Here is a 50148-nt window from a genome sequence, read left to right as displayed (position 1 = left end):
TGGCATTGACTAACAAGCACACTGTTGAGTTCTCAAACAACCGACACACACCAACTCAGCACCACCCGACCGGGCAGAACCTCGCTTGGGGCAACTTCTCTAATCTACCAGATCCTCGGTGTCCCTTCCAACTCGGTGTTCCGAGCTCGGAGGGCCTGCCGGGAGCCAGCAGCCTCGAAGGTCTCGAGGGCGCGCGAGGCACCCGATCGATCTTCAAGGGGACCGCCCGGGGGACCAGCCACCGTCTCGGATGATCGAGACCCGGTGTCCGTTCCTCCCTGCCGGGCGAACGTCGAGAACACTACACGCGCTCCACGAGAGTGCCAAATCCGCTCTGCGGCGCGGCTGCCGGAGTCGACGGAGAAGGGGCCGGCACCGCTCGACGCGGCCCGGCCCCTCCTGTTCCTCGCCCTTCCGGGTCAGCCGGCGACGGCGACGCCGAGCGTCTTCTTGCCGCGGCGCAGGAGCGCGAACCGTCCGTGCAGCAGGTCGTCGGCCCCGAGCACCGCGTCCTCACCGGTGACCTTGACGTTGTTGACGTACGCGCCGCCCTCGGCCACCGCCCGGCGCGCGGCCCCCTTCGACGCGACGAGGCCCGACGCCACCAGGAGGTCGACGACCGCGTCGCCGACCTGCGCCGTCGCGCGCGGCAGCTCGGCGACCGCCGCCTCCAGGGTGCGCTCGTCGAGTCCGTCGAGGTCGCCGCGGCCGAAGAGCGCCTGGCTCGCCGCGACGACCGCCTCGGTCGCCGCCGCCCCGTGCACGAGCGTCGTCACGTCGGCCGCGAGGGTGCGCTGCGCCTCGCGCGCGCCCGGCCGCTCCCGGACCGCGACCTCGAGCTCCGCGATCTCCTCGCGCGAGCGGAAGGTGAAGATCTTCAGGAACCGCACCACGTCGTCGTCGGCCGCGTTGAGCCAGAACTGGTAGAAGGCGTACGGGCTCATCATGTCGGCGTCGAGCCAGACGGCGCCGCCCTCGGTCTTGCCGAACTTCGTGCCGTCGGCCTTCGTGATGAGCGGCGTCGTCATGACGTGCACCGACGCGCCCTCCGTCCTGCGGATGAGGTCGACGCCCGAGAGCAGGTTGCCCCACTGGTCGTTCCCGCCCGTCTGCAGCGTGACCCCGTGGCGCAGGTAGAGCTCGTGGAAGTCGATGCCCTGGAGGATCTGGTAGCTGAACTCCGTGAAGCTGATGCCCTCGTCCGAGCTCAGGCGGCGCGCCACCGTGTCCTTGGCGAGCATCGTGCCGAGGCGGTAGTGCTTGCCCACGTCCCGCAGGAAGTCGATCGCCGACATCTCCGAGATCCAGTCGAGGTTGTTGACGACCCGCGCCGCGTTCTCCCCCTCGAAGTCCAGGAAGCGCGAGACCTGGCCGCGCAGGCGCTCGGTCCAGTCGGCGACCGTCTCCTTCGAGTTGAGCACCCGCTCCCCCGACTGGCGCGGGTCGCCGATCATGCCCGTCGCACCGCCCACGAGCGCGATCGGCCGGTGGCCGGCGAGCTGGAGGTGGCGCAGCAGGAGGAGCTGGACCAGGTGCCCGTGGTGCAGGCTCGGCGCCGTCGGGTCGAAGCCGCAGTAATAGGTGATCGGGCCCTCGGCCAGCGCGGCGCGCAGCGCGGCCTCGTCGGTGGACTGCGCCACCAGGCCTCGCCATTGCAGCTCGTCGAGAACGTCGCTCACTTCTGCTCCTTCGTCGAGTGCCCGTCGTGCGGGCACAGCGGTGCGGCCCCGTCCGGGCCGCGGGTCCTAGTCTGCCGTGCCGGACGCCGTCGCCCGGCCACCGCCCACCTCGCGGGCGGCGTGGGCGGTGTGCCGCCGGGCGATGCCCCGGCTCAGCGGGACCGGGCGCTCACGCGGCGGTAGGCGGACACCGTCGGGTCCCCCGCGAGCCAGTAGCGCCAGGGGAACAGCTCGCCGTCCCCGCCGTCACCCGACACGCCCACGCGCGGTCCCGTGGCGATCGGCGGCCGGTGCGGCCCGTCCGTCGCCCGGTGCAGCACGAGCTCGCCGTCGGGGTCCGTCAGCTCCGCGCCGTACTGGCGCAGGTCGAGGTCGAGGGCCACGGCAAGACGCGCGGGGCCGCGTGCGATCTGGCGGTCGGAGTCGCACCGGCCCGCGGCGACCCGGCGGGACCGGGCGAGCTCGACGCCCTCGGTCACCTCCCCGGCGCGCAGCAGGACGGCGGACGCGCGGCCCACCGGACCGCACACGACGTTGACGCAGTGGTGCAGGCCGAGGTGGCGGTAGACGTAGAGGCGGCCCGGCTCGCCGAACATGGCGCGGTTGCGCTCCGTGCGGCCGCGGAACGCGTGCGAGCCCGGGTCCCTCTCGCCGTCGTACGCCTCGACCTCCGTGATCCGCAGCGTGACGTCGCCCTCAGCGCTGCGCCGCGTGAGCAGGGAGCCGAGGAGGTCGCGCGCGACCTCCTGCGCGTCGCGCGCGTACCAGCCGCGGGCCGGGGCGTCCCACGGCCCGACGACGCGCGCGCTCCCGGACTCCCCCGTCCCCACGATGCCCTGCACCGTGCCCGCCGCAGCCTCTGCCGGCATGCCGCCACCTCCCGTCCCGGGCAATCTACGCCTCGCCGCCCACGTCCGTGCGGGACGCGGTCGGGTCCGGGCCGGGCGCCGTCCGCCCCGTGCGCACGAGCCGTCCCCACCCGTCGAGGACGACGTCCGCACGCTCGCGCGTGGCGTTGCGGCGGTAGTGCTCGCGCTCCGCGGCCATCCAGGCGAGCCAGTGGTCGCGCTGGTCCTCGCCGTCCCGGTCGAGGCCGCGCCGGAGCCGGACGTCGTCCGGCGCCTCGACCCACACGCGCAGCGCCGCGACCTCGTCGGCCTCGCGCCGCCCCGCCCCGCAGCCCTCGACCACGAGGTACGGCGCGGCCGGGACGTCGTGCCACTCGGCGAAGCGGTCGAGGTGCCAGTCGAACCGGCGGTACCGCCCGGCCCGGCCCGCCGCGAGCGGCGTCAGCACCCACGCGTCGAGGCGCCCCCAGGCGGGCTCGAGCCCGCGCCAGCCCTCGTAGAGGTCGTCCATGTGGAGCACCTGGGCCGGCAGCGCGTCGCCGAGCTGCGCGGCGAGCGTCGTCTTGCCCGAGCCCGCGGGCCCATCCACGACGACGATCCGCGTGCCCGACGCCGTCCCCTCCCCCGCGGCGACCTCGCCCGGACCGGGCGGCCCGAGGCGCGGGGCGGCGTCGCGCACCCGGCGGACGAGCTCGGCGAGGACGTCCGCGCCGACGCTCACGCCCGCGCCGCCGGGCACGCGTGGCGCACCGCGAGCCGGGCCACCGTCAGTCCTGGGCCCAGAAGCGGTACTCGGCCGAGCGCTCCTTCGCGGCCTCGAGCTGCTCGGCGACCCGCACCGGGGCGGTGCCGCCCACGGCGTCGCGCGACGCGAGCGAGCCCTCCACGCTCAGCACGTCGCGCACGCCCGGCGCGAGGTGCTCGGAGATCGACGCGAGGTCGTCGTCCGAGAGGTCCCACAGCTCGATGCCGCGCTCCTCGCACGCGCGCACGCACGCGCCCGCGACCTCGTGCGCGACGCGGAACGGCACGCCCTCGCGCACGAGCCACTCGGCGACGTCCGTCGCGAGCGAGAACCCCTGCGGCGCGAGCGACGCCATGCGGTCGGTGTCGAACTCGAGGGTCGCGACCATGCCGGAGAACGCGGGCAGGAGCACCTCGAGCGTGTCGACCTGGTCGAACACCGGCTCCTTGTCCTCCTGGAGATCGCGGTTGTACGCGAGCGGCAGGCCCTTGAGCGTCGCGAGCAGGCCCGTCAGGTCGCCGATGAGGCGGCCCGCCTTGCCGCGCGCGAGCTCGGCGACGTCCGGGTTCTTCTTCTGCGGCATGATGCTCGACCCCGTGGAGTAGGAGTCGTGCAGGCGCACGAAGCCGAACTCCTTCGTCGCCCAGAGGATGACCTCCTCCGCGAGGCGCGAGAGGTCGACCCCGAGCATCGCGGCGACGAACGCGAACTCCGCGACGACGTCGCGCGACGCGGTGCCGTCGATCGAGTTCTCGACCGGGCCGTCGAACCCGAGCTCGGCGGCGACCGCCGCCGGGTCGAGGCCCAGCGACGAGCCCGCGAGCGCCCCCGACCCGTACGGCGAGCGGGCGGCGCGCACGTCCCAGTCGATGAGCCGGTCGACGTCGCGCAGCAGCGGCCACGCGTGGGCGAGCAGGTGGTGCGCGAGGAGCACCGGCTGGGCGTGCTGGAGGTGCGTGCGGCCGGGCATGGCCGCGCCCGGGTGCGCGGCGGCCTGCTCGATGAGCGCGTCGACGACGTCGAGCACGAGTCGCGCGATCGTGCGCGCCTCGTCGCGCAGGTACATGCGCGTGAGCGTCGCGATCTGGTCGTTGCGCGACCGGCCCGCGCGCAGCTTGCCGCCGAGCTCGGGCCCGGCCCGCTCGATGAGCCCGCGCTCCAGCGCGGTGTGCACGTCCTCGTCGTCGTCGTCCGCGACGAACGCGCCCGACGCGACGTCCTCGCGCAGGCGCTCGAGCGCGGCGAGCATGCCGTCGAGCTCGTCGTCGTCGAGCAGGCCGGCCGCGTGCAGGACCTTCGCGTGGGCCTTCGAGCCCGCGACGTCCTGGCCCGCGAGGCGCCAGTCGAAGTGCGTGGACTTGCTCAGCGCGGCCAGCGCGTCAGCGGGGCCGCCCGCGAACCGGCCGCCCCACAGGCTGACGCGCGCCGTCTCGGTCGGCTCGACGGCGGTGCCGTCCTGGTCGTCGTGCGTGCTCACAGCGCTCCCGTCCCGAGGTCCACACCGTTGCCGAACTTCTCGTCGCGCGCGGCGGCGAGCTTCGCGGTGAGACCGTAGATCTCGATGAATCCCTTGGCCTGCGACTGGTCGAACGAGTCGCCCTCGTCGTACGTCGCGAGGTTGAAGTCGTAGAGGCTCGCGTCCGAGCGCCGGCCCGTGACGGTCGCGCGCCCGCCGTGCAGCACGAGGCGCACGTCGCCGGACACGTAGCGCTGGGTGTCGTCGACGAACACGTCGAGAGAGCGCTTGAGCGGGCTGAACCACATGCCGTCGTAGACGAGCTCGGTCCAGCGCTGCTCGACGCCGCGCTTGAAGCGGGCCTGCTCGCGCTCGAGCGTGACGTTCTCGAGCTCCTGGTGCGCGGCGATGAGGGCGATCGCGCCCGGCGCCTCGTAGACCTCGCGCGACTTGATGCCCACGAGCCGGTCCTCGACGATGTCGATCCGCCCGACGCCCTGGGCGCCGGCGCGGCGGTTCATCTCCTGGATCGCCTGCAGCGGGGTCACCGCGACGCCGTCGAGCGCGACCGGCACGCCCTGCTCGAACGTCACGACGACCTCGTCCGCGACGGGCGGGAACGTGGGGTCGTCGGTGTAGTTGTAGACGTCCTTGGTCGGCGCGTTCCAGATGTCCTCGAGGAAGCCGGTCTCGACCGCGCGCCCCCAGACGTTCTGGTCGATCGAGAACGGGTTGTGCTTCGTCGTGGCGATGGGCAGCGCGTGCGTCTCCGCGTACTCGATGGCCTTCTCGCGCGTCAGCGCGAGGTCGCGCACGGGCGCGATGGTCTTGAGCTCGGGTGCGAGGGACGTCGTGGCGACCTCGAAGCGCACCTGGTCGTTGCCCTTGCCCGTGCAGCCGTGCGCGACCGTCGTGGCGCCGAACTGGCGCGCCGCGCGCACGAGATGCTTGACGATGACCGGGCGCGACAGCGCCGAGACGAGCGGGTACCGGTCGAGGTACAGGGCGTTCGCGCGCAGCGCGGGCATGCAGTACTCCGCCGCGAACTCGTCGCGCGCGTCGGCGACGTACGCCTCGACGGCGCCGCAGTCCAGGGCACGCTGCCGGATGACCTCGAGGTCCTCCCCGCCCTGGCCGACGTCGACCGCGACGGCGACGACCTCGGCGCCCGTGGCCTCGGCGATCCAGCCGATGGCCACCGACGTGTCCAGGCCGCCCGAGTAGGCGAGCACGACGCGTTCAGTCATGACGGTCTCTTTCTGTGACGTGCGGGTGGGGTCCGGGGTCCAGTCTCGCAGGGCGCCGCGGCCGCGCGGGGCGTGGTCCGACGGCGGTCAGTCCGGCGTGCCGGGGACGGGCCCGCCGTGGGGCCCGGAGAGCTCGAGGAAGCGCCGCGCGAGGTCCGCGCCGCCGTCGGGGTCGCGCGCGATGACGAGGATCGTGTCGTCGCCCGCGATGCACCCGAGCACGTGCGGGAGCACGGAGTGGTCGATCGCCGACGCGAGGTAGTTCGCGGCACCGGGGGGCGTGCGCAGCACGACGAGGTTCGCGGACGCCTCGGCGGACACGAGCATCTCGGAGCACAGGCGCGCGAGCCGGGCCGCGAGGTACTCGGGCGACTCCGCGGTCTGGACGCTGCGGTCCCCGCCCTCCCCCGGCACCGCGTACACGAGCGCGCCCGAGGCGCCGCGCACCTTCTCCGCGCGCAGCTCGATGAGGTCGCGCGAGAGCGTCGCCTGCGTCACCGACAGGCCCTCGCGCTCGAGCTCGCGCGCGAGCTCCGCCTGCGAGTGGATCTCGGTCCGGCGCACGATCTCGGCGATGCGCGCGTGGCGCGCCGTCTTCGTCGTCGCCGTGCGGGGCTCGGTCACGACCGCTCCAGGAGGAACGTGAGCAGCGCCTTCTGCGCGTGCAACCGGTTCTCCGCCTCGTCCCACACCGCCGAGCGGGGGCCGTCGATCACCTCGGCGGTGATCTCCTTGCCCCGATAGGCGGGCAGGCAGTGCAGCACGATCGCGTCGGGCCGGGCGTGCGCGAGGAGCTCGTCGTTCACCTGGTACGGCACGAACGGCAGGGCGCGGTCCTCGGCCTCCGCCTCGTCGCCCATCGACACCCACGTGTCGGTCGCGACGACGTCCGCCCCCGCGACGGCCTCGACCGGGTCGGACGTGACGAGCACGGAGCCGCCGGTCTCGGCGGCGATCCGCTCGGCGTCGGCCACGAAGACGGGGTGCGGCGGGTACCCGTCCGGCGTCCCCACCCGCACGTGCAGGCCCGCGGTCGCGCCGCCGAGCAGGTAGGAGTGCGCCATGTTGTTCGCGCCGTCGCCGACGTATGCGAGCGTCTGGCCCGCGAGCGCCCCCGTCCCGCCGCGGAGCTGGGCGATCGTCAGGAGGTCCGCGAGGATCTGGCACGGGTGGAAGTCGTCGGTGAGCGCGTTGACGACCGGGACCCGGCTGATCGCCGCCATCTCCTCGATCCGGTCCTGGCCGAACGTGCGCCACACGATGGCGGACGCCTGCCGGTCGAGCACGCGCGTGACGTCCGCGACGGACTCGCGCACCCCGACCTGGGCGAGCCGGCCGTCCACGACGACCGGGAAGCCGCCGAGCTCGGCGATGCCCGTCGCGAACGAGAGCTGCGTGCGCAGCGTCGGCTTGTCGAACAGGACGGCGACGCCCTGCGGTCCGGCGAGCGGCTGGCGGAACGTGCGGTCGTCGCGGAACGCGAGGCCGATCTCGAGCACCCGACGCTGCTCGGCGGGCGTGAGGTCGTCGTCGCGCAGGAAGTGCCGGGGGGCCATCAGGAGCTCCTCGTCGTGGGGTCGGTCGTGGGGACTGTGGGTACGCCGGCCGGGGCGGCGGCGTCGGGGACCTCGACCGCGGCGAAGAACGCGACGACGTCGCGCGCCTGGTCGGGCGTGAGGACGAGCGGCGGCGCGAGCCGGATCGCGTCGGGCGCGACGGCGTTGACGACGAAGCCCGCGTCGAGCGCCGTGCGCGCGACGTCGGCCGCGACGGGCCGCGTGAGCTGCACGGCGAGCAGGAGCCCGCGTCCGCGCACCCCGGCGACGAGCGGGTTCCCGGCCGCGGCGATGCCGTCGCGCAGGAGCGCCCCGACGGTCCGCACGTTCTCGAGGAGCCCGTCGCGCTCGATCACCCCGAGCGTCGCGAGCGCCGCCGCCGCCGCGACGGGGTTGCCGCCGAACGTCGTCCCGTGCTGGCCGCGGCCGAGCAGCGTCGCCGCCCGCTCGCCGTACGCGACCACCGCGCCGACGGGGAACCCGCCGCCGAGGCCCTTGGCGAGCGTGGCGACGTCGGGCACGACGCCGCCCCCCACCGCCGGCTGCTGGTACGCGAACCACGAGCCGGTCCGCCCGACGCCGGTCTGCACCTCGTCGAGGACGAGCAGCGCGCCGTGGCGTGCGGTGAGCTCGCGCGCGGCGACGAGGTAGCCCGGCGAGAGCGAGCGCACGCCCGCCTCGCCCTGCACGGGCTCGACCACGAGCGCGGCGACCTCGCCGCGAGCCGCCACCGCCGCGGGCGAGAAGGCCTCCTCGAGCGCGGCGACGTCGTCGAACGCGACGAACTCGACGCCGCCCGGGAGCGGCTCGAACGGCTCGCGGTACGCGGCCTTCGACGTCATCGCGAGCGCGCCCATGGTCCGGCCGTGGAAGCCGCCCTGGAGCGCGAGGACCCGCGTGCGACCCGTCCGGCGCGTCATCTTGAACGCCGCCTCGTTCGCCTCCGTGCCCGAGTTCGTGAAGAACACGCGCGACCCCTCGGGGGCCTCCGCGAGCGCGAGCAGGCGCTCGGCGAGCGCGATCTGCGTCGGGGTGCCGAAGAAGTTCGAGACGTGCCCGAGCGTGCCGAGCTGGGCCGAGACAGCGGCCGTGAGCGTCGGGTGGGCGTGGCCGAGCGCGTTGACCGCGATGCCTGCGAGCAGGTCGAGGTACCGCTTGCCGTCGGCGTCCCACACGTACGCGCCCTCGCCCCGCACCAGGACGCGCTGCGGCGGGCCGAACGTGTCCATGACGGCGTGCGCGTAGCGGTCGGTCCACTGCGCGACGGAGCCGTCGGCCGGGGCCGTCACGTCGGTCGTCGGTGCGGGCGCGGGCGCGCCCTGCTGGTGGTCGAGCGCGTTCACGCGGCCCCTCCGGCGGTCGTGGTGAGCGCGGGCGCCGGCGCGCCCGCGGCGTCGGGGACGACCATCGTCCCGTTGCCCTGGGTGGTGAAGACCTCGAGCAGCGTCGAGTGCGGCACGCGGCCGTCGATGACCGTCGCCGCGGGGACCCCGCCCTCGACGGCGCGCAGGCACGCCTCCATCTTGGGGACCATGCCCGCCGAGAGCGACGGCAGGAGGGCCGCGAGCTCGGAGCGCGAGATCTGCGCGACGAGCGAGCCCCGGTCCGGCCACGACGTGTACAGGCCCTCGACGTCGGTCAGGACGACGAGCTTCTTCGCGCCGAGCGCGACCGCGAGCGCCGCGGCGGCGGTGTCCGCGTTGACGTTGAGCACCTGGGTCGGGTCCTCGAGGTCGGGGGCGATGGTCGAGACGACGGGGATGCGGCCGGCGTCGAGCAGGTCCTGGACCGCGGACGGGTGCACCTCGACGACGTCGCCGACGAGCCCGACGTCGACCGGCTCGCCGTCCACGGTCGCGTGCCGGCGCTGGGCCTGCAGCAGGCCGCCGTCCTCGCCCGAGAGCCCGACGGCGTACGGCCCGTGCGCGTTGATGAGGCCGACGAGCTCGCGCGAGACCTGGCCCGTGAGGACCATGCGCACGACGTCCATCGCCTCGGGCGTCGTGACGCGCAGCCCCCCGCGGAACTCGGACTCGATGCCGAGCCGGTCGAGCATCGCGGAGATCTGCGGGCCTCCGCCGTGCACGACGACCGGGCGCAGCCCGACGCGGCGCAGGAACACCATGTCCTCGGCGAACGCGGCCTTGAGCGTGTCGTCGACCATGGCGTTGCCGCCGTACTTGACGACGACGAGCGCGCCGGCGAACTCCTCGAGCCACGGCAGGGCCTCGACGAGCACCTCGGCCTTCTGCTCGGGGCGCAGGTCGGTGCGCGTGTCGAACGCGGCGTCGTGGGGGTGGGGAGCGGGCGTGGTGGGGTCGCTCATGAGGAGTACGCGCTGTTCTCGTGGACGTAGTCGTGCGTGAGGTCGTTGGTCCAGACGGTCGCGCTCGCGGAGCCGGCGTGCAGGTCGATCTCGACGCGCACCTCGCGCTCGGCCGCGAGGTCGACGAGCTCGCGGGGCTCGCCCACTCCCCCGGCCCGGCACACCTGGACGTCGTTGACCGTCACGTCGAGCAGGAGCGCGTCGAACGGCGCGACCTCCTCGGGGACGGTCCCGACGGCGGACACGATGCGGCCCCAGTTCGGGTCGTTGCCGAAGATCGCGGCCTTGAACAGGTTGGAGCGGGTCACGGCGCGCGCGACGGCGACCGCGGCGTCCTCGCTCGACGCGCCCACCACGGTGACGGCGACGTCGTGGCTCGCACCCTCGGCGTCGGCGACGAGCTGGCGCGCGAGCGACCCGCACGCCTCGGTGACGGCGTCGGTGAGCGCGTCGAGACCGACCTCGACCCCGGACGCGCCCGAGGCGAGCAGGATCACGGTGTCGTTGGTCGACATGCAGCCGTCGGAGTCGACGCGGTCGAACGTCGTGCGGGTCGCGGCGCGCAGCGCGGCGTCGGCCGTCGCGGCGTCGACGACGGCGTCCGTCGTCAGCACGCACAGCATGGTCGCGAGGCCCGGGGCGAGCATGCCCGCGCCCTTCGCCATGCCGCCCACGGACCACGTCGCGGCGCCGTCCGTCGCGGTGGCGTCCGTGACCTCGCGGACCACCGCGACCGTCTTCGGCACAGTGTCCGTCGTCATGATCGCGAGCGCGGCGTCACCACCGCCGTCGACCGCGGCGACCGGGTCCGCGAGCGCCGCCGCGGCGGCGTCGACGCCGGCGAGGAGCTTCTCCATGGGCAGCCGCACGCCGATGAGGCCCGTCGAGCAGACGAGCACGTCGCCCGCCGACGTCGCGAGCACGTCGGCGACGTGCTCCGCGGTCCGGTGCGTGTCGGCGAAGCCCTCCGGGCCCGTGCACGCGTTCGCGCCGCCCGAGTTGAGCACGACGGCCGTCGCGCGCCCGTCGCCCACGGCCTGGCGCGTCCAGGCGACCGGCGCGGCGAACACGCGGTTCGTCGTGAGCACGGCCGCGGCGACGTCGAGCGGCCCGTCGTTGACGACGAGCGCGACGTCGCGCGCGCCGGTGGACTTGAGCCCGGCGGCGACGCCGGCGGCCCGGAAACCCTGCGGGGTGGTGACGGTCACGGGGCGACCCCCTCGGTCGTGAGACCCGCCGTCTGGGGCAGGCCGAGCGCGATGTTCATGGACTGCACCGCGGCGCCCGCGGTGCCCTTGACGAGGTTGTCGATCGCCGTGACGGTGACGACGCGGCCCGCCGCGTGGTCGACGGCGACCTGGACGAGCGCGGTGTTCGCGCCGAGGGTCATCGCCGTCGTCGGCCACTGCCCCGCGGGCAGCACCCGGACGAACGGCTCGCCGACGTACGCGTCCTCCCAGGCCTGGCGGACGCGCGCGTCGAGCGCGGCGGGGTCGAGGCGCGCGGCGTCGTCGGACAGGCGCGCCGTCACCGTGGCGAGGATGCCGCGCGACATGGGCACGAGCGTGGGCGTGAACGAGATGCTCACGGCCGGGGCCCCCGCGGCCCGCAGGTTCTGTGCGATCTCCGGGATGTGTCGGTGCGACCCCCCGACGGCGTACGGCTGCGCCGACCCGAGCGCCTCGGACGCGAGCAGGTGCGGCTTGAGCGACTTCCCCGCGCCCGAGTACCCGTTGGCGAGCACCGCGACGAGGTCCGTGCCCTCGACGAGCCCGGCGGCGACGCCCGGCTGGATGCCGAGCGTCACGGCGGTGACGTTGCACCCGGGGACGGCCACGCGCCGCGCCCCGACGAGCCGCTCGCGCTGCTTCGTCTCGGTCGCAGCGGCGCCGGGCGCGACCGTGAGCAGGAGCTCCGGCAGACCGTACGGCCACGTGCCCGCGTGCTCGGAGCCGTAGAACGCCGACCAGTCCGCCGCGGACTCGAGCCGGTGGTCCGCACCGAGGTCGAGCACGAGGACGTCCTCCGGGAGCTGCGCCGCGATCTCGCCCGACGCACCGTGCGGCAGCGCGAGGACGACGACGTCGTGGCCCACGAGGTGCTCGACCGCCGTCGGCAGGAGCACGCGGTCGGCCAGGGATCGCAGGTGCGGCTGGTGCTCGCCGAGGAGCGTGCCCGCGTTGCTGTGCGCCGTCACGGCGTCGATCTCCACCTCGGGGTGCCCGGCGAGCAGGCGGAGCGTCTCCCCGCCCGCGTATCCCGACGCACCCGCGACCGCGACTCTGATCGTCATATGCATCACTATACATACTTATGCAACGGCGGGTCGGAGGGCCTGCCCCACGGTACGCGGGGTCGGGTCCGCGGTGCTGCATCGGCCGACGACCCGCCGAGTCGGGTCCGCGGTGGGGTCGGACCGTGCGCTCGGACTGGCGCACCGTCACCTCGGTCTTCCGGGCGGAGGTCGAGGAGTGCGCCTCGACGTCCTTCGCACACGGTCCGACCCCACCGCTCGTCCTGCCCGTCACCGCACGACCCGCGCTCAGCCCCGGCCGTCCCGTCCGGTCGGGCCTGCCCCTCGGCGGGGAGCGTCTCGGCCGAGAGGCGAGAAGTGGCCCCTTCGGGGCCCGCTCGGGGGCCACTTCTCGCTTCTCGTCGCCGCGCGCACGACTCGGACCGGTCGCGAGCCCGGCGGCCTCAGGCCGTCGCCGCGCAGACCGCGCGGACGGCGGCTCCCAGGACGGACGTGTCACGACCCACGGTCCAGCGTGGGGTGCCGTCGGGGCCGCGGTGCTCGAGGTAGGTCAGCGCGGTCGCGTCGCTGCCGCTGCCGACGGACTGCTGGGTGAGCGAGAGGACCTCGACCGGGCGGCCGAGGCGGGCCAGCGCGTCGACGAGGGCGTCGACCGCGCCGGCGCCCGTCCCGGACGTGGGGACTCGCTCGCCGTCGACCGTGACCACCAGGTCGAGGTGCTCCGTGCCGTCGTCGGAGCGTCGGCTCGTCCACGCGACGGGCTCGACGGCGCCCGTGCGCGCGTACGCGGTCTCGAACAGGCCCAGGAGGGCGTCGGCCGTGACCTCCGCCCCGGTCGTGTCGGCGTGCTCCTGGACGCGGCGCGCCAGGTCCACCTGGAGGCCCCGGGGCAGGTCCAGGCCGTGCACGGACTGCAGCACGTACGCGACGCCGCCCTTGCCCGACTGGCTGTTCACGCGCACGAGGGCCTCGTACGACCTCCCGAGGTCCGCGGGGTCGACGGGCAGGTACGGCACGCGCCACGGCGCCTCCGCGGGGTCGAGGCCGACCGCCGCGGCGTCGGCCCGGTGCCGCGCCATCCCCTTGCGGATCGCGTCCTGGTGGGTGCCGGAGTAGGCGGTGTGCACGAGCTCGCCCGCGTACGGGTGGCGCGGGTGGACGTCGATCCGGTTGCACGCCACGACGACGTCGCGGATCGCGTCGAGGTCGGAGAAGTCGACCATCGGGTCGACGCCCTGCGCGTGGAGGTTGAGGCCCAGCGTGACGAGGTCGACGTTCCCCGTCCGCTCGCCGTTGCCGAACAGGCACCCCTCGACGCGCTGCGCGCCGGCGAGGACCGCGAGCTCGGCGCACGCGACGCCGGTGCCCCGGTCGTTGTGCGGGTGGACGGAGAGGATCACGCCGTCGCGCCGCGCGAGGTTCCGGTCCATGTACTCGATCTGGTCGGCGTAGACGTTGGGCGTCGCGACCTCGACCGTGGCGGGGAGGTTGAGGACGACGGGCCGCTCGGGCGTCGCGTCCCAGAGCGTCGTCATGCGGTCGCACACGTCGAGCACGTAGTCGGGCTCGGTGAGGTTGAACACCTCGGGCGAGAACTCGAAGCGGACCCGCGGGTCGTCGCCGGCGTGGCGCAGCACCTCGGTCCCGGCGTCGGTGATCAGCCGGGCGAGCTCCTCGCGGTCGCGGCCGAGCACGACGTCCCGCCAGACGGGCGCCGTCGCGGCGTACACGTGGACGACGACCGGGTTGCGCAGCCCGCGCACGGCCTCGACCGTGCGCGCGACGAGGTCGGCGCGCGCGGCGGTGAACACGACGACGGTCACGTGCTCGGGCGCGAGGTCGGTCTCGGCGAGCAGGCGCACGAAGTCGAAGTCGGTCTGCGACGCCGACGGGTAGCCCACCTCGATCTCGGTGTACCCCATCGCGACGAGCAGCTCGAAGAAGCGGCGCTTGCGCGCCGGGTCCATGGGTTCCGCGAGCGCCTGGTTGCCGTCGCGCAGGTCGACGGGGACCCACAGCGGCGCCTCGGTGAGCCGGCGCGCAGGCCAGCGGCGGTCGGGCAGGTCGGGCACGTCGACGCGGGCGTGGACGTCGGCGTAGCGGGACGACGGCATGGGCGAGGGGCGCTGCCGGTTCCACGTGGGCGTGGTCGTGGCGGAGGGGCGGTCCGTGCGGGCAGGGGTGGCGGAGACGGTCATGGCGGTCCTTCGGCTGGAGCCCCGTGATGGCCGGGGCGCGGGACGACCGGCGCACGACGGACCCCCACGGCGGGGGGCCGGTCCGGTCAGACCCCGCCGTGGCGCCGAAGGAGGAGCGCCGTCCAGGACATGCGGGGTACGCTAGCCCCGATCAAGTCCTCAGACAACCTGAGAGGTTTCCATGACCGCGCTGCAGCGGCGCCCCCTGGCCGACCAGGCGGCCGAGCTCCTGCTCGAGCGCGTGCGCTCCGGCGTCTGGCCCCTCGACCACCGGCTGCCCGGGGAGCAGTCGCTCGCCGCCGAGCTCGGCGTCGGCCGCTCGACCGTCCGGGAGGCGATCCGCCAGCTCGCGGGCCGCGGCGTCCTCGACAGCCGCCAGGGCTCGGGCGTGTACGTCGTCTCGACGGACACCACCGACGACTGGGACGAGGTGCTGCGCCGCGGCGAGATCGTCGACGTGCTCGAGGTGCGCGCCGCGCTGGAGGCGGAGGCCGCAGGGCTCGCCGCCGCGCGCCGCACCCCCGCGGACCTGCGCACCATGACGACGGCGCTCGCTCGCCGCGGGCAGGTCGCGGCGACGGCGTCGCCCGCCGAGTACGTGGACGCGGACCTCGCGTTCCACCGGGCGGTCGTCGACGCCGCGCACAACGCCGTGCTGGCCGAGCTCTTCGCGACCTTCGTCCCTCGCCTGCGCCGCGCGATGGTCGCCATGGTCGATCTCGACCGGGCGGGCACGACGCACCGGCACGACCAGGACGCGCACGAGGCGATCCTCGACGCCGTGCGCGCCCGGGACGCCGGCCGCGCCTCCGCGGCGGCGCGCGAGCACCTCGCCGCCGTGCACGCGAAGGTCGCCGGGGACGGGCGACCCTGACCGCCGCACGACCCTAGGCTGGGGGCATGCACGCGATCGTGGCCCGCGCGGCGGGCGGCCCCGAGGTCCTCGAGCTCACCGAGCTGCCCGACCCGTCGCCGGGCCCGGGGCAGCTCCGCGTCCGGTCCGCGGTGGCGGGCGTGAACTTCATCGACACGTACAAGCGCTCCGGCGTGTACGCGATGGAGTACCCGCACGTCGTCGGGAGCGAGGGGGCCGGGGTCGTCGCCGAGGTGGGCGAGGGGGTCGAGGGGTTCGCCGTCGGGGACCGCGTCGTGTGGACCGAGGCGCCGGGGTCGTACGCGGACCTCGTGGTCGTGGACGCCGAGCAGGCTCTCCACGTGCCGGACGCCGTCTCGCTCGAGGACGCGACCGCCGTCGCGCTCCAGGGGCTCACCGCGCACTACCTGTGCACGTCGTCGTACCCCGTGCGTCCGGGCGACCGCGTCCTCGTGCACGCGGGAGCGGGCGGCGTCGGGCTGCTCCTGACCCAGATGCTCGTGGCGCGGGGCGCGCACGTGATCTCCACGGTCTCGACCCCCGAGAAGGCGGAGCTGTCCCGCGGCGCGGGCGCCGAGCACGCGATCCAGTACACGGCGTTCGCGGACCTCACCGCCGAGCTGCCGGAGGTCGTGCGCGGGCTCACGGGCGGCGAGGGCGTCGCGGCGGTGTACGACTCGGTCGGCAAGGACACGTTCGACGCGTCGCTCGCGTCGCTGCGCCGCCGCGGCACGCTCGTCCTCTACGGCGGCTCCTCCGGGCAGGTCCCCCCGTTCGACCCGCAGCGCCTCAACGCGGGCGGCTCGCTGTTCCTCACACGGCCCAAGCTCGCCGACCACACGGCGACGCGCGCGGAGCTCGTCGAGCGCGCGACCGAGGTGCTCGGCGCGGTCGCGGGCGGCACGCTGCACGTGCGCGTGGGCGCGACGTTCCCGCTCGCCGACGCCGCCGACGCCCACCGCGCGCTCGAGGGCCGCGCGACCACCGGCAAGGTGCTGCTCCGGCCCGCCGGGGCGGACGGCGCGGCCGACACCACGGCCCGCACCACGACCGGTGCCTCGACCGGCACCTCGACCGGCACCGCGTGAGCTGGGACTGGGTGCCGCCGCGCCCGGGCGAGGAGGACGGCTCCGACGGCGGTCCCTCCCCCACGCTGCGCCGCACCGTGACCGTGCTCGCCGTGCTGCTCACCGCGGTGTTCGTCGTCTACTACGTGACCGTCGCGGTGCGCCAGCAGGCCGACGCGTGCGTCGCCGACCGTCCCGCGGGCGTCGCGGTGCAGGACGTCGAGACACGGTGGCGCTGGGTCCCGCCGGGCTACACGTGCGAGTACGCCACCGCCGACCAGGGCGTCGCCCGCGCCTGACGAGCCCGCCCCTTCCCCACCCACGACCGACGAGGACCGATGACCGACCTGCACGACCGCCCCCTGACCCTGCTCGGTGCCTACGCCCTCGCGGGCGTCCCCGACCCGGGCGGCTGGTACGCCGCCCTCGACGAGGACGGTCTCGACGGCCTCGAGCACCCCGTCGACCCGGACGACGCGGACGCGCTCGCGACGACCGCGGCCGCGCTGCCGCCGCACTGGGCGCTGCTGCTCACGACGGTCGCCGCGACGGCCCGCCGCGCCGCGGCCGACCGCGCCTACGGCCTCGCGTCCGACGACGAGGAGGGTCGGCGCGCGGCGGTCGACGGCGTCGCGCGCGTCCTCGCGGCCGTGGCCCGGCTCGCCGAGGCGGAGGGGCAGCGACGCGTCGTCGCGGTCGAGCTCCAGTCCGCGCCCGGTCCCGGCCGCGGGTCCGGCGCGGCGCTCGCGCGCAGCCTCACGGAGCTGGCCGCCGTCGCGCCCGCCGGGCTGCCGCTCGTGGTGGAGCACTGCGACGCGCCACGCCCGTGGGGCGTCGCGGAGAAGGGGTTCCTCGCGCTCGACGACGAGATCGCCGCCGTCGCGCGCGCCGCCCGGGACACCGGCCACCCGCTGCACGTCGGGCTCAACTGGGGCCGGTCCGCCATCGAGGGGCGCAGCGCCGCCACGCCCGTCGAGCACGCACGGGCTGCCGCCGCCGCGGGCCTCCTCGCGAGCGCGATGCTCTCGGGTGCCAGCGGGAGCCCGGGCCGGTGGGGCGCTCCGTGGGCGGACGCGCACGTGCCGCCCCACGGCCCCGACCCCGCGCTCCCCGGCCCCGACGAGACGATGCTCGGCCCGGCCGAGGTGCGCGAGTTCCTCGCCGCGGCCGGTCCCGTCCCGCTCGTCGGCGCCAAGGTGACCACGCGGCCCGCGGACGCCCCGCCCGCGCAGCGTCTCGCCGTCGCGCGCGCGACGCTCGCCGTGCTCCGCGACGCGCTGGCCGCCGTCGCCCCCGACATCGGTGCCGATCGCGCAGCGAGCCGCCCCGCCGGCTGAGCGCGTCCCGCGGGCCGCGCCCGTCCCGGCTCGACCCCGAGCCCGACCGGGCGCAGCTCGCGCCCGACCCCGCGCAACCTCAGCCCCGCGGCACGGGCGCCGAGCGGTGCAGGTGGTCGACGGGCCCGCGGCCGGTCCCCACCCGCAGAGCGGCACCGGCGCGCAGCGCGCCCGTGAGCCACTCCTTCGCCTCGCGCGCGGCCTCCTCCCAGCTCGCGCGCTGCGGTCGCAGCGCCGCGAGCGCCGCCGAGAGCGAGCACCCGGTGCCGTGGGTGTGGGGCGTGTCGACGCGCTCGGCGTCGAACGTCGTGACGGTGGCCGCCCCCGGCACGCGACCCGACGTCGGCCCGGGCGCGGGGACGACGAGCGCGTCGGGCGACGTGCGCCCGGTGAGGTGGCCGCCCTTGAGCAGCACGACGGCGCCGCTCGCCGCCGCGTACGACGTCGCCTGGCACAGGGCGTCGTCCCACGTCGTCGCGGGCTCCCGCCCGCCGAGGACGGCGAGCTCGGGCAGGTTCGGCGTGACGACGTCCGCGCGCGCCGCGAGGTCGCGCACGGCCTGCTCGGCGCCCGCGTCGAGCAGGCGGTGACCGGACGTGGCGACCATCACCGGGTCCAGGACGACCCACGGCCGCGGACCACCCGCGGCGGCGAGGTCGTCGAGCCACTCCCCGACCGTGCGGGCGTTCGCCTCGTCCGCCACCATGCCGATCTTCACCGCGTCGACCTCGACGTCGTCCGACACGGCGTCGAGCTGCGCGCGCAGGAACGCCGGCCCGGGGACGTGCACCGACCGCACGCCGTGGGTGTTCTGCGCGACGAGCGCCGTCGTGACGGCCATGCCGTAGGCGCCGTGCGCGCAGAACGTCTTGAGGTCGGCCTGGATCCCGGCGCCGCCGGTCGGGTCGGTCCCCGCGACGGACAGGACGCGGGGGCGGGACGGAGCCGGGTCGGGCCCCCGGCCCGGGTCGGGGCGACGGTCACGGTCCGCGCGGGCGGGGACCGGGTCGGAGGTGTGCCGGGGCAGGGCGAGCGTCATCGCGCGGACATCCCTTCGCTGGTACGAGCCAGATCAGGTTCGACGGGTCTCATCTCAGCCCCGGTGCGGGGCACCCCGTGTCGCGGGCCATGCTACGCGGCGGGCCGCGCGCTTTTCACCCGCCCCGACGCGTGAGACGACGCGCGTGCGCGCGTCTTTCCGGGTATGACGCAGCACGTCGCCCCCGCGACCCGCCCCTTCCTGCCGGACGCACCCGTCCCGGTGCAGGTGCCCGCCCTCTGCACGACCTACGACCGGGACGGTCGGCGGGTCGTGCTCACGGGCGTCATCACGCACGACGCGGGCGGCCTCGTGGCCTTCGAGTACGAGCACCCCGAGCGGGGCCTGTGGCACGTGTGGGTCGACCGGGACACGTGCGCTCCCCGGTGACCGGTGCCCCGGACGCACGGACGCCGCCCGACCGGGGGGTCGGGCGGCGTCGCCGTGCGGGGTGCGCGCGCTCAGCGGGCGGGGAGCTCTCCCGGCATCGGGTCGTCGGCGCCCCAGCGCGTGACGCGCAGCCGACGGCCGTCCGGCCCGGGCAGCGCGACGCCTGCCCGGGCGGCCTCCTGGGCGGCCGTGCGGAGCGAATCGGGCGAGTCGTGCGTCACGCGGACGAACGCCCCCGAGAACGCGTCGAGCTCGCCGCGGGCGATCGCGACGACCATCTCGACCGTGCGCTCGACGGGCGTCCACTCCGTGCGGCCCTCGTGCATGACCATGGACGCCGTCATGTCGGTCTGCACGACGCCCGGCGACACCTCGAAGGTCCGCAGCCCGAGCGCGTGGCCCGAGCGGTGCAGGTTCGCCCCGAGGCGCAGGAGCGCCGTCTTGCTCGCGTTGTACGCGCTCGCGCCCTCCATGTCGTGCGAGCCCGCGCCGCTGCTGAGGTCGACGACGCGGCCGCCGCCGCGCGCGAGCATCCCGGGGACGACCGCGCGCGCGAGCAGGAACGGCCCGCGCACGTTGGTCTCCAGGACGGCCCACCACTCGTCGGGGTCCGCCTCCCACAGCGGCACCTCGGCGTCGACCCGGCCCGCGTTGTTGACGAGCAGGTCCACGCTCCCGAGCGCGACCTCGGCCTCGCGGACGGCCGCGGCCACCGCCGCCGCGTCGGTCACGTCCGCCGTGACGACGACGGCCCGGCCCGCGCCGTCGAGGGCGGCGATCTCGTCGGCCACGCCCGCGAGCCGGCCCGCGTCGCGCGCGAGGAGCGCGACGTCGAGGCCGGCCGCGGCGAGCCCGACGGCGACCGCGCGGCCGATGCCGCGCGACGCCCCGGTGACGAGCGCGGTGCGGGCGGGCGCGACGTCCGGCGCCGCGCCCGGCCCCGGTGCGCCGCTCATGCGCGCAGCTCCGCCCCGACGCGCTCGCGCGCGGCGGCCACAGCGCCCTCCCGGACCCGCGCGACGTCGTCGGCGGTGAGGGTGCGGTCCGCGGCGCGCAGCCGCAGCGAGAACGCGAGCGACTTGCGCCCGGCGCCCACCTGCTCGCCCGTGAAGACGTCGAACAGCGCGACCTCCTCGGCGAGCTCGCCGGCGCCCTCGACGACCGCGGCGCGCAGGGCCTCGGCCGGCACGTCGGCAGCGACGACGAACGCGAGGTCCTCCTTCGCCGCCGGGAACCCGGAGACCGGGGTCGCCTGGACGGGCTCGTCTGACGCACCGGCGACGAGCGCCGTCAGGTCGAGCTCGAACGCCACGGAGCGGGCGGGCAGGCCGACGTTCTCCAGCACCTTGGGGTGCAGCTCGCCCGCGTGCCCGACGACCGTCCCGTCGGCGAGCTCGAGGCGCGCGCAGCGGCCGGGGTGGAACGGGGCCCGCGCGGTGTCCGCGACGACGCGCACGGCGTCGTCCCCCCGCAGACCGGCGCGGTCCGCGACCAGGCGTGCCGCGTCGACCGCGTCCGTCCAGTCCGCCGGACGGCCGGGGCCCCACCAGCCCGCCCGCTCGCGACGACCGACCAGGACGCCCGCGACGTGGCGCGGCTGCGCGGGGAGCGCGGCCTCGATCGCGGCGAGGTCGTCGTCGGAGGGACGCACACCGCCGGGCAGCGACGGCGCGGCCGGGGCGCCCGGGCGCGGGTGCGTCACGAGCCCGACCTCGAACACGGCGACGTCCGCGAGCCCGCGGCCCACGTTGCGGCGCGTGGTCTCCAGGAGCGTGCTCAGCACGTCCGTGCGCATCAGGGGGCGGTCGTCGGCCAGCGGGTTGAGCAGGCGCAGGGCCCGGCGGCGCTCGTCGTCCGCGGGGATCCGCAGCGCGTCGAGCTCGCCCTCGCCGACGAACGGGTAGCTCAGCGTCTCGACGAACCCGTGCTCGGCGAGCGCCCGGGCGACCGACCGGCGCACGCGCTGCTCGCGCGTGAGCCCGCGCCCGCCGGGCGCCGCGGGGAGCACCGACGGGATCTCGTCGTACCCGACGAGGCGCGCGACCTCCTCGACCAGCTCGGCCGGCTCGGTGAGGTCGGGGCGCCACGACGGCGGGGTCACGACGACGACGCCCGTCGCGGCGGCGTCGTCCGCGTCGACCGTGCACCCGATCGCTCCGAGCGTCCCGACGACCTGCTCGAGCGTGTACGGCACGCCGACGAGGCGCTCGGCCTCGCCGACGGGCAGGCGGATCGGGGCGGGCGTGGTCACCCGGTCGAGGTCGCTGACGGCCGGGTCCGCGGTCCCGCCGCCCAGCTCGACGAGCAGGTCGACGACGCGCTGCGCCGCGACCGCGGGCAGCAGCGGGTCCACCCCGCGCTCGAACCGCTTCGCCGCCTCGCTCGACAGCTTGTGGCGGCGCGACGTGCGCGCGACCGTCACGGGGTCGAAGTGCGCGGCCTCGACGAGCACCGCCGTCGTCTCCGGCCCGACCTCCGACGAGGCGCCGCCCATGACGCCCGCGAGCCCGAGCACGCGCGCGCCGCGCGCGCCGTCGGGGCTGTCGGTGATGAGCAGGTCCTCCGGGTCAAGCGCGCGGTCCACGTCGTCGAGCGTCGTGAGCCGCTCGCCCGGGGCGGCGCGCCGCACCACGACGGGGGCCGCGACCTTGTCGAGGTCGTACGCGTGCAGGGGCTGCCCGAGGTCGAGCATGACGTAGTTCGTCACGTCGACCGCGAGCGAGATGGGCCGCATGCCGGACGCCGTGAGGCGGCGCTGCATCCACGCGGGCGTCTGCGCCGCGGGGTCGAGCCCGCGCACGACGCGCGTCACGAAGCGGTCGCACCCGACGACGCCGTGGACCGGCGCCGCGTCGTCGACCTCGACGGGGAAGCCGTCGGGCGTCGCCGCGGGCGGGGGCGCGGGCAGGGAGCCGGGCAGGCCCGGGTCCGTGAAGCGCGCGCCCGTCGAGTGGGAGAACTCGCGCGCGACGCCGCGGTAGGAGAACGCGTACCCGCGGTCGGGCGTCACGTTGATCTCGAGCACCTCGTCACCGAGACCGAGCAGCGCGACCGCGTCCTGCCCCGGGGTGAGGTCCTCGGCCGCGTACCCGAGCCGCGGCAGCACGATGATGCCGTCGTGGTCCTCGCCGAGCCCGAGCTCGCGCTGCGAGCAGATCATGCCGTCGGACACGTGCCCGTACGTCTTGCGGCTCGCGATGGGGAACGGGCCGGGCAGGACGGAGCCCGGCAGCGCGACGACGACGAGGTCGCCCGGCGCGAAGTTGTGCGCGCCGCACACGATCCCGCGCGCGCCGCCCGCCGGCATGTCGGCCGGCTCGACGCCCTGGATCTCGGCGGCGTTGTGCTCCGGCCCGACGTCGACCAGGCACCAGTTGATCGTCTTGCCGTTCTTCTGCGGCTCGGGCGTCATCTCGAGGACGCGCCCGACGACGAGGGGACCCGTCACGGCCGCGCCGTGGATCGCCTCCTCCTCCAGGCCGACGCGGACGAGGTCGGCGGCGAGCCGCTCGGCGGTGAGCCCCGCGGGCAGCTCGACGTGGTCGCCCAGCCAGTCGATGGCGACGTACGGCATCAGATCTCCGTTCCGAACTGGGCGGAGAAGCGCACGTCGCCCTCCACCATGTCGTGCATGTCCGCGATCCCGTGGCGCAGCATGAGCGTGCGCTCGATGCCCATGCCGAACGCGAAGCCCGAGTGCTCGTCGGGGTCCACCCCGACGGAACGCAGCACGTTCGGGTTGACCATGCCGCAGCCGCCCCACTCGATCCAGCCCGGGCCGCCCTTCTTCTGGGGGAACCACAGGTCCATCTCGGCGCTCGGCTCGGTGAACGGGAAGTACGCGGGCCGCAGGCGCGTGCGCGCGTCGGGGCCGAACATCGCGCGCGCGAACGCGTCGAGCGTGCCGAGCAGGTGCGCCATGGTCAGGCCCTTGTCGATCGCCAGGCCCTCGACCTGGTGGAAGACGGGCGTGTGGGTCGCGTCGAGCGCGTCGGTGCGGAACGTCTTGCCCGGGCACGCCACGTACAGCGGCACGCCGCGCTCGAGGAGCGAGCGGGCCTGGACCGGAGACGTGTGGGTGCGCAGCACGAGGTTCGACGGCCCCGCGCCGTGCTGGCCGTCCGGTCCGGCGACGTAGAACGTGTCCTGCATCTGGCGCGCGGGGTGGTCCACGCCGAAGTTCAGGGCGTCGAAGTTGAACCACTCCGCCTCGACCTCGGGGCCCTCCGCGATCTCCCAGCCCATGCCGACGAAGAAGTCCGCGACGCGCTCCTGCAGCGTCTCGAGCGGGTGCCGCGCGCCCGCGGGGACGCGGTCCACCGGCAGCGTGACGTCCACGGCCTCCTCGACGAGGACGCGCTCGTCGCGCTCGGCCTCGAGCTCGCCCTGGCGCGCGGCGAGCGCCTGGTTGAGCCGGCCGCGCAGCGGGCCGAGGAGCTTGCCCGCGGTCTTCTTGTCCGCGGGGGCGAGCGACCCGATCTGGCGGTTCGCGAGCGCGAGCGCGCTGCGGTCGCCCGTGTGCTCGGTGCGCACGCGCTTGAGCGCGTCGAGGTCGCCGGCCGCGGCGACGGCGGCCAGCGCGGCGTCGAGCGCGCGCTGCAGCGCGTCGGCGTCGAGCGGGGAGGGGGCGGTGGGGGTGTCCGGTCCGCCGTCGCCCGCGTGGGGGGTGACGACGTCGGCGTCAGGGCTGGACATGCGTGCCTTCCTGGCGAGGGCGGGACTGCGGGGAGCGGACGACGGCCGGCGTCGACCCGCGGCACGCGCCGCTCGGGGCGGGGCGTGCGGGGCGCGCGCGTGCGCGCGTCGCCGTCATTCTAGGGCGCCCGTCCGGGCCAGGACCCGACCCGCCACGAGGCGGGCGGGGAGCACGCGTCAGTCGCGCGGGCCCGTGACGGGCCCGGGAAATCGACGACCACCGCGCAGGCTCATGCGACCCATCCTCGCACAGGCGCCCCCGGGAGCAGCCGGAGGGTGGTCCCGCTCACCGCGCGGCGGGTCCGAGCGGGAGGGTCCGCAGGGTCCGGTGCACCGGGTGCCCGGACGCGTCACCGAGGTCGGACTCGACGAGGTGCAGCGCGTCGGCCGTCCACCCGGGGCCGGCGTACACGGCGAGAGCCGCGGCGGGCGCGACGAGCGGGTCGCCCACGGTGCGGTCGGGCCGGGTCGTGCCGCGGGCGCGCGCCCGGCGGTTCGCCTGGCGCGCCCCGGCCGCGGCCCGTGCCACGGTGAGGTGCGCCCGCTGCCGGGGACGGCGGTCCACCCGGACGCCCGCGGCGCCCGCCGCCTCGGCGACCCCGGCGCTCAGCGCGCGCAGGGCGTCAGCGCCGTCCCCGCCGACGCCGACCCACAGGACGCGCCGGTCGAAGACGCCCGCGCCCCGGAGCCGGAGGTCGAGCGGCGCGGCGTCGTGCGCGACCGGCTCGAGCGCCGCCGCGAGGTCCGGGACTGCCCCCTCGGGCACGTCCCCGAAGAACGACACCGTGAGGTGCCACAGCTCGGGCGGCGTCCAGCGGACGAGCGGTGCGCCGTCGGGTCGGCGCGCCTCCTGCGCGTGGGCGTCCGCGAGGGCGAGCGCGAGGTGGTCGAGCGCCGCCGGACTCGGGTAGAGCGCGGCGAACAGCCTCACGCGCCGCCCTCCGGGTCGCCGGTCGGACCGCGGACCGGCCGGTGCGCGCGGCTGGAGGCGTAGAGGCAGACCGTCGCGGCCGTCGCGAGGTTGAGGGACTCGGCCCGGCCGCGGATCGGCACGCGCACGACGCCGTCGGCGAGCGCGCGGTCCTCCGGGGGCAGACCCCACGCCTCGTTCCCGAAGACCCACGCGGTGGGTGCCGCGAGGTCGACCGGGCGCTCGGTACCGGTGCCCGCGGCGCCGGCCACGTCGAGCAGGTCGTCGAGGTCGAGGTCCCCCGCGCCGTCGGCGGCGAGGACCGTGAGCCCCGCGCCGCGCAGCGCGGCCACGGCCTCGGCCAGGCTCACGCCCGTGACGACCGGGAGGTGGAAGAGCGACCCGGCCGTCGACCGCACGACCTTGGGGTTGTGCACGTCGACGCTCTCGCCCGCGAGCACGACCGCGTCGGCCCCCGCGGCGTCCGCCGCACGGACCACCGTCCCGGCGTTGCCCGGGTCGCGGACCGTCGCGAGCACCGCGACGAGCGCCGGGCGGTCGCGCCCCGCGAGCGTCGCGACGACGTCCTCCAGGCGCGGCGCGTGCGCACGCACGACGGCGAGCACCCCCTGCGCGTCGGCGCTCATCGCCGCGAGGACCTCGGGCGTCGCACCGTGCACGTGCAGCGCGGCCGCGCGCGCGTCGGCGACGATCTCGGGATGCCGGTCCGCCGCGGCGGGCGTGACGTAGACGTCACGGACCCGGTCGGGCGCGTGCCGGACCGCCTCACGGACGCCCTGCGGGCCCTCCACGAGCAGCTGCCCGTGCCGTGAACGCGCCGGACGCCCGGCCAGCGCACGGACCGCCTTGACCCGGTCGCTGCGAGGGTTCGTCAGCGTGGGGTCGAGCGGGCCGGGCGCCGGACGGGCGTCCGTAGCCGACGGGCGGCTGGGCGAGGCGCTGGTCAGGCTGCGGCCTTGGGCGCGTTGACGTCCTCGGGGAGCGCGTCCTTCGCGACCTGGACGAGCGCGTTGAACGCGGCCACGTCGTTGACCGCGAGCTCCGCGAGCAGGCGACGGTCGACCTCGACACCCGCGGCCTTGAGACCCTGGATGAGGCGGTTGTACGTCAGGCCCTGGGCGCGCGACGCAGCGTTGATGCGCTGGATCCACAGCTTGCGGAAGTCGCCCTTGCGCGCCTTGCGGTCACGGTAGGAGTAGACGAGGGAGTGGGTGACCTGCTCCTTCGCCTTGCGGTAGAGGCGCGAGCGCTGGCCGCGGTAGCCGCTGGCGCGCTCGAGGGTCGTACGGCGCTTCTTCTGGGCGTTGACCGCCCGCTTCACGCGTGCCACGTGATGCTCCTTGCAGTTCGGGGCTCAGGGGTGAGCCGGTCGGTGGCGGGTCCCGCCACCTGCCGGGTCACTTGCCGAGCAGCTTCTTGATGGACTTGACGTCGGCGGGCGAGACCACCTGGTCCTGGGCGAGGCGGCGCTTGCGCTTGGTGGCCTTGTGCTCGAGCAGGTGTCGAGCGTTGGCCTGCTCGCGCATGACCTTCCCGGTACCCGTGATGCGGAAGCGCTTCTTGGCACCCGAGTGCGTCTTGTTCTTCGGCATGACTGCCGTCTCTCCTTGTGTCCGGTCAGCCACCTCGCGGTGGCCGACGTGTTCGGGTCCGGGCCGGTGGGCCCGGACCCCGAGCAGGGTCCGTCCGTGGTGCCGGCTCAGCCGGCCTTGCCTCGCGGCGCCGGCTTGGGCGCCGGGCGCGGAGCACCCGGCTTCGGCGCGGCGGGCCGAGGTGCTGCGGGCTTCGCGCCGTCGGACGACGCCGGTGCGGGCGAGGCCGCGGGCGCCGGGCGGGGCGTCGCGGGCTTCGACTCCGTGGCCGGCCGGGCGGCGGGACGCGGGGCCGGAGCCGAGCGCGGGGCCGGAGCCGAGCGCGGGGCCGGAGCCGAGCGCGGAGCCGGAGCCGAGCGCGGAGCCGGAGCCGAGCGCGGGGCCGGAGCGGCCTGGGCCGGCGCGGGCTCCTCCGCCGGCGCGGGGGCAGGAGCAGGGGCCTCGACCGCGTCCGCGGTCTCCGTCGCCTCGACGGCGGTCTCCGTCGCTTCGACCGCGTCGGTGGCCTCGACCGCGTCGGTGGCCTCGACCGTCTCGACCGTCTCGGTCTCGTCGGTCACGTCCGCGTCGTCGCCCGAGCGCGCCGCGGCGCGCTGGGCGGACTTCGTGAGACGCGGCTCGGCCTCCTGGGCGCGCTTGCGCTGCTCGCTCTTGGCGTCGGCCTTCTTCTTCACCGGACCGAGCACCATGGTCATGTTGCGCCCGTCCTGCTTCGGCATGGACTCCACGAAGCCGAGCTCCGCGACGTCGTCCGCGAGGCGCTGGAGCAGGCGGACACCCATCTCGGGGCGCGACTGCTCACGGCCGCGGAACATGATCATGACCTTGACCTTGTCGCCCGCCGCGAGGAAGCGTTCGACGTGGCCCTTCTTGGTGCCGTAGTCGTGCGGGTCGATCTTCAGGCGGAAACGGATCTCCTTGAGGACCGTGTTCGCCTGGTTGCGCCGCGCCTCACGCGCCTTCATGTCGGACTCGTACTTGAACTTGCCGAAGTCCATGAGCTTGGCGACGGGGGGCCGGGCGTCCGGGGCGACCTCGACGAGGTCGAGGTCCGCGTCCTGGGCAAGGCTCAGGGCAACCTCGGTGCGGACGACGCCGACCTGCTCCCCGCCGGGACCGATGAGTCGGACCTCGGGGACGCGGATCCGATCGTTGATGCGAGGCTCGCTGATGTGATGCTCCTAGGAAGTCGTCGGTAGACCGCCCGGACACGAAGAAGGCCTCCGTCCCTGGCGCAGGGCGGAGGCCATCAGGTCGGGACGTCACGCGAACGCGACGACCACGGCGGAGCGCTCCCCGAGGGGCTCGCTCCGGACCAGGACCCGGCCTCTGTCGCGACGTGAGTCGGCGGTCGAGACCCGGGTGGGATGTCATCCACTTGCGCACCCGCACGCCTTCCCCACCACCCGGAACCGGGTGACGCGGACACGAACGAGTCGGTCAGTCGTCAAGGATAGCAGAGCGGTCGCGGGCGTCGAGCGGAACGCTCGTCGGACACCTGATTCGATCCATCAATGGAACTCTTCCAGAATAGGGGGGTACAGTGGTCGCCATGACCACAGGAGCGACGTCGACCGCGGGCACCGGCCTCGAGGACGGGGCCCGCCGCGCACGCCACGAGAGCGAGCTGCGCGACCACGGCCTGCGCGTCACCGCCGCACGCCTGGCGGTGCTCGACGCCGTCGAGGTGCAGCAGCACGCAGACGCCGACGACGTCCTGCGGGCCGCGCGCACCGCGCTGGGCTCCGTCTCCGTGCAGGCCGTCTACGACGTCCTGCACACGCTCACCGACAAGGGGCTCGTGCGCCGCATCGAGCCCGCCGGGCACCCGGCCCGCTACGAGCGCCGGCTCGGCGACAACCACCACCACGTGGTGTGCCGGGGCTGCGGCGCCGTCGCCGACGTGGACTGCACCGTGGGCCACGCCCCGTGCCTCACCCCCAGCAGCACCGCGGGGTTCCGGATCGACACCGCCGAGGTGACGTTCTGGGGACTCTGCCCGGACTGCGCCGACTGACCCCGCACCACCCGCCTCGGGGCCTCGTGCACCCGGAGCACGTCCGTTTCCTCACGGATGCACTGTTTGAGAACGCCACACGAGCCGTACCCGCGGCTCACGGAAGGAGACCCATGACCGCCCCCTTCACCACGACGAACGCCGGCGCCCCCGTCGCCTCGGACGCCCACTCCCAGTCCGTCGGCGCCGACGGCCCGATCGTCCTGCACGACCACTACCTCGTCGAGAAGCTCGCCCAGTTCAACCGCGAGCGTGTCCCGGAGCGCGTCGTGCACGCCAAGGGCGGCGGCGCGTTCGGCACGTTCACCGTGACCCAGGACGTCAGCGCGTACACCCGTGCGGCGCTGTTCCAGCCCGGCACGACGACCGAGATGCTCGCGCGCTTCTCCTCCGTCGCCGGCGAGCAGGGCTCGCCCGACACCTGGCGCGACCCCCGCGGCTTCGCGCTGAAGTTCTACACGACCGAGGGCAACTACGACCTCGTCGGCAACAACACGCCCGTGTTCTTCCTGCGCGACGGCATCAAGTTCCCCGACTTCATCCGCTCGCAGAAGCGTCTGCCGGGCTCGAACCTGCGCGACAACGACATGCAGTGGGACTTCTGGTCGCTCTCCCCCGAGTCGGCGCACCAGGTGACCTGGCTCATGGGCGACCGCGGCCTCCCGTCGAGCTGGCGCCACATGGACGGGTTCGGCTCGCACACCTACCAGTGGATCAACGCGGCGGGCGAGCGGTTCTGGGTCAAGTACCACTTCAAGACCCAGCAGGGCATCAAGAACCTCACGGCCGACGAGGCCTCGCAGCTCGCCGGGTCGGACTCGGACCACCACATCCGCGACCTGTACGAGCACATCGAGGGGGGCGACTTCCCGCGCTGGACGCTCTCGGTCCAGGTCATGCCGTACGAGGACGCCAAGACCTACCGGTTCAACCCGTTCGACCTCACGAAGGTGTGGCCGCACGCCGACTACCCGCTGATCGAGGTGGGCATCATGGAGCTGAACCGCAACCCGGAGAACTACTTCGCGCAGATCGAGCAGGCGACGTTCGCGCCGAGCAACTTCGTGCCGGGCATCGCCACGAGCCCGGACAAGATGCTGCTCGCGCGCATCTTCTCCTACGCCGACGCCCACCGGTACCGCGTGGGCACGAACCACGCCCAGCTCCCGGTGAACGCGCCGCACGCCGCGGCCGAGGCCGGCCACTCGTACGCGAAGGACGGGTCGATGCGCTACTCGTTCTCGTCGGCGACCACGCCGGTGTACGCGCCCAACAGCCGGGGCGGCGCGCACGCCGACCCGGCCCGCGCGGCGGAGTCCGCCGGCTGGGAGGCCGACGGCGAGCTGACGCGCAGCGCCGCGACGCTGCACCCGGAGGACGACGACTTCGGCCAGGCGGGCACGCTCTACCGCGAGGTCTTCGACGACGCCGCCCGCGCGCGCTTCCTCGAGACGATCACGGGCCACGTCGGCGCCGTGCGCAGCGAGGACATCCGCGAGCGCGCCGTGCAGTACTGGACGTCCGTCGACGCGAACCTGGGTCGCGACCTGCGTGCGGCCCTGGCCGCCGCGGACGCCCCGCTCGAGGGCGGCCAGCCCGGGACGGCCGCGGAGCCGGTCCGCGTCTGACCCCGTCGCGGCCGCCCTGCGGGGCGGTCGCACCCCGTCGGCCGCCGCCCCTCGCCGGGGGCGGCGGCCGACGTCGTCCCCGGGCAGGGGGCGGTCCGACCCCCGCCCGCACCGAGGCCACCGCTCCCGCCGCCGGATGGAAAGATGGTCGCCATGAGTACCGAGAACGCCGCCGTGCCCGACCCCGCCACCGACGCGGTGCGCGACATCGCCGACGTGGCCGCCGTGGAGGTCATCACGTCCGCGGCCGTCCACCTCATGAGCGCCGCCGCCGTCAAGTGCGGCCTCGCGGAGGACGCGCAGGAGCAGGGTCACCTCGACCTGGACGAGGCGCGCAAGCTCATCAACGCGCTCGCCGCGCTCGTGACCGCGAGCGCCCCCGACATCGGCAACCAGCACGCCCGCTCGCTCCGCGACGGGCTGCGCTCGCTCCAGCTGGCCTTCCGCGAGGCGTCGGTCTACCCGGACGCCCCGGGCGAGGGGCCGGGCGAGAAGTACACGGGCGCCGTGAGTTGAGCACTCCCCCGGTCCCGCCCCCGCACGGCCGTCCCGCGAGGCCGCCGCAGCCGCCCGAGAGCGTGCCGCGGGGCACCCCCGCCGGCGCGGTCCCGGCGACCGCGCCGGGCGCCGTCGGGCCGCCGTCGTTCGCGCCCGCGGCGGCCGGCCCCGGGGCTCCGGCACCCGGGTCGGCGTACGCCTCGACGGCCACCGGGACCGCGTCGGGCGACGGCGCGCGCACGGGCGGTGACGGCACGCTCACGCACAGCGGTGCCGCGGCGGCCCGGCCGCGACGTCGTCGCGGGGCCGTGGTCGCGATCGTCGTGCTCGCGCTGGCCCTCGCCGCGGCGCTGGGCGTCGGCGCGTACCTGTGGCTCACCACGACGCGCTGGCAGGAGACCAGCGCCGCGTGGGAGTCGGAGGCGCGCGGCCTGGGGCAGGACGTCGCGCAGCTGCGCACCGAGCTCGACGGCGCGAACGCGGAGCTCGAGTCCGCGCGCACGCAGCTCACCGCCGCCCAGGACCGCATCAGCGACCTCGCCAACGAGAAGGCCCAGCTGGGCGACGAGAACGAGGCGTCCCAGCAGTACCTGGACTACCAGAGCCGCGTCTCGGACGCCGCGGGCAAGGTCGCGGCCGCGCTCGGCCAGTGCACGACGGCGCAGACGCAGCTCATCGGGTACCTGAACAACCGGGACGCGTACGACCCCGCCGACATCGACCGGTTCGCGGACCAGGTCGGGGTGCTGTGCCAGGAGGCCACCGACGCGAACGCCCAGCTCCAGCAGGAGCTCGCCGGATGACGCGCCGCCCGTCCCGGCGCGCCTCCGCCCGCGTCGTCGGCGCGGTGCTCGGGCTGTCGCTCGTGGGCGGTGCGCTCGCCGCGTGCGGTGTCCTCCCGGAGCTCCCCGAGCCGGTGCCGGGCTCGGTCGTCCCGTCGCTCGTGGCGCCGGACGACCCGGCCGGCTCGGAGCACCTCTCCCCCGACGGGTTCGACGCCGTGCAGCGCATGGCCGTGCGCATCCGCAACGTGCGGTGCGACGGCCTGTCCACCGGGTCGGGGTTCGCCGTCGACTCCCGCACGCTCATCACCAACAAGCACGTGGTCGACTCGTCGCGCTCGCTCCAGCTCCTCACCTACGACGGGCGCGACATCGCCGCCCAGACGGCGAGCGTGGCCGGCCTGGCGGACCTCGCGATCGTCCGGACCGCGGAGGACCTCCCGTCCGCCCCGACCCTCGCCGCCGCCGACCCGGCGCCCGGCGACGCGGTGACGGTCGTCGGGTACCCCGAGGGCGGACGGCTCACCGTGACCCAGGGATCGGTGATCGGCACGACGACCGACCCGCTGCACGAGAACCTCGGCGAGGTGCTCGTCACCGACGCCCCCGTCGAGCCGGGCAGCTCGGGCTCGGCCGCGCTCAACGCGGCGGGCGAGGTGATCGGCGTCGTGTACGCGAAGACCTCGACGGAGAAGTCGCTCCTCGTGCCCGTGAGCACCCTCCAGACGATGCTCGGCGACGAGTCCGCGTTCACGGCCCTCCCGGAGTGCGACGCCTGACCCGTCCCGGCGTCCGAGCGCCCGCGGCCTCGACGACGAGGCGGTGCGCGCGGTTCCCGCGCGCACCGGGGGCCTCAGGTCTACCCTTCGTGCCATGAGCACACACGCGAGCTCGGACACGCCCCCCGTCGACCCGGCGCACATCACCCACGCGGCACGCGACACGCTCACCGTGCGTCGCGTCTTCGGGGAGTCCTACGAGCGGGACGGCACGCTCGTCATCCCCGTCGCGACGGTCTGGGGCGGCACGGGCTCCGGCTGGGGGTCCGGCACCGGCGAGCTCTCCGGCAAGGGGGCAGCGGACTGGCGGCGTCGCGTCGGCGCGGCGTCCGCGCGCAAGGCGGACGCCGACCCGGGCGACGGCACCGCGGACGGCGGCTCGTCGTCCGACCCCGGTTCCGGCAACGCCGGGGGCGAGGCGGGCGGCGAGGGCTCGGGCGGTGGCGGCGGCTTCGGGGTGCGGGTCGTCGCGAAGGGCGTCTACGTCGTCGACGACGCAGGGGTGCGCTGGCAGCCGGCACTCGACCTCAACCGCGTGATCCTCGGCGGGCAGGCCCTGGGCGCCGTCGTGGCGTTCTCGGCCGCGCTCGCGTGGGGCCTCAGCCGCCTGCGTCGGCGCTGAACCCGGACGGGCGGTCGGTCGACCCGGACCGGCCCCGCGGACGCGCCGGCCTCACCGGGTCGACCGACCGTCTCAGTCGGCCCGGCCGACGCGCAGCTCGAGCCCGTCGACGCGCTCGGACACCACGGCGTCCGTCGCGAGCGCGGCGTTGACCTGCCCGAGCACGGCGTCGAGACCGGCGCGGTCGAGACCGGCGTCGATGCGCAGGACCACCGCGACCTCCGCCCGGCGGCCCGGCTCGGCCCAGACGCGCGCCACGTGCGGCACGCCCGCGAGCGACCCCTGGACCGCGGCGAGCACCTCGGGCACGACGACCCCGTCGACGACGGCGGGCGACCAGTCCTTGCCCTGCGCGAGCGCCCACACGGCCGGGCGCGGCACGAGCGCCGTGACCGGTCCCGCCGGGTCGAGCACGAGCAGCGACCAGTCCTCGCTCACGGCGGACAGCGCCGCGCGGCGCGCGTCCACCGGCACCGGCCGCGCGCTGGCGCGCCAGGCCGCCATCGCCGCGACGGACGTGAACACGGGCAGCGCGCGACGCCCGTCCGGCGCCTCGATGGCGACGACCCCGGCCGACGCCTCCTTGTCCACCGTGTGCCCGTGCTCGCCCTCGCCCGCGCTCTCGAGCTCGGCGAGGATCGGCACGAGCACGCGCGTCTCGCCGAGGCGAGCGACGACGTCGGACAGCGAGGCCGAGCCCGCGGCGTAGGTGTCGAGGAGCGCGGCGAGCGCGGGGTCGGCCGATCCGTCGTCGCCCGCGAAGCCGGAGGACGGCGGGAGCGCCTTGCCCGGGCCCGCGGGCTCGTGGTCGGTCGTCACGGCCGACCCGCGACGTCGAGCGCCTGCGGGAGCGTGAACGCGCCCGCGTAGAGGGCCTTGCCCACGATCGCGCCCTCGACGCCGGCCGGGACGAGCGAGCGCAGCGCCTCGAGGTCCTCGAGGCTCGAGATGCCGCCGGAGGCGACGACGGGCGCGTCGGTGCGCGCCGCGACGTCGCGCAGCAGGTCGAGGTTCGGGCCGCGCAGCGTCCCGTCCTTCGTCACGTCGGTGACGACGTACCGCGCGCACCCGGCCGCCTCCAGGCGGTCGAGGACCTCCCACAGGTCGCCGCCCTCCTGCGTCCAGCCGCGCGCGGCGAGCGTCGTGCCGCGCACGTCGAGGCCGACGGCGACCGCATCGCCGTGCTCCGCGATGACCTTGGCCGTCCACTCGGGGTTCTCGAGCGCGGCCGTCCCGAGGTTGACGCGGCGGGCGCCGGTGGCGAGCGCGCGCTCGAGCGACGCGTCGTCGCGGATGCCCCCGGAGAGCTCGACCTGGACGTCGAGGCGCCCGACGACGTCCGCGAGCAGCTCCGCGTTGGAGCCGCGGCCGAACGCGGCGTCGAGGTCCACGAGGTGGATCCACTCCGCGCCGCCGGACTGCCAGTCGAGCGCGGCGGCGAGCGGGTCGCCGTACGAGGTCTCGGAGCCCGCCTCGCCCTGGACGAGGCGGACGGCCTGGCCGTCGGCGACGTCGACGGCGGGGAGCAGCACGAGGCGGTCGGTCACGGGGGTCTCCATCGGTGTAGGCGGTGGCGCGGCGCTGTCGCGCCGGGTGGTGCGCGCCGGGCGGTGTGCCTCGGTGCGCAGACGGTTCAGAGCGAGCGGACCCAGTTCTCGAGCAGGGTCGCGCCGGCGTCGCCCGACTTCTCGGGGTGGAACTGCGTCGCCGACAGCGGGCCGTTCTCGACGGCCGCGACGAAGCGGCCACCGTGCTCGGACCACGTGACGAGCGGTCGGCGGACGGGCGAGTCCGCCGGGAGGTCCTGCCCGGTCGTGAACGACCGTGCGGCGTAGGAGTGCACGAAGTAGAAGCGCTCGTGCTCGACGCCGCGGAACAGCACGCTGCCCTCGGGCACGTCGACCGTGTCCCAGCCCATGTGCGGCACGACGTCGGCATCGAGGCGGTCCACGAGGCCCGCCCACTCCCCGAGCCCGTCGGTGAGCGTCCCGTGCTCGTCGCCCTGCTCGAACATGACCTGCATGCCCACGCAGATGCCGAGGACGGGCCGCCCGCCGGCGAGGCGCCGACCGACGATCTCGTCGCCGCGCACGCCGCGCAGGCCGGTCATGACCGCGGCGAACGCGCCCACGCCCGGGACGACGAGGCCGTCCGCGTCCTGCGCGCGCGCCCGGTCGGCGGTCAGCTCGACGTCCGCGCCGACGCGCTCGAGCGCGCGCACGGCCGAGCGGACGTTGCCGAAGCCGTAGTCGAGCACGACGACGGACGGGCGGCGGGCGGTCGACGGCGTGGCGCCGGGCTCGGTCATGCGCCGTCCTTCCGTGCGCGCCGCGCCGCCGACGTGAGCAGCCGCATCGCCTTCCAGCGGGAGATCGACGAGCTCGCCACGACGCCGTCCTGGTCGGCGAGCGTCGTCGTGCCGGTGATCAGGTCCTCGAGCGACTCGGGCGCACCGCCGAGCACGAGGCCCGGCGCGAGGCGGTCGCCCGGCACGCCGTCCGCCCAGCGCGTCATGGTGAGCTGCTCGCCGCTGCGCTCGACGAGCACGAGCGGCACGCCCTTGACGAGGGTGGTCAGGGCGGCGGCCGCGTGCGCGGGCGCGTCGCCCGCCGGGTCGCGCAGCACCGCCACGGCACCGACGTCGGTCGGGACGACGTCCGCCTCGACCTGCGCGAGCGAGCACGCTGCCGCGAGCGGCTCCGCGCCCGCGATCTGCGTGATGAGCGCCACGAGGTCGGGGACCGCCGAGGCCGTCAGCGACGAGAGGTCATCGGGGATCTCGACGCCGTCCAGCGCGTCGTCGTCGTGCGTGCTCACAGGGCTCCCTTCGTGGACGGGACGCCCTCGACGCGCGGGTCCGGCGCGACGGCGGCGCGCAGCGCCCGGGCGAGCGCCTTGAACTGCGCCTCGACGATGTGGTGCGGGTCGCGGCCCGCGAGGACGCGCACGTGGATGCAGATGCCCGCGTGGTGCGCGATCGACTCGAGCACGTGCCGCGTGAGCGACCCCGTGAAGTGCCCGCCGATGAGGTGGTACTCCTGGCCCTCGGGCTCCCCCGAGTGCACGAGGTACGGGCGCCCGGACACGTCCACGACGGCGAGCGCGAGGGCCTCGTCGAGCGGGACCGTCGCGTCGCCGAAGCGCCCGATGCCCACCTTGTCGCCGAGCGCGACGCGCAGCGCCTCGCCGATCGTGATCGCGACGTCCTCCACCGTGTGGTGCGCGTCGATGTGGGTGTCCCCCGTCGCGACGACCTTGAGGTCGATGAGCGAGTGCTTGCCCAGCGCCGTGAGCATGTGGTCGTAGAACGGGACGGTCGTCGAGATCTCGGTCCGTCCGGACCCGTCGAGGTCGAGCTCGACGAGCACGCTCGACTCGGACGTCGCGCGCTCGATGCGCGCGGTGCGCTTCACAGTCCTGCCACCTCCACGAGGGCCTGTCGGAAGGCCCTCATCTCGTCGCCGGTGCCGATCGACACCCGCAGCCAGCCGTCGGGACCAGTCTCCCGGATGAGCACGCCCCGCTCCAACAACGCCGCCCAGACCGCGTGCCGGTCCGCGAACGTGCCGAACAGGACGAAGTTGGCGTCGGACTCCGCGACCTCGAGCGGACGACCGTCCGGGTGCCGCAGCGAGCGCAGCCACGCGACGGTCTCGTCGCGGCGCTCGCGCAGCGCGGACACCTGCGCGAGCAGCTCGCCCGAGTGCGCGAGGGCCGCGCGCGCGACCGCCTGCGTCACGGCCGACAGGTGGTAGGGCAGGCGCACGACGCGCAGCGCGTCGACGAGCTCGCGCGACGCCGCGAGGTACCCGACGCGGGCGCCCGCGAGCGCGAACGCCTTGGACATCGTGCGCGTCACCGCGAGGTTCGGGTAGCGATCGAGCAGCTCGAGGGCCGACGGCGTCCCCGCCCGTCGGAACTCGCCGTACGCCTCGTCGACGACCACCACGGCGGGTGCGTCGCGCCCGTCGGGGAGCGGGACCCGCACCGCGAGCGCCGCCTCGCACACCGCCTCGACGGTCGCGGCGGGCAGCGCCGTGCCGGTCGGGTTGTTCGGGCTCGCGAGCAGGACGACGGACGGCTGCTCGCGCGCGACGACCTCGCGGGCGTGCTCGGGGTCGAGCGTGAAGTCGTCCGCGCGGCGCCCGACGACCCAGGCCGTGTGGGTGTCGCGCGCGTACTCGGGGTACATCGAGTACGTCGGGGCGAAGGAAACGGCCGTGCGCCTCGGGCCGCCGAACGCCTGCAGCACGTGGAGCATGATCTCGTTCGAGCCGTTCGCGGCCCACAGCCGGTCCGCCTCGAGCGCGACGCCCGCCTCCGTGCCGAGGTACGCGGCGAGGTCGGCGCGCAGGCCGAGGAAGTCGCGGTCGGGGTAGCGGTTCAGCCCGGCGGCGGCGTCGTGCACCGCGCGGGTGATCGTCGCGACGACGGCCTCGCTCGGCGCGTGCGGGTTCTCGTTGACGTTGAGCAGGACCGGGACGTCGAGCTGCGGCGCGCCGTACGGCTCGACGCCGGCGAGCTCGGGGCGCAGCGGGAGCAGGGGTCGTCCCGCGACGGAGGGTGGGGTCACCCCCACAGTCTACGAACCGTCGGCGCACGGCCGCCCGTGACGTCCGGCACGCGGTCACCCGGGACGGTCGACGTGCGGCCGGCCGGGCCGGTCGGCTCGCGGCCAGCCGGGCCGGTCGGCTCGCGGTCGGCCGGGACGGTCGGCCTCGCCGACGAGAGGCGGAGGTCCCGACCTGGACGGACGTCGGTCGCCGGTCCGGCCGTCCGGGGCGCCGGAGCGGCCTCGCGCGCGTAGCGTCGAGAGGGTAGGGAGGACCGTCGGCAGGGTCCTCCTGGCCCCTCTCCCCGAGAAGACGAGGTGATCCCCGTGCCCACCATGCGTGCCGCCGTCGTCCGTTCGTTCACCGACCCGCTGGTCGTCGAGGAGGTCGACGTCCCGTCGCCCGGACCCCACGAGGCCCTGGTCAAGGTCGACTACACCGGCGTGTGCCACACGGACCTGCACGCCGCGCGCGGTGACTGGCCGGTCAAGCCCGCTCCCCCGTTCGTGCCGGGCCACGAGGGCGTCGGCACGGTCGTCGCCGTCGGCGACCAGGTGACGCGCGTACGGGTGGGCGACACGGTCGGCAACGCCTGGCTGTGGAGCGCGTGCGGCGAGTGCGAGTACTGCGAGACGGGCTGGGAGACCCTGTGCCCGCAGCAGAAGAACGGCGGCTACTCGGTCGACGGGTCGTTCGGCCAGTACATGCTCGTCGACTCGCGGTACTGCCCCGTGGTCCCGGACGGGGTCGACCCCTCCGCCGTCGGGCCGATCCTGTGCGCCGGCGTCACCGTCTACAAGGGGCTCAAGGTGACGGACACCCAGCCCGGCGAGTGGGTGCTGGTCTCCGGGATCGGCGGCCTCGGCCACATCGCGGTGCAGTACGCGGTCGCGATGGGCCGCCGCGTCGCCGCGGTCGACGTCGACGACGAGAAGCTCGCGCTCGCGCGCAAGCACGGTGCGGAGGTCACGGTGAACGCGGCGACGTCGCCCGACGCCGCGGCGGAGATCCGGGAGCAGACGGGCGGCGGGGTCCACGGCGCGCTCGTCACCGCCGTCAACGCGCACGCGTTCCCGCAGGCCGTGGGCGCGCTGCGCCGCGGTGGCACGGTCTCGCTCGTCGGTCTCCCGCCGGAGAAGTTCCCGCTCGACATCTTCACGACCGTCCTCTTCGGCCTGACCGTGCGCGGCTCCATCGTGGGGACGCGCAAGGACATGGCGGAGGCGCTCGACTTCTTCGCGCGCGGGAAGATCAGTCCGACGTACACGGTGCGTCCGCTCGACGACGTCAACGCGATCTTCGCCGAGATGGAGGAGGGTCGGATCGACGGGCGCGTGGTCATGGACATGCGCTCCTGACCCGCCCGCCCCACGACCCACGGCTACGGCCCGCGTCCCGCCCCCGGGCTGCGGGCCGCGGCCTGTGCACGACGCCCCGAGGGTCGGCGGGTGCGCCTACGATCGTGCGGGTGAGCCCCACCGACCCGTACGCCGACCTCCCCTTCGACCCGGCCGACGAGCCGCCGCTCGACGAGCCCGCCGACCCGTCCGGCGACCCGTGGGCGGGGGCGGGGGCGCAGGCAGCGGGGACCGCGGCTCCCGCCGCGGGCCCGGCCGGCGTCGAGGTCCCGGGCACGGACGCCGGGGGCGGCGCCCCCGCGCCTGACCCCGCGCCCGTTCCGGCGGCCGACGGCGGCGAGGCCGCCAAGCGGGCCAAGCTCGCCATGCTGCGCGGCCTCCTGGACGGGCAGTCGCTGCGCGAGGACGCCGAGACCGCGCTGCGCGCCCTCGTGGGGCGCGACGACGCGGCGCTGCGCGAGGACCAGTGGCGCGCGATCGAGGCCCTCGTGGCGTTCCGCCGCCGCGCGCTCGTCGTGCAGCGCACCGGGTGGGGAAAGTCCGCGGTGTACTTCGTCGCGACCCGGCTGCTGCGCGACCGCGGCGCCGGCCCGACGGTGATCGTGTCCCCCCTCCTCGCGCTCATGCGCGACCAGATCTCGGCGGCGGCCCGGGCCGGGATCAAGGCGGTGACGATCAACTCGGCCAACGTCACCGAGTGGGACGACGTCCACCGCGCGATCGCGGACGGCGAGGTCGACGTCCTCCTGTGCTCGCCGGAGCGGCTCAACAACCCCGGCTTCCGCGACGAGGTCCTCCCCCGGCTCGCGGCCGACGCGGGCCTCGTCGTCATCGACGAGGCGCACTGCATCTCGGACTGGGGCCACGACTTCCGTCCGGACTACCGGCGCATCCGCACCCTCCTCGCCGACCTGCCGCCCGGCATCCCGGTGCTCGCGACGACCGCGACGGCGAACGAGCGCGTGACCGCCGACGTCGCGGAACAGCTCGGCGTGACGGCGGCGCACGCCGCGGGCGGGGCCGTCGGCGACGCCGCGGGCGCGGCAGCCCACGAGGACGTCCTGGTCCTGCGCGGCGGCCTGGACCGCGAGTCGCTGCACCTCGCCGTCCTGCGCCTGCCCGACCAGCCGACGCGCGTCGCGTGGCTCGTCGAGGCGCTGCAGGACGTCGACGGCTCGGGGATCGTGTACTGCCTCACCGTCTCCGCCGCCGAGCAGGTCGCGAGCCAGCTCCGCGCCGCCGGTCTGGCGGTCGCGTCGTACACGGGCCAGACGGACCCCGCCGAGCGCGAGCGGCTCGAGGAGGACCTCAAGGAGAACCGCGTCAAGGCGCTCGTCGCGACGTCCGCGCTCGGGATGGGCTTCGACAAGCCGGACCTGGCGTTCGTCGTCCACCTCGGGGCGCCGAGCTCGCCCATCGCGTACTACCAGCAGGTCGGGCGCGCGGGCCGTGGCGTGGACTCGGCCGTCGTGGTGCTGCTGCCGGGCGAGGAGGACCGTCGCATCTGGGAGTGGTTCGCGTCCACCGCGTTCCCGCCGCAGGACCAGGTGCGCGCGACCCTCGACGCCCTCGGTGCGGGCGGCACGCAGTCCGTCGCGCAGCTCGAGACGCAGGTCGACCTCAAGCGGTCGCGCCTCGAGGGCATGCTCAAGGTGCTCGACGTCGACGGCGCGGTCCGGCGGGTCAAGGGCGGCTGGGAGGCCACGGGCGAGCCCTGGACGTACGACGCGGAGCGCTACGAGCGCGTCGACGCCACGCGTTCGGCCGAGCAGCAGGCGATGCTCGACTACGAGGCCACCGACGGGTGCCGCATGGCGTTCCTGCGGGCCGCGCTCGACGACCCGGAGCTCGACGACGGCTGGCGGTGCGGCCGCTGCGACACGTGCGGCGGTGTGACGCTGCCCGCGCTCCCCGACGCGGAGGCCGTCGCCGCCGCGCGCGCCGACATGGACCGCCCGGGCGTCGAGGTCGTGGCGCGTCGGCAGTGGCCGAGCGGCATGGACCGCCTGGGGCTCGACCTGCGCGGGCGCCTCGGCTCGGACGAGCTCGCGGAGACCGGGCGCGCGGTCGCGCGTCTCGACGGTCTCGGTTGGTCCGCGCCGCTGCGCGAGCTGTTCGCAGCCACGACGCCCGACGGCGACACGCCCGTCGCGCTCCGGCGCGCCGCCGCGCGCGTCCTCGACGACTGGGCGGAGCTCTACGAGTCCGCCCCGCAGCCGGACGGGGAGACCGGCGCCGACGACGCGCCCGGCAGCGGGGGTCCCGCCGAGCGGCCGCTCCTCGTGGACGGCGTCGTCGCGGTCCGCTCCGCGACACGACCGCGGCTGACCTTCCACCTGGCGAACGGGCTCGCGAGCTACCTCGGCAAGCCCCTCATCGGCGCGGTCGGGCCGGTGCCGGGCCGCGAGGAGCCGGGCCGGCACGACGTGAACTCCGCGACGCGCCTCGCGGGCGTCGCGGGCCGTCTCCAGCTCGAGCTGTCGGACGCCGCGCGCGCGGGTCTCGCCGGTCGCCGCGTGCTGCTCGTCGACGACTACACCGAGTCGGGCTGGACTCTCACGGTCGCGGCGCGCCTGCTGCGCCGCGCCGGGGCGGCGGCGGTGCACCCGTTCGTGCTCGGGGTGCGCTGACGCGGTCCCGTCCCGGGACCGGGCGCGTCACCAGCGCAGGCGCAGCTCGGTGTACGTCGTGTCCACGAAGCCGAGCGAGCGGTAGAGGGGCTCTCCCTCCGGCGTCGCGTGCAGGGACACGGAGTCCGCGCCCGCCGCGCGGGCCCAGTCGAGGGCCGCTGCGACGCACGTACGCCCGTACCCGCGGCCGCGGTCGGCCGGGTGCGTGCAGACGTTCGACAGGTGCGCCGTCGTGCCGCGCGGGTTGCGGGCCGACGGCGCGGACCGGTGCAGCTCGACGAGCGCGCACGCCGCGAGGCGCCCCGGTGCGTCGACGACGAACGCGACGACGTCCGACGTCGCGAGACCCGCGGCGAACCACTCGCGGGCCCGCGCCTGCCACGTCGGGTCCCCCGCGCCGGGCTCGCCCATCGCGCGCATGAGGTGCACCCGCAACGACACCAGGTCGGCGGCGTCGCGCGGGACCGCACGCCGCACCCGCACGACGCCGTCCTGCGCGGCGGTCACAGGAACCGCGCCCGCACCGCCTCGCCGTGCGCCGGGAGGTCCTCGTCGTTCGCCACCGCGACGATCCGGTCCGCGAGGTCCTCGAGCGCGTCGCGGTCGTACTCGACCACCTGGACGGCCTTGACGTAGCTGTGCACGCCGAGCCCGCTGGAGAAGTGCGCGCAGCCGCCCGTCGGCAGGACGTGGTTCGACCCGGCCATGTAGTCCCCGAGCGAGACCGGCGACCAGGGACCGACGAAGATCGCCCCCGCGCTCGTGACGCGCTCCGCGAGCTCGGCCGCGCCCGCAGCCTGGATCTCCAGGTGCTCCGCGCCGTAGGCGTCCACCACCTGCAGCCCGTGCTCGAGGTCGTCGACGAGCACGATCGCTGACTGGGGGCCTGCGAGCGACTGAGCGACCCGCTGCGCGTGCTTGGTCGCGGTCACGAGGTCCGCGAGCCGCGCCTCCACCGCGGCGGCGAGCTCGACCGACGGGGTGACGAGCACCGCGGCGGCCAGCGGGTCGTGCTCCGCCTGGCTGATGAGGTCGGCCGCGACGTGGCCCGGGTCCGCCGAGGCGTCGGCGAGGACCGCGATCTCGGTGGGGCCCGCCTCGGCGTCGATGCCGACGACGCCCCGCACGAGGCGCTTCGCCGCCGCGACGAAGACGTTGCCGGGGCCCGTCACCACGTCGACCGGCTCGCACAGCACGTCGCCGTCCTGCGGCTCGCTGCCGGCCGCGCCGTACGCGAACATCGCCACCGCCTGCGCCCCGCCCACGGCGTAGACCTCGTCGACGCCGAGCAGCGCGCACGCCGCGAGGATCGTCGGGTGCGGCAGGCCGCCGCTGTCCCGCTGGGGCGGCGACGCGACAGCGAGGCTCGGCACGCCCGCCTCCTGCGCCGCGACGACGTTCATCACGACGGACGACGGGTAGACGGCGAGCCCGCCGGGCGCGTAGAGCCCGACGCGACGCACGGGCACCCACCGCTGGCGGACCTGGGCACCCGGCGCGACCTGGACCGTGAAGTCCTGCGGTCGCTGCGCCGCGTGCACGAGCCGGACCCGGCGGATCGACTCCTCGAGCCCTGCCCGGACCTGCGGGTCGAGCGCCGCGAGCGCCGCGGCGATCTCGTCGGCCGGGACCCGCAGGTGCTCCGGCCGCACGCCGTCGAAGCGCTCGGCGTACTCGCGCAGGGCCTCGGCCCCGCGCGTCCGCACCGCCTCGAGGATCGGCGCGACCCGATGCGCCGCGTCCTCGACGCCGACCTCTGCGCGCGGCAGGGCCTCGGCGAGCTCGCGTGCGGACAGGGAACGCCCTCGGAGATCGATGCGGGAGATCATGCGACGAGTCTAGGAGTTCCGGGGGCTCCGCGACGAGCGCGTTCCGCCCTGCGGTCCTCTCGCCGGCGTGCCTGCGCGTCGCGACCCGCGCGCCCGGCCGTCCCGCCGGTGCCGTCCCGCCGAGCCCCGGCCCGCCGAGCCTCGGGTCGTCGGGGCCGTGTCGTCGCAGCGCTCACCGCCGGGGAGAATGGCGTCATGAACCCCTCCGACGACGCCCGCCCGGTCGAGATCTCCGACGACGTCATCCGCCTCGGGCAGTTCCTCAAGCTCGCCGGGCTCGCCGAGTCCGGCGCGGAGGCGCGCGAGCTCGTCACCGAGGGCGAGGTCCGCGTGAACGGCGAGGTGGACACGCGCCGGGGACGCCAGCTGCACCGGGGCGACGTCGTCACGGTGGACCGGCCGCAGGGCGGGGAGAGCGCGACCGTCGCCTGAGCGGCCGGTACGGCCCGCCCGAGCAGGTCAGGCCATGTAGGTCGAGGCCATCACCTTGTCCGGCGTGAGGCGCAGCACCACGCGCTCCGGCTTGGGCGTCAGCGGGCGGTAGCGGCGCGCGTAGCGCGCGACGGCGTCCGCCACCTCGTCCGCGTCCTCGACGACCTCGATGGTGCCCTCGAGCGTGAGCCACCGCCCGCCGTCGACCTGGCACACCGCGGCGCGCGGGTGCGCGCCGTCCGGGCCGGTCCGGCGGGCGTTGCGCGCCTTCACCGAGCCACGGTTCGTCGTGATCCGCACGACGCCCGCGTCCGGGTCCCAGGTGAACGCCACCGGGACGACGTGCGGGCTCCCGTCCTCGCGCAGGGTCGTGAGCGTGGCCAGGTGCCGCTCGGTGACGAAGACGCGCTGCTCGGGGTTGAGTCGGATCACGCTCGCGAGTCTAGGCGTGGCCGCGCGGCGTCGGCCGGAGCCGACCCGTGCCGGTCGTCACACGGTGCCGGGGGCCGTGCCGCCTGGGCACGGCACGGGCTGTTGCCGGGACGCGCCGTCCCCGTGCGGCACCGCGCGCGGGGCCGGAGACCGACGACGGCACCCTGTCAGAGCAGGCAGGACGGCCCGAGCAGCGCCTTGAGGTCGCCGAACAGCGCCGGCGACTTCTCGACCCGCAGACCGTCGCCCGCGCGCACGACCGTCGTCTTGCCGGGCTCGAGGACCTGGACGTGCACCTCGGCCGAGCCGGGGTGCGTCGCGAGGACCTCGCGCAGGCGCAGGATGATGGGCTCGACGCAGCGCGTGTGCGAGACCTTGACCGCGAGCGGCGACTCCGCGCCCACGGTGATGTCCGGGAGGGAGACCTCCATCGCCTGGAGCTGCATGGTGTCGTCACGGCGCCGCACGCGCCCGCGCAGGACCACGACCTGGTCCTCGGCGAGGACGGTCGAGTAGGCGAGGTACGTCTCGCCGAAGAACATCACCTCGACGGCGCCCTCGAGGTCCTCGATCGTCACGGCGGCCCACGGGTTGCCGTTCTTGCTCATCTTGCGCTGCAGCGACGTCACGAGGCCGGCGATCGTCACGGTGGAGCCGTCGGGCCGGCCCTCGTCGGCGAGCAGGTTGGCGATCCCGGTGTCCGCCGCGCGTGTCAGCACGTGCTCGAGACCGGACAGCGGGTGGTCGGAGACGTACAGGCCGAGCATCTCGCGCTCGAACGCGAGGCGCTGCTTCTTGTCCCAGTCCGGGAGGTCGGGCACGTCGACGGAGAACGACATGCCGTCCTCGGCGTCGGCGCCGCCGAAGTCGGCGAAGAGGTCGAACTGGCCCTCCGCCTCCTTGCGCTTGACGCTGATCACCGAGTCGACGGCCTGCTCGTGCACGACGAGCAGGGCTCGCCGCGCGTGCCCGAGCGAGTCGAACGCGCCCGCCTTGATGAGCGACTCGATGGTGCGCTTGTTGCAGACGACGGCCGGCACCTTGTCGAGGAAGTCGGTGAACGACGTGAACGCACCCTTCTCCTCGCGCGTGCGGATGATCGCGTCGACGACGTTCGCGCCGACGTTGCGCACGCCCGTGAGGCCGAACCGGATGTCGCCGCCCACCGCGGTGAACTTCGCCGCCGAGTCGTTCACGTCCGGCGGGAGCACGGTGATGTGCATGCGCCGGCACTCGTTGAGGTAGAGGGCCAGCTTGTCCTTGTCGTCGCGCACGCTCTGCAGGAGCGCCGCCATGTACTCCGTCGGGTAGTTCGCCTTGAGGAACGCCGTCCAGTACGCCACGAGGCCGTACCCCGCGGAGTGCGCCTTGTTGAAGGCGTAGCCCGCGAAGGGGACCAGCGTGTCCCAGACCGCCTGGATCGCGGCGTCGGAGTACCCGCGCTCCCGGCAGCCCGCCTGGAACGGCACGAACTCCTTGTCGAGGATCTCCTTCTTCTTCTTGCCCATCGCACGCCGCAGCAGGTCGGCCTGCCCGAGCGAGTACCCGGCGAGGATCTGCGCTGCCCTCTGGACCTGCTCCTGGTAGACGATGAGGCCGTAGGTCTCGTCCAGGATCTCCGCGAGCGGCTGCTCGAGCTCCGGGTGGATGGGCTCGATCTTCTGCAGGCCGTTCTTGCGCAGCGCGTAGTTCGTGTGCGAGTTCATGCCCATCGGGCCCGGGCGGTACAGCGCGATGACGGCCGAGAGGTCGTCGAACTTGTCCGGCTTCATCTGGCGCAGGAGCGCGCGCATGGGGCCGCCGTCGAGCTGGAAGACGCCGAGCGTGTCGCCGCGCGCGAGCAGCTCGTACGACGCCTTGTCGTCGAGCGTGAGCGACTCGATCTCGATCGGCTCCTTGCCGTTCATCTCGATGTTCTCGAGCGCGTCGTCGAGGATCGTGAGGTTGCGCAGCCCGAGGAAGTCCATCTTGATGAGGCCGAGGCCCTCGGACGTCGGGTAGTCGAACTGCGTGATGACCGCGCCGTCCTGAGGACGACGCATGATCGGGATGATGTCGATGAGCGGGTCGCTCGACATGATGACGCCCGCCGCGTGCACGCCCCACTGCCGCTTCAGGCCCTCGATGCCGCGCGCGAGCTCGACGACGCGCTGAGCCTCCGGGTCGGTGTCGTGGAGCTGGCGGAACTCCGCGGCCTCGGAGTACCGCTCGTGCTTCGGGTCGAAGATGCCCGACAGGGGGATGTCCTTGCCCATGACGGCCGGCGGCATCGCCTTGGTGAGCTTCTCCCCCATCGCGAACGGGAAGCCGAGGAGCCGTGCCGAGTCCTTGAGGGCCTGCTTGGCCTTGATCGTCCCGTAGGTGACGATCTGGGCGACGCGGTCGTCGCCGTACTTCTCGGTGACGTACCGGATGACCTCCCCGCGCCGGCGCTCGTCGAAGTCGACGTCGACGTCGGGCATGGAGACGCGCTCGGGGTTGAGGAACCGCTCGAAGATCAGCCCGTGCTCCAGCGGGTCGAGCTCGGTGATGCCCATGAGGTACGACGCCATCGAGCCTGCGGCCGACCCACGGCCGGGGCCGACGCGGATGCCCTGGTCCTTGGCCCAGTTGATGAAGTCGGCGACCACGAGGAAGTACCCCGGGAAGCCCATCTGGATGATGACCTCGGTCTCGTACTGCGCCTGCTTGCGCGCCGCGTCCGGGATGCCGTTCGGGTAGCGGCGGTGCAGCCCGCGCTCGACCTCCTTGACGAACCAGCTCGTCTCGTCCTCGCCCTCGGGGACGGGGAACCGCGGCATGTAGTTCGCCTTCGTGTTGAACGACACCTCGCACTGCTCGGCGATGAGCAGCGTGTTGTCGCACGCCTCGGGGAGCTCCGCGAACACCCGGCGCATCTCGGCCGCCGACTTCACGTAGTAGCCGGTGCCGTCGAACTTGAACCGGTCCGGGTCGTCGAGCGTCGACCCGGAGTTGATCGCGAGCAGCGCCTCCTGGCTGGACGCGTCCTCCTCGCGCACGTAGTGGAGGTCGTTCGTCGCGACGAGCCGCGCGCCGATGGTCTCCGCGAGGCGGAGCAGGTCCTTCGTGACCCGGGTCTCGATGTCGATCCCGTGGTCCATCAGCTCGACGAAGAAGTTCTCGCGGCCGAAGATGTCCTGGAGCTCGCCCGCCGTCCGCACGGCCTCGTCCCACTGGCCGAGGCGCAGGCGCGTCTGGATCTCGCCCGACGGGCACCCGCTCGTCGCGACGAGGCCCTTCCCGTAGCGCTGGAGCAGGTCGCGGTCCATGCGCGGCCACTTGCCCATCTGGCCCTCGAGCGACGCCAGCGACGACGCCCGGAACAGGTTGTGCAGACCCTCGTTGTCCTTCGCGAGCAGCGTCATGTGCGTGTACGCACCGCGCGCCGAGACGTCGTCGGACTCCTGCCCCTGCTGCCCGAACCGCACGCGGGTCTGGTCGAACCGGCTCGTGCCCGGCGTGACGTACGCCTCGACGCCGATGATCGGCTTGATGCCCTTCGCCTGCGCCCGCGACCAGAACTCGAACGCCCCGAACACGTAGCCGTGGTCCGTCGTCGCGATGGCCTTCTGCCCCAGGCGCTCGACCTCGTCGAACAGGTCCCCGATCCGGGCCGCGCCGTCCAGCATCGAGTACTCGGTGTGGACGTGGAGGTGGACGAAGTCCTCAGTCGCGGTGGGCATGCACCGATCTTAGGCGTGCCCCACCCACACCCCGACGAGGTCGCGGCGGGTCGTGCGGCACGTCACGCGGACGGCCCGTGCCGCACGACGGACGACGCGTCAGACGTCGGCCGTGAGGGTCTTCGCGGCGTCGCGGTGGTCGATGCCCGCGTCGAGGTAGACGGGCCCGGACACGGCGTAGCCGAGCCGCTCGTAGAAGCCGATCGCCTGGACCTGGGCGGAGAGGAGCACGCGCACGGTGCGGCGTCCGTCCGGTCCGGGGACCGCGTGCTCGGCGAGCGCGACCTCCTCCAGCGCGCGCATCACCGCGGCGCCCGCGCCGGTGCCGCGTGCGACCGCGGCGACCGCGACCCGGCCGACGTGCACCTCGCCCGGGTGCCCGGGGTCCGTGAGGAGCCGGCCCGTCCCGACGACCTCCCCGTCCCGCTCGGGGTCCCGGACGAGCACGTGCGTGGTCGTCTCCGCGGCGTCCAGGTCGTCGATCTCCTCCTCGACCGGGACGCCCTGCTCGTCGACGAACACCGCGAGCCGCAGCGCGTGCGCGGCAGCCAGCCCGGCGTCGTCGACCACGCGCTCCACGGCGAGCCGGGCGTCGCCCGGCCCCGGGGCGGCGACGGTCACGCGTACGCCCCGCGCAGCACCTCGAGCGCGTGCGCGAGGTCGTCCGGGTACTCGCTCGTCAGCTCGAGCCACTGCCCGGTCGTGGGGTGCTCGAACCCGAGGCGCATGGCGTGCAGCCACTGGCGCGTCAGGGAGACGCGCGAGGCCAGCACCGGGTCGGCACCGTACGTGAGGTCGCCGACGCACGGGTGCCGCAGCGCGGAGAAGTGCACGCGGATCTGGTGCGTGCGGCCCGTCTCGAGGTGCACCTCGACGAGGGACGCGGCGGGCAGCATCTCGAGGACCTCGTAGTGCGTGACCGACGGCTTGCCCTCCGCCGTGACGGCGAACTTCCAGTCCGCGCTCGGGTGCCGCCCGATCGGCGCGTCGATCGTCCCGGTGGTCGGCTCGGGGTGGCCCTGGACGAGCGCGTGGTACACCTTCTCGACCGTGCGCTCCTTGAAGGCGCGCTTGAGCGCGGTGTACGCGACCTCGCTCTTCGCGACGACCATGAGCCCCGACGTCCCGGCGTCGAGGCGGTGCACGATGCCCTGGCGCTCCGCGGCACCCGACGTCGAGATCCGGTACCCCGCGGCCGCGAGGGCGCCGACGACGGTCGGGCCGGTCCAGCCCGGCGACGGGTGAGCGGCGACCCCGACCGGCTTGTCGACGACCACCAGGTCGTCGTCGTCGTGCACGATGCCCATGCCCGGCACGGGCTCCGCGACGACCTCGACCGCGGGCGCGGCGTCGGGCACGTCGACCTCGAGCCACCCGCCCGGGACGAGCCGGTCGGACTTGCCGACCTCGCGTCCGTCGAGGCGGACCGCGCCGCTCGCGGCGAGCTCCGCCGCCCGGGTCCGCGAGAGGCCGAGGAGTCGGGACAGCCCCGCGTCGACCCGCTCGCCCGCGAGGCCGTCGGGCACCGGGAGCGACCGGAGGCTCACCGCGCCCCCTCGTCGTCGGTCCGCGAGACGGTCGGCTCGGGCACGGGCGTCGGCTCGTCGGCGTCGGCCGCGCTCGTCTCGCCGTCCTGGTCGTCACCGCCATGACGCGTCCCGTCCAGACCGATCCCGAGCACCGACAGGACGGCGATCATCACGGCCGCGGCCACGATCGCGATGTCCGCGACGTTGCCCACGAACCAGTTCGCGTAGGCGATGAAGTCGACGACGTGCCCGCGCGCGAAGCCGGGCTCCCGGAAGAAGCGGTCGACGAGGTTGCCGAGCGCACCACCCAGCAGGAGACCCAGCGCGACCGCCCACGCGCGCGAGCCGATGCGGCGCACCATGCGCACGATCACGACGACGACCGCGACCACGACGATGGTCAGGAGCCACGTCATGCCGGTCGCGATGGAGAGCGCCGCACCGGGGTTGTAGATGAGCCGCAGCCCGAGCAGCGACCCCACGAGCGGGATCGTGTCGTCGCCGAGCGTCAGGCTCGACTCCGCCCACCACTTGGTGAGCTGGTCGAGCACGAGGACGAGGACGGCGAGGACGACGGTCCACACGACCAGGACGCGGCGCGGACCGCGCCGGACGGCTCCTGCGGCGGGGTCGGCGGGCGTCTGCGGGGAGGTGTCGACGGGGTCGGTGGGCTCGGGGTGCGCGGAGGTGGACATCGGCGGCAAGTCTGCCACGTCGTCGCCCCGGGCGACGCGGCCCCCCGGCGCCCCGGCGCTCAGCGCCGCTCGGCGCGCTGCTTGGCCTCGACGGAGAGGTTCGCGCGCGGGAACGCCTGCAGGCGCGCCTTGCCGATCGGCAGCCCCGTCTCCTCGCACGTCGCGTACGTGCCGGCCGCGATGCGGTCGAGCGCGTGCGACGTCTGCGCGAGGAGGTCGCGCACGTTGTTGACGAGCGTCAGCTCCTGCTCGCGCTCGAGGGCGCTGGACCCGGAGTCGGCCTGGTCGTCCCCGGCGCCGTCACCGGAGTGGCGCAGGAGGTTCGACAGCTCCTCGTCGGCGACGGCGAGCTCCCCCTCCAGCCGTTCCTTCTCGGCGAGCAGCTCCGCGGCGAGCTCCTCGGCCTCACGCAGGGTCCAGGGCTCC

49 protein-coding genes and 1 riboswitch (1 of these 50 running past the window's edge) are annotated in these 50148 nt (G+C 75.1%); of the genes, 14 read left to right on the top strand and 35 right to left on the bottom strand.

Going from position 1 to position 50148, the window contains the following annotated elements:
* Positions 1-419: 419 nt before the first annotated feature.
* From tyrS to ACZ4MO_RS15440, 12 genes are all read right to left on the bottom strand, one after another.
* Positions 420-1679 carry a tyrosine--tRNA ligase gene (gene tyrS, locus ACZ4MO_RS15495; RefSeq protein ID WP_175010184.1) on the bottom strand — a complete coding sequence of 420 codons (1260 nt, stop codon included), beginning with the start codon at positions 1677-1679 and terminating at the stop codon, positions 420-422.
* 152 nt (positions 1680-1831) lie between these two features.
* A complete protein-coding gene (locus ACZ4MO_RS15490; RefSeq protein WP_175010183.1) occupies positions 1832-2548 on the bottom strand; it encodes a DNA-3-methyladenine glycosylase in 717 nt (238 codons plus the stop codon).
* Between the two features lie 25 nt (positions 2549-2573).
* On the bottom strand, positions 2574-3248 hold the full coding sequence (locus ACZ4MO_RS15485) for a nucleoside/nucleotide kinase family protein (protein ID WP_186810524.1): 675 nt from the start codon (positions 3246-3248) through the stop codon (positions 2574-2576).
* A 46-nt stretch (positions 3249-3294) separates the two neighbouring features.
* On the bottom strand, positions 3295-4686 hold the full coding sequence (gene argH / locus ACZ4MO_RS15480) for an argininosuccinate lyase (protein ID WP_499279198.1): 1392 nt from the start codon (positions 4684-4686) through the stop codon (positions 3295-3297).
* A 59-nt stretch (positions 4687-4745) separates the two neighbouring features.
* Positions 4746-5975 carry an argininosuccinate synthase gene (locus tag ACZ4MO_RS15475; RefSeq protein WP_175010181.1) on the bottom strand — a complete coding sequence of 410 codons (1230 nt, stop codon included), beginning with the start codon at positions 5973-5975 and terminating at the stop codon, positions 4746-4748.
* Positions 5976-6062: 87 nt separating this feature from the next.
* Entirely contained in the window at positions 6063-6599 is a 537-nt protein-coding gene (locus tag ACZ4MO_RS15470; RefSeq protein ID WP_074810086.1) for an arginine repressor, read from the bottom strand.
* A complete protein-coding gene (gene argF, locus ACZ4MO_RS15465) occupies positions 6596-7531 on the bottom strand; it encodes an ornithine carbamoyltransferase (protein ID WP_175010180.1) in 936 nt (311 codons plus the stop codon). Before argF ends, ACZ4MO_RS15470 begins: the two co-directional genes overlap by 4 nt.
* Positions 7531-8874, bottom strand: coding sequence for an acetylornithine transaminase (locus tag ACZ4MO_RS15460; protein WP_175010179.1), 1344 nt, complete (start codon positions 8872-8874; stop codon positions 7531-7533). Before ACZ4MO_RS15460 ends, argF begins: the two co-directional genes overlap by 1 nt.
* On the bottom strand, positions 8871-9857 hold the full coding sequence (gene argB / locus ACZ4MO_RS15455) for an acetylglutamate kinase (protein ID WP_175010178.1): 987 nt from the start codon (positions 9855-9857) through the stop codon (positions 8871-8873). The genes ACZ4MO_RS15460 and argB overlap by 4 nt, the downstream gene beginning before the upstream one ends.
* On the bottom strand, positions 9854-11065 hold the full coding sequence (gene argJ, locus ACZ4MO_RS15450) for a bifunctional glutamate N-acetyltransferase/amino-acid acetyltransferase ArgJ (protein ID WP_175010177.1): 1212 nt from the start codon (positions 11063-11065) through the stop codon (positions 9854-9856). The genes argB and argJ overlap by 4 nt, the downstream gene beginning before the upstream one ends.
* Positions 11062-12150, bottom strand: a complete 1089-nt coding sequence (gene argC / locus ACZ4MO_RS15445; RefSeq protein ID WP_499279190.1) for an N-acetyl-gamma-glutamyl-phosphate reductase — start codon at positions 12148-12150, stop codon at positions 11062-11064. Before argC ends, argJ begins: the two co-directional genes overlap by 4 nt.
* 404 nt (positions 12151-12554) lie before the next feature.
* A complete protein-coding gene (locus tag ACZ4MO_RS15440; protein WP_175010186.1) occupies positions 12555-14225 on the bottom strand; it encodes a 2-isopropylmalate synthase in 1671 nt (556 codons plus the stop codon).
* Between the two features lie 265 nt (positions 14226-14490).
* Between ACZ4MO_RS15440 and ACZ4MO_RS15435 the strand changes: the two genes are divergently transcribed.
* Genes ACZ4MO_RS15435 through ACZ4MO_RS15420 form a run of 4 tightly spaced genes read left to right on the top strand, consistent with a single transcriptional unit; the run spans position 14491 to position 17587 of the window.
* A complete protein-coding gene (locus ACZ4MO_RS15435; protein WP_175010176.1) occupies positions 14491-15183 on the top strand; it encodes an FCD domain-containing protein in 693 nt (230 codons plus the stop codon).
* 26 nt (positions 15184-15209) lie between these two features.
* Positions 15210-16271, top strand: a complete 1062-nt coding sequence (locus ACZ4MO_RS15430) for a zinc-binding dehydrogenase (protein ID WP_175010175.1) — start codon at positions 15210-15212, stop codon at positions 16269-16271.
* Entirely contained in the window at positions 16268-16549 is a 282-nt protein-coding gene (locus ACZ4MO_RS15425; protein ID WP_175010174.1) for a hypothetical protein, read from the top strand. The genes ACZ4MO_RS15430 and ACZ4MO_RS15425 overlap by 4 nt, the downstream gene beginning before the upstream one ends.
* A gap of 39 nt (positions 16550-16588) precedes the next feature.
* Positions 16589-17587 carry a DUF4862 family protein gene (locus ACZ4MO_RS15420; RefSeq protein ID WP_499279188.1) on the top strand — a complete coding sequence of 333 codons (999 nt, stop codon included), beginning with the start codon at positions 16589-16591 and terminating at the stop codon, positions 17585-17587.
* A 79-nt stretch (positions 17588-17666) separates the two neighbouring features.
* Here the strand turns inward: ACZ4MO_RS15420 and thiD are convergent, their stop codons facing one another.
* Positions 17667-18626, bottom strand: coding sequence for a bifunctional hydroxymethylpyrimidine kinase/phosphomethylpyrimidine kinase (thiD, locus tag ACZ4MO_RS15415; protein ID WP_175010172.1), 960 nt, complete (start codon positions 18624-18626; stop codon positions 17667-17669).
* Positions 18620-18714: riboswitch (TPP riboswitch) on the bottom strand. Its footprint overlaps the gene before it by 7 nt.
* 77 nt (positions 18715-18791) lie before the next feature.
* Between thiD and ACZ4MO_RS15410 the strand changes: the two genes are divergently transcribed.
* The gene (locus tag ACZ4MO_RS15410; RefSeq protein WP_074810076.1) at positions 18792-19016 is read left to right on the top strand and encodes a hypothetical protein; all 225 of its coding nucleotides are present in this window, start codon (positions 18792-18794) and stop codon (positions 19014-19016) included.
* Positions 19017-19087: 71 nt separating this feature from the next.
* Here the strand turns inward: ACZ4MO_RS15410 and ACZ4MO_RS15405 are convergent, their stop codons facing one another.
* The 8 genes from ACZ4MO_RS15405 to infC all read right to left on the bottom strand — a co-directional run bounded on the left by ACZ4MO_RS15405 (position 19088) and on the right by infC (position 27355).
* Positions 19088-19972 (bottom strand): SDR family NAD(P)-dependent oxidoreductase, encoded by an 885-nt coding sequence (locus tag ACZ4MO_RS15405; protein WP_175010171.1) that lies wholly within the window; start codon positions 19970-19972, stop codon positions 19088-19090.
* Positions 19969-22590 (bottom strand): phenylalanine--tRNA ligase subunit beta, encoded by a 2622-nt coding sequence (gene pheT / locus ACZ4MO_RS15400; protein ID WP_175010170.1) that lies wholly within the window; start codon positions 22588-22590, stop codon positions 19969-19971. Before pheT ends, ACZ4MO_RS15405 begins: the two co-directional genes overlap by 4 nt.
* Positions 22590-23711, bottom strand: a complete 1122-nt coding sequence (gene pheS, locus ACZ4MO_RS15395; protein ID WP_175010169.1) for a phenylalanine--tRNA ligase subunit alpha — start codon at positions 23709-23711, stop codon at positions 22590-22592. Before pheS ends, pheT begins: the two co-directional genes overlap by 1 nt.
* Before the next feature lie 286 nt (positions 23712-23997).
* Positions 23998-24642 carry an RNA 2',3'-cyclic phosphodiesterase gene (gene thpR, locus ACZ4MO_RS15390; RefSeq protein ID WP_175010168.1) on the bottom strand — a complete coding sequence of 215 codons (645 nt, stop codon included), beginning with the start codon at positions 24640-24642 and terminating at the stop codon, positions 23998-24000.
* Complete coding sequence (locus tag ACZ4MO_RS15385) at positions 24639-25517, bottom strand: TrmH family RNA methyltransferase (protein WP_175010185.1); 879 nt, start codon at positions 25515-25517, stop codon at positions 24639-24641. The genes thpR and ACZ4MO_RS15385 overlap by 4 nt, the downstream gene beginning before the upstream one ends.
* Positions 25518-25585: 68 nt before the next feature.
* A complete protein-coding gene (gene rplT / locus ACZ4MO_RS15380) occupies positions 25586-25972 on the bottom strand; it encodes a 50S ribosomal protein L20 (RefSeq protein ID WP_024840664.1) in 387 nt (128 codons plus the stop codon).
* A gap of 67 nt (positions 25973-26039) precedes the next feature.
* Complete coding sequence (gene rpmI / locus ACZ4MO_RS15375; protein WP_108051433.1) at positions 26040-26234, bottom strand: 50S ribosomal protein L35; 195 nt, start codon at positions 26232-26234, stop codon at positions 26040-26042.
* Between the two features lie 107 nt (positions 26235-26341).
* Positions 26342-27355, bottom strand: a complete 1014-nt coding sequence (gene infC, locus ACZ4MO_RS15370; RefSeq protein ID WP_255437414.1) for a translation initiation factor IF-3 — start codon at positions 27353-27355, stop codon at positions 26342-26344.
* A 431-nt stretch (positions 27356-27786) separates the two neighbouring features.
* Between infC and ACZ4MO_RS15365 the strand changes: the two genes are divergently transcribed.
* From ACZ4MO_RS15365 to ACZ4MO_RS15340, 6 genes are all read left to right on the top strand, one after another.
* A complete protein-coding gene (locus ACZ4MO_RS15365) occupies positions 27787-28251 on the top strand; it encodes a transcriptional repressor (RefSeq protein ID WP_175010166.1) in 465 nt (154 codons plus the stop codon).
* A gap of 113 nt (positions 28252-28364) precedes the next feature.
* Entirely contained in the window at positions 28365-29879 is a 1515-nt protein-coding gene (locus ACZ4MO_RS15360; protein WP_175010165.1) for a catalase, read from the top strand.
* A gap of 153 nt (positions 29880-30032) precedes the next feature.
* Positions 30033-30395, top strand: a complete 363-nt coding sequence (locus tag ACZ4MO_RS15355; RefSeq protein ID WP_087472917.1) for a DUF1844 domain-containing protein — start codon at positions 30033-30035, stop codon at positions 30393-30395.
* Between the two features lie 62 nt (positions 30396-30457).
* Positions 30458-31180, top strand: coding sequence for a hypothetical protein (locus tag ACZ4MO_RS15350; RefSeq protein WP_499279179.1), 723 nt, complete (start codon positions 30458-30460; stop codon positions 31178-31180).
* Positions 31177-31938, top strand: coding sequence for a trypsin-like peptidase domain-containing protein (locus ACZ4MO_RS15345; RefSeq protein WP_175009522.1), 762 nt, complete (start codon positions 31177-31179; stop codon positions 31936-31938). The genes ACZ4MO_RS15350 and ACZ4MO_RS15345 overlap by 4 nt, the downstream gene beginning before the upstream one ends.
* A gap of 94 nt (positions 31939-32032) precedes the next feature.
* Positions 32033-32560 carry a hypothetical protein gene (locus ACZ4MO_RS15340; RefSeq protein ID WP_074810068.1) on the top strand — a complete coding sequence of 176 codons (528 nt, stop codon included), beginning with the start codon at positions 32033-32035 and terminating at the stop codon, positions 32558-32560.
* 72 nt (positions 32561-32632) lie between these two features.
* On the opposite strand, the gene ACZ4MO_RS15335 is transcribed toward ACZ4MO_RS15340, so the two are convergent.
* The 6 genes from ACZ4MO_RS15335 to ACZ4MO_RS15310 all read right to left on the bottom strand — a co-directional run bounded on the left by ACZ4MO_RS15335 (position 32633) and on the right by ACZ4MO_RS15310 (position 37133).
* Complete coding sequence (locus ACZ4MO_RS15335; protein WP_175009523.1) at positions 32633-33379, bottom strand: SseB family protein; 747 nt, start codon at positions 33377-33379, stop codon at positions 32633-32635.
* Entirely contained in the window at positions 33376-34119 is a 744-nt protein-coding gene (gene priA, locus ACZ4MO_RS15330; protein ID WP_175009524.1) for a bifunctional 1-(5-phosphoribosyl)-5-((5-phosphoribosylamino)methylideneamino)imidazole-4-carboxamide isomerase/phosphoribosylanthranilate isomerase PriA, read from the bottom strand. The genes ACZ4MO_RS15335 and priA overlap by 4 nt, the downstream gene beginning before the upstream one ends.
* A gap of 74 nt (positions 34120-34193) precedes the next feature.
* Entirely contained in the window at positions 34194-34868 is a 675-nt protein-coding gene (gene hisH, locus ACZ4MO_RS15325) for an imidazole glycerol phosphate synthase subunit HisH (RefSeq protein WP_175009525.1), read from the bottom strand.
* Positions 34865-35377: a hypothetical protein gene (locus ACZ4MO_RS15320; RefSeq protein ID WP_175009526.1), complete on the bottom strand. Its 513-nt coding sequence runs from the start codon at positions 35375-35377 to the stop codon at positions 34865-34867. The genes hisH and ACZ4MO_RS15320 overlap by 4 nt, the downstream gene beginning before the upstream one ends.
* Positions 35374-35973 (bottom strand): imidazoleglycerol-phosphate dehydratase HisB, encoded by a 600-nt coding sequence (gene hisB / locus ACZ4MO_RS15315; RefSeq protein WP_175009527.1) that lies wholly within the window; start codon positions 35971-35973, stop codon positions 35374-35376. The genes ACZ4MO_RS15320 and hisB overlap by 4 nt, the downstream gene beginning before the upstream one ends.
* Complete coding sequence (locus ACZ4MO_RS15310) at positions 35970-37133, bottom strand: histidinol-phosphate transaminase (protein ID WP_175009528.1); 1164 nt, start codon at positions 37131-37133, stop codon at positions 35970-35972. The genes hisB and ACZ4MO_RS15310 overlap by 4 nt, the downstream gene beginning before the upstream one ends.
* A 315-nt stretch (positions 37134-37448) precedes the next feature.
* Between ACZ4MO_RS15310 and adhP the strand changes: the two genes are divergently transcribed.
* Complete coding sequence (adhP, locus tag ACZ4MO_RS15305; protein WP_175009632.1) at positions 37449-38471, top strand: alcohol dehydrogenase AdhP; 1023 nt, start codon at positions 37449-37451, stop codon at positions 38469-38471.
* A gap of 365 nt (positions 38472-38836) precedes the next feature.
* A complete protein-coding gene (locus ACZ4MO_RS15300) occupies positions 38837-41101 on the top strand; it encodes a DEAD/DEAH box helicase (RefSeq protein WP_175009633.1) in 2265 nt (754 codons plus the stop codon).
* Positions 41102-41128: 27 nt separating this feature from the next.
* Here ACZ4MO_RS15300 and ACZ4MO_RS15295 read toward each other — a convergent pair whose 3' ends face one another.
* Positions 41129-41608 carry a GNAT family N-acetyltransferase gene (locus ACZ4MO_RS15295; RefSeq protein WP_175009529.1) on the bottom strand — a complete coding sequence of 160 codons (480 nt, stop codon included), beginning with the start codon at positions 41606-41608 and terminating at the stop codon, positions 41129-41131.
* On the bottom strand, positions 41605-42930 hold the full coding sequence (gene hisD, locus ACZ4MO_RS15290) for a histidinol dehydrogenase (RefSeq protein WP_034652906.1): 1326 nt from the start codon (positions 42928-42930) through the stop codon (positions 41605-41607). The genes ACZ4MO_RS15295 and hisD overlap by 4 nt, the downstream gene beginning before the upstream one ends.
* Positions 42931-43125: 195 nt before the next feature.
* Between hisD and ACZ4MO_RS15285 the strand changes: the two genes are divergently transcribed.
* A complete protein-coding gene (locus ACZ4MO_RS15285; RefSeq protein WP_175009530.1) occupies positions 43126-43362 on the top strand; it encodes an RNA-binding S4 domain-containing protein in 237 nt (78 codons plus the stop codon).
* 27 nt (positions 43363-43389) lie between these two features.
* On the opposite strand, the gene ACZ4MO_RS15280 is transcribed toward ACZ4MO_RS15285, so the two are convergent.
* The 6 genes from ACZ4MO_RS15280 to ACZ4MO_RS15255 all read right to left on the bottom strand — a co-directional run.
* Positions 43390-43794 (bottom strand): pyridoxamine 5'-phosphate oxidase family protein, encoded by a 405-nt coding sequence (locus tag ACZ4MO_RS15280; RefSeq protein ID WP_074810060.1) that lies wholly within the window; start codon positions 43792-43794, stop codon positions 43390-43392.
* 167 nt (positions 43795-43961) lie between these two features.
* Positions 43962-47498 (bottom strand): DNA polymerase III subunit alpha, encoded by a 3537-nt coding sequence (dnaE, locus tag ACZ4MO_RS15275; RefSeq protein ID WP_021481777.1) that lies wholly within the window; start codon positions 47496-47498, stop codon positions 43962-43964.
* Between the two features lie 99 nt (positions 47499-47597).
* On the bottom strand, positions 47598-48119 hold the full coding sequence (locus ACZ4MO_RS15270) for a GNAT family N-acetyltransferase (RefSeq protein WP_255437324.1): 522 nt from the start codon (positions 48117-48119) through the stop codon (positions 47598-47600).
* Entirely contained in the window at positions 48116-49045 is a 930-nt protein-coding gene (locus ACZ4MO_RS15265; RefSeq protein WP_175009531.1) for an RluA family pseudouridine synthase, read from the bottom strand. Before ACZ4MO_RS15265 ends, ACZ4MO_RS15270 begins: the two co-directional genes overlap by 4 nt.
* Entirely contained in the window at positions 49042-49722 is a 681-nt protein-coding gene (locus ACZ4MO_RS15260) for a signal peptidase II (protein ID WP_175009532.1), read from the bottom strand. Before ACZ4MO_RS15260 ends, ACZ4MO_RS15265 begins: the two co-directional genes overlap by 4 nt.
* 59 nt (positions 49723-49781) lie before the next feature.
* Positions 49782-50148, bottom strand: partial view of a TraR/DksA family transcriptional regulator gene (locus ACZ4MO_RS15255; RefSeq protein ID WP_021482712.1) — the 3' portion only. Its footprint extends 95 nt past the window's final position; 367 of the gene's 462 nt are visible here — the last part of the coding sequence; its start codon lies beyond the right edge, outside the window; its stop codon occupies positions 49782-49784.

The organism is Sphaerisporangium cinnabarinum (genome assembly GCF_055567015.1).
The sequence above is the reverse complement of the archived record's forward strand: the minus strand, read 5'-3'. Positions and strand labels throughout refer to the sequence as shown.

What these genes read in the sequence shown, in the direction of transcription:
- argF (WP_175010180.1), bottom strand. Translation starts at nt 7,531, where the DNA reads ATGGCCCCCCGGCACTTCCTGCGCGACGACGACCTCACGCCCGCCGAG.
- priA (WP_175009524.1), bottom strand. Translation starts at nt 34,119, where the DNA reads ATGGAGACCCCCGTGACCGACCGCCTCGTGCTGCTCCCCGCCGTCGAC.
- ACZ4MO_RS15340 (WP_074810068.1), top strand. Translation starts at nt 32,033, where the DNA reads ATGAGCACACACGCGAGCTCGGACACGCCCCCCGTCGACCCGGCGCAC.
- ACZ4MO_RS15300 (WP_175009633.1), top strand. Translation starts at nt 38,837, where the DNA reads ATGCTGCGCGGCCTCCTGGACGGGCAGTCGCTGCGCGAGGACGCCGAG.
- argB (WP_175010178.1), bottom strand. Translation starts at nt 9,857, where the DNA reads ATGAGCGACCCCACCACGCCCGCTCCCCACCCCCACGACGCCGCGTTC.
- pheS (WP_175010169.1), bottom strand. Translation starts at nt 23,711, where the DNA reads ATGTCCAGCCCTGACGCCGACGTCGTCACCCCCCACGCGGGCGACGGC.
- adhP (WP_175009632.1), top strand. Translation starts at nt 37,449, where the DNA reads ATGCGTGCCGCCGTCGTCCGTTCGTTCACCGACCCGCTGGTCGTCGAG.
- ACZ4MO_RS15410 (WP_074810076.1), top strand. Translation starts at nt 18,792, where the DNA reads ATGACGCAGCACGTCGCCCCCGCGACCCGCCCCTTCCTGCCGGACGCA.
- ACZ4MO_RS15430 (WP_175010175.1), top strand. Translation starts at nt 15,210, where the DNA reads ATGCACGCGATCGTGGCCCGCGCGGCGGGCGGCCCCGAGGTCCTCGAG.
- ACZ4MO_RS15435 (WP_175010176.1), top strand. Translation starts at nt 14,491, where the DNA reads ATGACCGCGCTGCAGCGGCGCCCCCTGGCCGACCAGGCGGCCGAGCTC.
- ACZ4MO_RS15365 (WP_175010166.1), top strand. Translation starts at nt 27,787, where the DNA reads ATGACCACAGGAGCGACGTCGACCGCGGGCACCGGCCTCGAGGACGGG.
- ACZ4MO_RS15355 (WP_087472917.1), top strand. Translation starts at nt 30,033, where the DNA reads ATGAGTACCGAGAACGCCGCCGTGCCCGACCCCGCCACCGACGCGGTG.
- rpmI (WP_108051433.1), bottom strand. Translation starts at nt 26,234, where the DNA reads ATGCCGAAGAACAAGACGCACTCGGGTGCCAAGAAGCGCTTCCGCATC.
- ACZ4MO_RS15285 (WP_175009530.1), top strand. Translation starts at nt 43,126, where the DNA reads ATGAACCCCTCCGACGACGCCCGCCCGGTCGAGATCTCCGACGACGTC.
- hisD (WP_034652906.1), bottom strand. Translation starts at nt 42,930, where the DNA reads ATGATCTCCCGCATCGATCTCCGAGGGCGTTCCCTGTCCGCACGCGAG.
- ACZ4MO_RS15360 (WP_175010165.1), top strand. Translation starts at nt 28,365, where the DNA reads ATGACCGCCCCCTTCACCACGACGAACGCCGGCGCCCCCGTCGCCTCG.
- argC (WP_499279190.1), bottom strand. Translation starts at nt 12,150, where the DNA reads ATGACGATCAGAGTCGCGGTCGCGGGTGCGTCGGGATACGCGGGCGGG.
- ACZ4MO_RS15260 (WP_175009532.1), bottom strand. Translation starts at nt 49,722, where the DNA reads ATGTCCACCTCCGCGCACCCCGAGCCCACCGACCCCGTCGACACCTCC.
- ACZ4MO_RS15405 (WP_175010171.1), bottom strand. Translation starts at nt 19,972, where the DNA reads ATGAGCGGCGCACCGGGGCCGGGCGCGGCGCCGGACGTCGCGCCCGCC.
- ACZ4MO_RS15475 (WP_175010181.1), bottom strand. Translation starts at nt 5,975, where the DNA reads ATGACTGAACGCGTCGTGCTCGCCTACTCGGGCGGCCTGGACACGTCG.
- ACZ4MO_RS15490 (WP_175010183.1), bottom strand. Translation starts at nt 2,548, where the DNA reads ATGCCGGCAGAGGCTGCGGCGGGCACGGTGCAGGGCATCGTGGGGACG.
- ACZ4MO_RS15420 (WP_499279188.1), top strand. Translation starts at nt 16,589, where the DNA reads ATGACCGACCTGCACGACCGCCCCCTGACCCTGCTCGGTGCCTACGCC.
- hisH (WP_175009525.1), bottom strand. Translation starts at nt 34,868, where the DNA reads ATGACCGAGCCCGGCGCCACGCCGTCGACCGCCCGCCGCCCGTCCGTC.
- ACZ4MO_RS15440 (WP_175010186.1), bottom strand. Translation starts at nt 14,225, where the DNA reads ATGCCGTCGTCCCGCTACGCCGACGTCCACGCCCGCGTCGACGTGCCC.
- dnaE (WP_021481777.1), bottom strand. Translation starts at nt 47,498, where the DNA reads ATGCCCACCGCGACTGAGGACTTCGTCCACCTCCACGTCCACACCGAG.
- thiD (WP_175010172.1), bottom strand. Translation starts at nt 18,626, where the DNA reads ATGACGCTCGCCCTGCCCCGGCACACCTCCGACCCGGTCCCCGCCCGC.
- ACZ4MO_RS15345 (WP_175009522.1), top strand. Translation starts at nt 31,177, where the DNA reads ATGACGCGCCGCCCGTCCCGGCGCGCCTCCGCCCGCGTCGTCGGCGCG.
- pheT (WP_175010170.1), bottom strand. Translation starts at nt 22,590, where the DNA reads ATGCCGTACGTCGCCATCGACTGGCTGGGCGACCACGTCGAGCTGCCC.